A 57,671-nucleotide genomic window follows, 5' to 3' on the forward strand; every position below is an offset into this window, starting at 1 on the left:
GACGCTGTTACCAAATCCAAAAATGACAACAAATACGGCTGCCGCCACTCGCTCAATGACGCCATCAAGCGTGGCACAGATATGCTGCTGTCAGGTCGCCGTGCCTTGGTGATCGGCTATGGCGATGTCGGCAAAGGCTCTGCCCAGTCGCTACGCCAAGAAGGTATGATTGTGCGTATTTCAGAGATTGACCCTATCTGTGCTATGCAGGCGTGCATGGACGGCTATGAAGTCGTTTCACCGTTTAACGAAGGCGATCCTGCCCTTGGTGTCAATACCGCCCTACTACAAGATACCGATTTGATCGTTACCACCACAGGCAACTATCATGTGTGTAATGCCGAGATGCTAAAAGCACTCAAGGCCACCGCTGTGGTTTGTAACATTGGGCATTTTGACACCGAGATTGACACCCAGTTTATGCGTGATAACTGGCAATGGGTGGAAGTCAAGCCACAAGTTCACCAAGTGTATCGCTCCAATGACGAGTCGGATTATCTGATTATCCTATCCGAAGGCCGCTTGGTCAATCTGGGCAACGCCACAGGCCACCCATCACGCATTATGGACGGCTCATTTGCCAACCAAGTGCTGGCTCAGATTCACCTGTATCAAGCCAAATTTGCCGATTTGCCAAGCGAGCAAAAAGCGGACAATCTGTATGTCAAAGTCCTGCCCAAAAAACTGGACGAAGAAGTGGCAGCGGCGATGGTGGCAGGCTTTAATGGCGTGATTACCAAGCTGACCCAAGCCCAAGCGGACTACATCGGCGTGCCTGTTGATGGCCCGTTCAAAAATGACGAATACAAATACTGATTGACATCAAACCTATGATAAATAAAAATGGCAATCAGACAGGGTTGTCATTTTTATCAATGGTATTTTATGAGCATTTTCATTGATACTGTTTTTGCTATTTTTAGTAATACCATCTTATTAATATCATCAAGCAGTTATGTATTGACAAATGGTGTGGCAGTTGTCGTTGAATTGTGCATTGCACATTGCCATCTACCAAGCCATTTCACTGACAAAAGAGTTGATCATGAATCCTTTATTCAATCATATCAGCGATATTGAAAATTTGTTAGATAAATTAAAAACAAATTTACAAAAAATCGAAGAAAACAAAGCAGCCAAGCAGAGTGAAACTTGCCCAAAAATTCCTTTTTCTTTTGAGTTTTTCCCTGTGAAGACAGACGAAGGACAAGCCAAGCTCATGCATACTTTTGATGAGCTAAATGCCCTAAATCCCAAATATTTTTCGGTAACTTATGGGGCGGGCGGCTCAACACGAGAGCGGACACTGGGCATTGTCGAAGCCTTGACCCAAAAATCCAACACACCGATTGCACCACATATGTCTTGCATTGGTGATACCAAGGCGGAGATTGGCGAGCTTTTGGAGTTTTATAAGTCGCTGGGCGTCAATCGTGTGGTGGCTTTGCGTGGTGATTTACCATCAGGTCAAGTTGGCTATGGCGAGCTGCCTTATGCCTTGGATTTGGTCAAATATATCCGTGAGCATAGCGGCGAGCATTTTTCGATCAAAGTTGCCGCCTATCCAGAGATGCACCCACAGGCACGCAATTTTGACTCCGACATTGACAATCTGGTAGCAAAATATCACGCTGGAGCGAACGAAGCCATTACCCAGTTTTTTTATAATGCTGACAGCTATTTATACCTGCGTGATCGCCTTGCCAAAAAAGGCGTGCATCAGGACGATTTCCCAATCATCGCTGGCATCATGCCCATCACCAATGCGTCAAATATCATTCGCTTTGCCGATGGCTGCGGTGCCGATGTGCCACGCTATATCCGCAAGCAGTTGGCGGATTTTGGTGATGATCGCAAGGCCATTCGCCAGTTTGGTTTTGAAGTTGTCCATGATTTATGCCAGCGTCTGATCAAAGAAGGCGTGCCTGCCCTGCATTTTTATAGCATGAACAACACCGAGCCAAACAAAAAACTGGTTGAAAGTCTTGGGCTGATTTAACAAGCCAAAAGACTCAATGGCTAAATGATGGGTGTGAAGTGGCAATTTATCAACTTTATAAAGTTTATCAGCCCAAACTGTCGCACCCATCATTTCATGAGTTAAATTTAGCCAATTGGCTTAACTTAAACACAATCGCACAAAATCATTACAGCCATTAAATTATCAAAATCATCGAACAAATCCAACCATAAGCCAAAACCATGCCACGCTTTTTTATTGACACGCCACTTAGCACCGAGCAAGTCGGACAAACCCTAGCTTTGCCTGATGGCATTTATCATCATTGGTGCAAGGTTTTGCGTGCCAGCGTCGGCGATACGGCGGTGCTGTTTGATGGGCGTGGCGGTGAATATGGCGTAACGCTTGACGACATCAACAAAAAATCCGCCAGCGTGCGAATTGATCACTTTAACGACATTAATCGCACGCCGCCTTTTTTGGCGAGCATTGGGCTGGTGATGAGTCGTGGCGATCGCATGGATTATGCAATCCAAAAAGCCACCGAAATGGGTGTGCATCGCATTCAGCTATTGACCAGTGAACGCTGTCAAGCCCATCTCAAATACGAGCGAGATTTCAAAAAAATCCAGCACTGGCAAGGCGTGGCAGTGGCTGCCTGCGAGCAATGCGGATTAAACATCGTGCCACAAATCACCGCCCCCATACCGCTTGAGCAGTGGGTTGGTCTGTGCGATGATACACTAAAACTGGTACTGGCATTAAGCGATGGCAAGCCTGATTTTACCAAGCCACTGCCAGAGCGGATTGCTTTATTAATCGGTGCTGAAGGTGGTCTTAGCCCTGATGAGATTGCTTTAGCGATGCAGCACGGCTTTGAGCCTTGGACAATTGGCGAGCGAGTGCTGCGTACCGAGACTGCCCCTGTGGTGGCTTTGACGGCTTTGCAAGTGTTGGCAGGCAGTTAAATTTATCTTGCCTTTAATCACCCAAAACAAAGCAGCTTTTAAAATCAAAAATAGCGATTAAAAGCAGTCATTTTAAATGACCACTCAAAACAACCATTAAAACAATCATTAAAAAAAACGACCGTTAAAAACAATTATTAAAGACAGCCATCAAGACAAGTTTCCCAAAATAAATTTGTCATGCAAGTAAATTTTAACAATTTCAACTAGCTATCCAAATCATTATCCAGATAAATCTGTCGCCACATGGACAGCATTTCGGCAGTTTTTGCCACATCATGCACACGGATAATGGACGCTCCCATTTGTGCTGCCAAAAGCGACATGCCTGCACCAATCACATCACGATCCGCCGCTTGGTGGTTTTGTCGCCCTTGGATACCGCTATTGACCAGCAATTTGCCCAAAAACCGCTTGCGTGATACTCCAAACAGCATCGGCAAACCAAAATGCTCGATGAATTTATCCAAATTTCTCATGATGATTTGATGATGAGTGAAATTTTTGGCAAACCCCATGCCAATATCCATGATAATCTTATCACGCTCTACGCCTGCTTGTATGGCTTGGTCAATATCACGCTCAAGCTCACCGATAATCTGCCCCAGTACATCGGTATAATCCGCCAAATCGTTCATGGTGTCAGGTTCACCACGGCTGTGCATCAGCACCACAGGGCAGCCAAGTTCCGCCACTGCTTGGGCTGTCCCTGCTCGCCGTAATGCTCGCACATCATTAATAATATCCGCCCCTGCTGCGATGGCTTGGGTCATGACGGTAGGATTACTGGTGTCAATGGACAGCCACAGCTCATCACCAAAATGCTGGCGGATTGCCGTTACCACAGGAATCACACGCTCAAGCTCGGTGTCGGTATCCACGGCAGGTGCGTTTGGACGAGTGGACTCACCACCAATATCAATAATATCCACACCATCAGCAATCATCTGCTGAACATGGCTTAGAGCAGCATTGACGCTGTTAAATCGCCCACCATCAGAAAATGAATCTGGCGTAACATTCAAAATCCCCATCACTTTTGGCGTGGACAAATCCAATTGCTTATCACGCCACTGGATTTTGGTATTGATGGTTTTATTTGTGTTTGCGTTGGCTGTCATCGCTTCGATTGTGGACATAAAATTTCACCAGTCATTCAAAAATGCTTTATAATACCACAATTGCCGCCATGATTGACCAATAAAATCAAACCACACGGTAGGCAACCACAAACGATTCAAGGAAAAATTTTGCAATATTTTGACAGACACGACGGCGGCGAAAATGCCATTTTGGTGCATTTGGACATTCATCAGATTACCGATCCTGACGATTTGGAAGAATTTCGCCTGCTGGTGCATTCGGCAGGTGCTAATGAGATTGAGATTATCACAGGCAGCCGAAATAAGCCGCACGCCAAATATTTTGTCGGTACAGGTAAAGCCGAAGAAATCGCCGATGCCGTTCGCCGTTTTCGTGATACGCACGCAGACAATCCAGACGATGTGATTGTGATTTTTAATCACACGCTCACACCCAGCCAAGAGCGAAATTTGGAAGCCTTATTAAAATGCCGTGTCCTTGACCGTACAGGGCTGATTTTGGATATTTTTGCCCAACGAGCACGCACTTATGAAGGCAAATTGCAAGTAGAATTGGCACAGCTAAACCATTTGGCAACTCGCTTGGTGCGTGGCTGGACGCATCTTGAGCGACAAAAAGGCGGTATCGGTCTGCGTGGCCCGGGTGAAACCCAGCTAGAAACCGACCGCCGTTTGTTGCAGATTCGTGTTACTCAGCTAAAAGCCAAACTTGACAAAGTCAAACAAACTCGAGCCCAAGGGCGTGCCAAACGCCAAAAGTCGGCTACACCCACCGTGTCGCTGGTCGGCTACACCAACGCTGGCAAATCCACCCTATTTAACCGTCTGGCAGACGATCACATCTACGCCGCTGATCAGTTGTTTGCCACCCTAGATCCGACATTACGCCGTGTCAAATGGGCAGGCGTGGGCAATGTGGTGCTGGCCGATACGGTCGGTTTTGTGCGTCATTTGCCGCATGAGCTGGTTGAAAGTTTTCATGCCACCTTAGAAGAGACGCTCGAAGCCGATTTGCTGCTGCATGTCATCGATGCTGCCAGCGAAGATATGCACGCCCAAATCGATGCGGTCAATGATGTACTTAGCCAAATCAAAGCCGATGCACCGATTTTATTGGTGTTTAATAAGATTGACAAAAGCGGTGAGCCGCCAAGCATTCATCATCAATCGCATGGTGTGCCGCATCGTGTCTATGTGTCCGCTCGTGATAATCTGGGCATGGACAAGCTGATGACCGCCGTCCAAGAGCTGCTGTCTGGGCATCTCAAATCCTACACGCTCACCCTACCATACCACGCTGGCGGACTACAAAATACCCTGCACGAGCTGGGCGTTATTGAGCAAAGCGACTTTGACGATCAAGGTCGGCAAGTGCTGCACATTCGCTTAGCACCTACCAAACTCATGCAGCTGCTTGGACAATACGCCCTAAATGCTGATGATGTCTTGCCTACCGATGAAGCGGTAAGTTTACGCCCTGTGCTTGAGCCGTTTGAAACCGTCAATTAAAACCGACTGGCAGGTTTGTTTTGGATAATTAAAACAACAACCAAGAGCAATGACACCGCCAAAAAACAGACCGCCAAACGACGGTCTGTTTTTGCTGGATAATCTGTCAATCAGATCAGCTTTGATATTTTTGTAATGCCGAAATGCGATCGTCCAAAGTTGGGTGCGAGCGGAACAAATTGGCAATGCTAAAGCCTTGAGATTGACCTGATGCGATGGCAAATGCTTTCATCGCTTCTGGCATCTGGCTGGGTGCAGCTTCAGCAGGACGCAAGGCGTTTAAGGCACTGATCATTTTCTCACGGCCAGCCAATTTTGCCCCCATCTCATCAGCACGATATTCACGCAGGCGTGAAAACCACATCACAATCGCCGACGCCAAAATGCCAAGCAAAATATCCATCACAATGCTGGTGATAAAATAAGCAATGCCGGGAGAGTCGCTTTCGTTTTTAAAAATCGCACGATCAACAAAATTACCGATGATGCGAGCAAAGAACATCACAAAGGCATTGACCACGCCTTGAATCAGTGCCAGCGTTACCATATCGCCATTAGCGACATGGCCAATCTCATGTGCCAGCACCGCTTCGACTTCATCAGGTGTCATGGTGTGAATTAGGCCAGTCGATACCGCCACCAATGCGTTGTTCTTATTCCAGCCAGTGGCAAAGGCGTTTGGCTCTGGACTGTCAAAAATCCCCACTTCTGGCATACCGATGCCGACCATCTTGGCTTGGCGAGCGACGGTATCTACCAGCCACTGCTCAGTGCCGTTACTTGGTGCAGCGATGACGATTGTGCCTGTGGATTTTTTGGCCAGCCATTTTGACAAAAACAGCGAAATCATCGAGCCAATCATACCGTACAGCAAGCACATCACCGCCAAACTGATGTAATTTAGTCCGCCAGCACTATGCACGCTACCAAGTCCAAATACGCTCGACAGCACACCAAACACGATACTAAAGACAATCAAAACGGCTAAGTTGGTTAATAAAAATAAGCCAATTCGCATCATCTGTGAAGTTTCCTTTTAAAATCAATCAAATTAAAAACAGCAAATCAAATCATAAGCAAATATTTGAACAAATGTTTAAATGCCAAATTCGTATAGATATTATAGGCACAAAATCAATAAATAAAAGGCAAAATCCCAATCATTTCAAGATTTTGCCCCATTTTATACAAAAAGCCAACAAGTTTTTGTGTTTAGGTAAGTTTTGGCAAATTATCACCATCAACCCACCAAAACTTACCCAAGCACGCATGGCGATTTGTTGGTTAAGTTATTTGAGTTGATTAAATTAACCAACCGTTTGTCTGTGATTTACAATCATTGATTATTTAAAAAATAAATCTGACTGGTCGCTTCACGCCCAATCACAGGATTGGCTGGCGTGGCTTGGTTAATCGGCTGTGCGTATGACTTGGTGCTGATGGTCGTACCGCCAGCTGGTGATTGCATTGCATCGTTCATCGCCAGCATGGTGCGGTTGGCATCATAGCCTTGATAAAGGGCAGCGTCCATACGATAAATGTTATTATAGCGGTCATTGACACGCTTGACATAGTTGCGTGTCTCACGAAATGGCGGAATGCCGCCGTGCTTGCGTACATTACCCGGCCCTGCGTTATAAGCAGCAATCACATAATCAGGATTGCTAAATTGTCGCTGCAAAAAGGCGATGTATTTGGTGCCGCCTTCGATATTTTGGGCAGGATCCCAAGCATTATACACGCCCATATCTCTGGCCGTACCGGGCATTAGCTGCATCAGCCCCATCGCACCGACTGGCGATCTGGCGTATGGGTTAAAGGTTGATTCGGTATGAATAATCGCCTTAATCAAGGCAGGATCGACGCCGTGGCGTGCCGCTGCTTCACGAATCAGATGGTCATAAGCACTGCGTTCTGAATAATCATTGGCGTAGCTGTTGGCCGTACTGCTCGTCAAAGTGGCTGAATAATTGGCAGTTGGCTGATTGGTGGTGTATAGGCGGACAACCTGCGGCTGACCACTGCTGATTTGGGTGAATTTTTGTGAGCCTGCGGTGTTGGTCTGCAGGCTGGTCAATAGCGTCTGCTCAGTAGCATTGTTGGCATTTGCCAAGGTGTAATTTGACGATACTGTCGTATTGGCAGATGCTTTTGGCTCGATATAAACCGTAACAGGCGTTGTGGGTGTCTGGGCAAATGCACCTGTGCTGACTGCACTGCCTACCATACCAAAAGCCGCCATCGAAAGGGCTTGTAACTGTGTTTTAAAACTTTTCATCTTGTCATAAGTTGTCAAAAATTTGCCGCATTATACCATAAAAATGATAAATAACACACCAAAGTGCCAATTGCTACAAATTGATACAGTTGAGAAACACCGTAACGCTGATGTTTTTGGCAATTCATCAAAAATTAACTGTCATCAGTGATTTTAATTGACAAGTTTTTATGATAAATCAGCCATGATTATCCGATTGCAAAATGACAAATTGGTAAATTCACCGCTTTATTATATTTACTTTGTATTAAATATTGCTAATAAATTTTATCATGAACTATTGACAGTTCGAACCACCCAAACCGCTCAAGCCATCAGGACAGCCACCACAAAACCGCCACAGGCAACCACATTGCCGTTACCAAGCCATTAATCGCCAAGCCAAACGCTGCATAACGCCCTGCCGTTGGGCTGATTGTCCATGCTTCGACCGTGCCGATGGCGTGTGCCACCAATCCCAATGCCAGACCCTGAGCCCTTTCGTCTTTGACACGGCGAAATAAAATGCGACACATGCCAGCACCCAAAATGCCTGACACGATGATGATAAGATTTGCCATCACCAGCGGTGCGTTGATGATTTGTGCCACAGACAGCCCCACAGGTGTGGTTACTGAACGAGTGGCAAACGCCAAAATCGTTTCCATATTCAAAGCAAACAGATAGCTTAGCGACATCGGCAACACCGCCCCAACGATACTTGCCAACAGCACAATGATGCCAAGTTTTTTGACAGGCAAACCCTTAAAATCCATACCCGCCAGCGGCACTGCCAACAGCACCGTACTGTATCCGAGCAGGCGGTCAAACACTGGCTTGGCGTGGGCATAATACACATGATAATCCAGCTGAATGATGAGCAATAAAATCAAAGTCAAAACAATCGCCACGATAATCATCGGTACGCCTTTGATGTACTTATTTAGGTATCTTAGGACATATTTTGCACCAATGTGTGCCACCAAAGTAACCACAAAGGCAATCGCTATGGTTGTGCCATCAAGCATCATCAGACTTCTCCTTATCCGTGCCTTGTAACCAAGCTGCTGACAATTTGGCAAATGCCCACAGCGGAACCAAAGTACTAATCACAATCACCGCCGACACTGGTAACAAATCCGCTCCCAGTCCAAACAGCAAAATCCCCGCCCCTGCCGACACTGGCAAAAAAGCAAATCCGCTATCCACAAGCAAAGTGCTTGCCGCTCCAGACAGCCACGCAGGCACGCCAACAGTCAGACGCACAGCAACCAGCACCACAAACAAACTCACCAAGCCGACAATGTTCGCCGCCGTTGGCATACCCAGCCAGCTGCACACCACCAACGCCAACTCACGAAAACCCACGACAATGGCGATGGTTGCCATCATTGCCAGCCAAAACCGCTTACTGTACCATGTGCGTTTCATCACATTCCCTTTTGTTTTAAACTTATTGAATTAATCTAAATCAATTTAAGCCCAACCACCCAATCCCAAACCCATCGACAAATCATTTGGGATACTTCAGATATTTTTGAGACGCTTAAGATGCCAGATACTCAAGACGCCCAAGATACTCATAATTTACATTGAACCACCTAGGCTTGGCAAGGTCAAGTGATTGACTGCTATGTTCACTATTTTTATCAATGATAATCGGCAAAATTTCACCTGCTTTTTATCTTTTGCCCTTTTAAACGCCACAACGCAGCCCCATTAATAATAAACAACCGCCGATGTTTGATTAAGCGATTGATTATCAAAGTATTTTCAAGGCATTTTTAAAGATTTTATCACACACTGGCGAAAATCTGCACCAAGCAGATGGGTAAATTGTATCAAATTATTGTATCAAATGATTAATTAATTTTAATAAAAATTGATAAAAACCTGACAAATGATTTGTCTAATCGTGCTGTCGGTTTATTTGACCATAAATTGATTGATAATTAAGCGTGATTTGCCCTGCCTGCAGCATTTGATTGGTTGAAAGATGGCACAAAAGCCAGTATAATGGAATGTTCACATTACGCCCACCAAGAGATAATTTTACATGAGCGAAAATAACCACTTGATTACCGAAGAGCATGATGAATCATCATCACAATTGGCCGCCTTGATTCGTCTGGGCAAGGAACAAGGTTATCTTACCTATGCTGAAGTAAACGATCAACTGCCTGAATCTGTCACCGAAAGCGATCAAATCGAAGACATTATCCAGATGCTGACCGATGTGGGCATTCAAGTGTTTGAAGTCGCCCCTGATGACGATGACATTCTTTTGGCAGACACTGGCAGTGATGACGATGTCGCTGCTGACGAAGCGGCGGCAGTGTTGGCATCGGTTGAGACTGAGCCGGGACGCACCACTGACCCTGTGCGTATGTATATGCGTGAGATGGGTACAGTAGATTTGCTGACTCGTGAAGGCGAAATCGGCATCGCCAAACGCATCGAAGAAGGCACTCGTGAAGTGCAGTACATCATGGCATATTGGCCGGGTACGGTAAAATTTGTCCTAGACGAATACCAGCAAGTGCTAAACGGCGAGAAAAAAATCTCAGACATCGTATCAGGCTTTTTGAGCAATGACGATGGCGAATTTGACCTGCTCGAAGAAACCGAGCTGAACCTAGAATCGCCAACAGTCGTTGATAACGATGATGAGCTGGACGACGACAGCGATGATGGCTCAATCGATGCCGACGCTGACGACTCAAGTCTAGATCCTGAAGAAGTGCGTGTGCGTTTTGAAGAAATGCAAAACTTATACGACAAATCACAAAAAGCACTGGAAAAACACGGTCGTGGCAGCGAGCAAGCCAAAGCCGCTTATGATGAGCTTGCCAATCATTTTATGCTGATTAAACTTAACAATCGCTTGTCCGATCAGGTGATGAATCTGATGCGTGAAGTTTATGAAGATGTGCGTGCCAACGAACGGCGTATTATGAAATTGGTCGTCCGCCGTGGTAAGATGCCGCTTGATGAGTTCAAAAAGACCTTCCCAAGTAACGAAACCAACATCGAATGGCTGATGCATCGCATCGAAGGCAAGCCAGCATTTGCCGAGACGCTTGCCAAGATTGAGCCAGAAGTGGTATCACTGCAACAAAAAATCCTAGCACACGAGCAAGCACTGCAAATTGATATCCGTGATATGAAAGCGGTCGCTCGCCAGATGGCCATCGGTGAAGCCAAAGCACGCCGTGCCAAAAAAGACATGGTCGAAGCCAACTTGCGTTTGGTGATTTCTATTGCCAAAAAATACACCAACCGTGGCTTGCAATTTCTTGACCTAATCCAAGAAGGCAACATTGGATTGATGAAAGCGGTGGATAAATTTGAATATCGCCGTGGTTATAAGTTCTCAACTTATGCCACTTGGTGGATTCGCCAAGCCATCACTCGCTCAATCGCCGACCAAGCTCGCACCATTCGTATCCCTGTGCATATGATTGAGACGATTAATAAAATTAACCGTGTCAGTCGCCAGCTACTCCAAGAAATGGGTCGTGAGCCAACGCCAGAAGAGTTGGGTGAACGCTTGGATATGGACGAAGCCAAAGTCCGCAAAGTGCTAAAAATCGCCAAAGAGCCGATTTCTATGGAAACGCCGATTGGTGATGATGAAGACAGCCACTTGGGTGATTTTATCGAAGATAACACCATCTCAAGTCCGATTGAGAATGCCACCGCCGAAGGCTTGCGTGAAGCGACTCGAGAAGTGCTGGACAATCTGACCGAGCGTGAAGCCAAAGTACTAAAAATGCGTTTTGGTATTGATATGCCAAGCGATCACACGCTTGAAGAAGTCGGCAAGCAGTTTGATGTGACTCGTGAACGCATTCGCCAAATTGAAGCTAAGGCACTGCGTAAACTACGCCACCCATCACGCTCTGAGCATTTGCGGTCATTCTTAGAAAACGACTGATACCACCCACTGCTCATAAGCCTGCCGATTGATGATTGGCAGGTTTATTTTTCCTATGATGTCAGTTTGGTTTTGGCTTTTTGATTTTTTGACTTTTTATAATGATAAAATTTTAAGGATATTTTTATGAGAATTTTACAATCCACCTATTATACCCCACGCCGTATCGTCAGCGAACGAGCGGTCAATGGCACTTATCAGCTGCAAGTGCAAAGCATTGATGAGCGTATCAATACCGAAAATCACCCTTTTGCCGAGCTGATTAACACCAGCATGGCAACGATAAATTTTCGTGGCGACGATGTGGTGATTAAAAAAGAATTTTTGAAGGATTTTGTGCAATGCACCGATTTTAGCACCGCCCACTACAATGGACAAACTGGCGTGTTTTATGCTGGGGAATTGTGCTATTTTCACCCTGAGTATGAATTTTTCTTGGTGCTGAACGAAGATTTGAGCAATGAATACGACAAAACGCTGATTGAATCGGGCTTTTTTGCGGTGTCGCTACTGGGCTATCATAACGGCAACTGGGGCAATCTGGAAAAAATCCGCCAATTTTATGAGCAATATTTGTCAAAATACATCTCACAAGACGCCAAAATCAGCCTGTTGCTCAAAGAAGGTCAGGATTTGATTTTTAAAACGCACACCATCAAGCCGTTGGCGTTGGATATTCACACCATGTATAATGATGATTTTGCCCCTGTGCATCGTAAAATCAAGCACGACCTAACGCACAACAACAAAGGCGTGGTGCTGCTACATGGCGTGGCTGGCTCTGGAAAAACCAACTATATCAAGTGGCTGACCGCTCAAATTCCTGATAAGAATTTCATTTTTGTACCAAATAATTTGATCGGTGCGTTGGCAGAACCACAATTTATGTCCATGCTGATTGATAATAAAAACTCAATTTTGGTATTAGAAGATTGCGAAAATTATATCGCCGAGCGTGTCGGTGGCGGTAACACTTCCGATGTGGTCTCAACCATCTTAAATATCGCCGATGGTATCTTGTCCGATGTGCTAGAATGCCAATTTATCTGCACTTTTAACGCCGATTTGATGGATATTGACCACGCCTTACTACGCCGTGGACGCTTGATTGCCGAGTATCAATTTGCCCCACTGACCGCCGAAAAAGCCAACCGCTACCTACAAAGCCAAGGCAAAACCATCACCGTTGATGTGCCAACAACTTTGGCTCAAATCACCAACATTGACGATGATGAATATAAAGTTGGACCCAAAAAAGGCGGTTTTGGTTTTTTGGCGACGCCTTAAATCGGTTTGATTTGGTTAAATTAATTTAATTATAAATTTATCAAATTTAATCAATTAACCCATGAATAAAAAAATCTCGCCAAACAAGCGAGATTTTTATTTTGCCAATTATTTAGCTATTTGGGCAGTTTGGGCGGATTGGCAGGCTTGGGCAAACCGATGCCGCCATCTTCATCATCTGACGCTTTATCGTCTTTTGCCATGCCATCAAGCGGTGCAGGATTGTTGGTAATTTCCACAATCTCTTGAATGGTTTTTGGTTCGTCTTTGGCTTTTCTGCCCAGACGGCGGACGATTGAATCAGAAAAAAAGCGAGTTTCTTTGGTTTCGCTGGTTTCTTCAAAAATCATCTCGCCCAGACTGTTAATTTTGGCGTATTTGACCGTCTGTTTGCGTGGCCAAAAAAAGTCCAAAGGCCGAGTAAAAAAGTGATTGGACACTAGCTCGTGCAAGCGTCGCCACTCCATAAATTTGACTTCTTTTGAGCGTAATGCCACCATCAACGCCAAAGAAAAGCTCACCAATAAGTTCACCAAGCCAATCAACAACACGCCTGCAAAAGACAGCACAATCACCTGCCAAGTCAAATGCTCAGGCGACAGATAGTACAGCCCATGCACAAAGTTCGCCGAAGCAAAGGCGATATGGCGAATGTCCAAGGGCAAACCCAGCATATAACCCACCGTCGCCGTGCTGCCCAAAAAGCAACCAAAGATAAAATTACCCATGATTGCCCCAAGGTTGGCTTCAATAAAACCGCTCATCTTATCCAGCCAATGCTTTGGCAGTATCGACACCAGCAGCCGATGTCTGCGGATACGCTCGCCGATTTTGTTATACGCTGCCAAATTGTCATAATAGCCAGCAATCAAACCTGAAAAGAACAAAAACACCCCAGCAATGGCAGCGTGCGGCAGTGCCAGCGAGCGAATCGGATCAAGGTCATGCAGCAAATGTGCCGCCTGCATACCGTCAATCATCGGCGTGCCACTCACCAAACCCCAAACATAAGCAATGAGCAACGCCACAGGCATGGCAACCGAAATATTGCCCATAATCGCAATAAACTGCGTGCGTAAAATATCCACAATCAGCTCTGCCAATTTGGTCAGTTGCTGGGTTTTTTTGCCAGAAGCGTCCGAGATGGTCGAAGCAATCGCCGCTGCGGTCATGGCAGGCTGCTTGGTGGCAACCGTACCGCCAGCGATGTGAATAAACACAAAGCCCAAACCATAAATCATGCTATTAACAAACGCTCGCCCCACAGGTGCCAGCACCAGATGATACGACAGCGTTTTTAGGGTTGCCATAAAGCCGATAAACAGACCACCAATGGCGGCTTTTTTGTACATTTGGCGGTAGCCATCTCTGTCAGTACTGATGTAATGCTCACCGACACGACCAGCGTTTTCGGTAACTTTACGAGACAGTAGCCGTGTGTTTGACTCAATCAATGAGCCAAAGCTATAACGAGTTTTGGCAGTTTTTACCACCGCCACGGTCAAATCCACCACCGCTTTATCACGGTTATTGTCGGTATCGCTCACCAGCGTAACCAAAGTTCGCATTCTTTGCAAACTCTGCTCAAGTCGTGCCAGCATATTGGTTAGGCGGATTGAGATGCCTGTTTTATAAACTCGTTTTCGAAGTGTATCAACAATATCTTCACACTGCTCAACCATCACCATCAGCGGTGCTGGGTCAATGTCATGCTCTGGCTTGACATCGGTCATCAAATCCAGCTCATGCACTTGGCGGTATTGATTGACAAATAAAATCGCTTCTTGGTTTTGGGCGACAAACGCCGCCGAATAATTGAGCAATTCTGGATAAAAATTCATCAATTCAGGGTGCAGGCCGATGCCACTGATGCGATATGACAAAATCACGATGGCATTTAGAATGTTATTTTTGGCCTGTGCCACCAAGCCCAAATCTTTCTCATCTGGGTGAATTAAAGCCACCAGCTCGTCCCAGCGATTTTCGCTGATGCTCGCCAACCAGCCAGAATCGCTGGATTTGTCAAACAAATCACTGACCAGCTCGACCACCGAATCTTCTTCGGGTAATAATGGCAAAAACCGATGGCTCACCAATCGTGAAACGCTGCTGGCAAAACTCTGATCCGATGCGATGCCTGTGTCTGTGTATAAGGTAATTTGACGATAATTATTAATTAATCTTAATATAAATGCCGACAAACCTGCACCATATTCAGGGTGATTTTGTAGCAGCTCAATGAGTTCATCAAATCTGGCATTCATCACTTCGCTGTCGCCATCAGGGACTCGCAGAGCATTAATCAGACGCTTGAGCGTCTCAGGCTCGGGCAGCTCTTGCAGCACCACAACCCGCTGCAATATCTGTTCAAGATCCACGGTATCAGCAACCAACACAGGCAAACTCCACAAAGATTTATTTGATAAATGGTCAAAATTTATAAAAAAATTAATGCTAATGTACCACACTTGGCGATAATTGCCAAATGACAGCGAGCAAATTTTGCTCAAAAATTGTATCAAAATCTTGTTGATTTTTAATAATTTTTAAATGTTTGATAATATTTAATAAGCAAAAATACAGACAAAAATGCAAGCAAAAACACAACAAAAACAAGGGCAAATTTCATCATCTGCCCTTGTTGATTTGTTGGCCAATTTGTTAAATGTGATATTGACTTTTTATAAAAATTGAGTTGTGCAAAGCATCAAATTTATGCAAAAAACTCAGCATCAAACGCCATGATGCTGCTTGAGCCTGCTTTTGCCATCTGTGCGTGTGCGTACAAGTCAGGCAAGCTGCGAGCCACGAAATACTCAGCAAGTTTACGGCGTGATTCGTAAAAATCGCCAGTTTTGCCATCGCAGGCTTTGACAATCAACAGATACATATAAGCATAGCACAAATAGCCGACAGCGTGCAGATAATCCACCGCACTGGCATTGATGGCGTTGGCATCGCTTTGGGCGGCGTCTTGCATCGCTGCCGTCAAATCAGCCACAGCGTCAGCAGCATCTAGTACTGCTGCCGTGATGGCATGATTTGGGGCTTGCTCGGCTGCTTGGCGGATTTCTTGCAAAAATGCCGTCATCGCCTTGCCACCATCTTTGATGACTTTGCGACCCAACAAATCCAGCGACTGAATGCCGTTTGTGCCTTCATAAATCTGCGAAATGCGAGTATCTCGCACGATTTGCTCCATGCCCCATTCGCTGATATAGCCATGACCGCCAAACACTTGCTGGCAATCAATCGCCGCATCAAAAGATTTGTCGGTTACAAAAGCCTTGGCAATCGGTGTCAATAATGCCACTTTGCCAGCAGCAGCAGCCTTGGCATCGGCATCGTCTGAGAATTTGGCAATGTCCAGATTTTGGGCGACATACATCGCAAAGGTGCGTGCTGCTACACTGTTCGCCTTGGCATTTAGTAGCATACGGCGGACATCGGCATGATGAATAATGCTGTCGGCAGGCTTGTCGGCATTGACCACGCCTGTATCAGCACGACCTTGCAGGCGATCGCAAGCGTAGCGTGTGGCGTTTTGGTATGCCAAGACGCTCGCCCCCAAGCCTTGCAGTCCCATGGTAACACGCTCATAATTCATCATCACAAACATCGCCGCAAGCCCTGCATTTTCTTGACCGACCAAATAACCAGTCGCCCCATCAAAATTCATTACGCAAGTGGCAGACGCCTTAATACCCATCTTATGCTCAATTGAGCCTGCCTGCACGCCATTACGCTCGCCCAGACTGCCATCAGCATTGACCAAGAATTTTGGTACGATAAACAGCGAAATACCCCGTGAGCCAGCAGGTGCGTTTGGCGTTTTGGCAAGCACCAGATGAATGATATTATCCGCCAAATCATGCTCGCCGCCAGTGATAAAAATCTTAGTGCCAGTGATGGCATAACTGCCGTCATCGTTTGGCACGGCACGAGTTTTGATAATACCCAAATCCGTCCCTGCATGTGGCTCAGTCAGGCACATCGTCCCTGCCCATTGCCCTTCGTACAGCTTTTGTAGGTATTGCTGTTTTTGCTCTTGACTTGCCACCGCCAACAGGCACAGGCTTGCTCCCACTGTCAAATTCGGATACAGAGCAAAAGATTGGTTGGTGGCAAATAGCATCTCTTCGGTCAGCATCGTTACCATTTTTGGCATGCCCTGCCCACCAAACTCAGGGTCGCCGCCCAGCCCAATCCAGCCAGCATCAGCATAAGCACGAAACGCTTCTTTAAAACCTGTCGGCGTCGCCACTTGACCATCGCCCAAGTACTTTGCCCCTTCTTGGTCGCCAGACTGGTTGAGCGGTAGTAGCACTTCGGTGGCAAATTTTGACATTTCTTCCAAAATCATGTCCACCGTGTCTTCGTCCACATGTGCCAACTTTTCGGTATTTGCCCAAAATTGCGGTGCATCAAACACTTCTTTTAGGGTAAAACGCATCTCGTCCAAAGGGGCTGTATATTGTAAAGTCATAAAATTTCCTTATTTTTGCATCAGGTTTGTCGGTTTGATGGTTTTTAAAAGTCATTTTATTGTTAAAATCTGCTTAAATAAAATCATATTTTAAATATATTTTAAATTAAAGCAGTTTTGTTAAATTCAATGGCGTTTTAAATCACTCACCAAACCGATTTTGTGGATAAATATGGATAAATCAGTTAAATCAATTTGAATTAATTAAAAAGCAAACTGCTCAATGTGCATCGCCATCAAGCTATCTTCGCCAGCATTAATGCGAGCAATATGCACAGCGTGGCGTGGCAGCAGCTTGGCAAAATAAAACTCGGCAGTCTTGACCTTGGCATCATAAAATCCATAATCGCCATGCACCGATTTATCACTGTCCAAATCTGCGTCCAGTGTCGCCAGTTTTTGCTTGGCAAGCACTGCCATGCGAGCCCACAGATACGCCAAAGTTACATAGCCGCTAAAGTGCAGATAATCCACCGCCGCCGCACCGATGGCTTCGGGGTTTTGGGTCGATTGCATGGCGATGCGTGCCGTCACATCTGACCATTGTTTGTTTAGCTTAATTAAAGGACGGACAAACGCCCCCACTTCGTCATTTTCGGCGTGTTCTTGGCAGAATTTATGGATAATTTTGGTAAAATTGGCAAGCATTTTGCCCTGTGAACCAAGCACCTTACGACCAAGCAAATCCAGCGACTGAATCTCTGTCGTGCCTTCGTATAGGCAGGCAATGCGAGTATCACGGACATTTTGTTCCATGCCCCATTCGCTGATATAGCCATGGCCGCCATAAACTTGCACGCCGTGGTTGGCCGCTTCGTAGCCTGTTTCGGTCAAAAACGCCTTGGCAATCGGTGTCAATAGCGACAGCATCTCATCGGCAAATTTGACTTCGGCTGGATTTTCACCTTTGGCAACCACATCGGCAAACTGCGACAGATAATAAACCAATGCTCTGCCACCTTCGGCAAATGCCTTTTGGGTCAAAAGCATATTTCGCACGGCAGGGTGATGAATGATGCTATCGGCGGCTTTGTTCGGTTCTTTAATGCCTGACAAAGCACGCATCGCCCCACGATCTTTGGCATAAGCCAGCGACCCCTGAAAGGCAAATTCAGACGCTGCCAGACCTTGAATTGCCGTGCCAATGCGTGCCACATTCATAAAGGTAAACATCGCATTTAGTCCACGATTTTTTGGGCCAATCAGATAGCCGGTCGCCCTATCAAAATTCATCACACAAGTGGCGGACGCCTTGATGCCCATTTTATGCTCAATCGAACCACACACCACACCATTACGCTCACCCACCGAGCCATCGGCATTGACCAAAAATTTTGGTACAATAAATAGCGAAATGCCTTTTGTACCAGCAGGAGCATCTGGTAAGCGAGCCAGCACGATATGAATGATGTTTTCGGTCAAATCATGCTCGCCTGCTGAGATAAAGATTTTTTGTCCAGTGATGGCATAGCTACCGTCATCGTTTGGCACGGCACGAGTTTTGATAATGCCCAAATCCGAACCTGCATGCGACTCGGTCAAGCACATCGTACCAGACCACACGCCTGTGTTGAGCTTTTCTAGATAAATCGCCTTTTGTTCGCCAGTGCCGTGATGCTCAATGGTGGCAATTGCCCCATGCGATAACCCCGGATACATGGCAAACGACCAGTTCGCCGTTCCCATCATTTCGCTCACCGCACTTGATAGCGAAGTTGGCAAGCCCATGCCGCCATATTCAGGCTCGGCGGTCAATGCCGAAAAGCCCAATTCACAATACTGCTCATAAGCCTGCTTAAAGCCTGTTGGTGTAAACACTTGTCCGTTATCAAAGCGGCAGCCTTCGATATCGCCTGTGCGGTTTAGCGGTGAGATGACCGTCTGAGCAAAGTCGGCAGCCGCTTCCAAATAGCTATTGATGGTCTCGGTATCCAAGTCGCCATAGCTTGGCAAATTTTGATAATGTGCTTGGCTGTCTAATAGCTCATGCATAACAAAGCGAATGTCACGAAGTGGTGCGGTGTATTGCATATTTATTCCTTATAAATCAATCAAAATCTACAAATATATACCAATCTTGTGCTAATAAAATAGCCAATCACACCACCAAATGCAAGCACAGCCAGCTGACTGATGGGTCATAAACCCAGCTTGCAAAAGCCCATAGCGATTTGACTGGCGATGATGGATTTAGATTTATCAATTGATTGACCGCTCACAAATCATCAATTAAAAAAAACCGCCCAAAAATTTGGACGGCTTTTGTGCTGGGTATCAAATGGTTTGATTATCCAATGATTCAATCGGATTATTTGATACGCATATCACCAGTTTCAACAAAACGCTGATGCCATGATAGTGCTTCTAGCAACAGGTGTGGCGTGTGTACGCCGCCTGCAGCACGGCTGGCAACTTCTGCACGATCATAATAATCACGCAGCATATCACGATAATCAGGGTGTGAGCAGTTATCAATAATCAGTTTGGCACGCTGGCGTGGAGATTTGCCACGCAGATCCGCCATGCCCTGCTCAGTAACGATAAACATCACATCATGTTCGGTGTGGTCGTGATGGCTGACCATCGGCACGATGGCAGAGATTGCACCGCCTTTGGCAGTCGATGGGCTGACATAGAATGAGAAAAAGCCATTACGAGTAAAGTCGCCAGAACCGCCGATGCCGTTCATCATGCGAGTACCCATCACATGCGTTGAGTTTACATTGCCATAGATATCCGCTTCGATCATCGAGTTCATGCCGATGACACCTAGGCGGCGGATAACTTCTGGGTTATTGCTGATTTCCATTGGGCGTAGGATAATTTTGTCCTTTAAGAACTCAATGTTTTCGTTAAAGCGAGCCAAAGCGTCTGGGCTAAATGACAAGGCGGTGGCTGATGCGGTTTTCATCTTTTTGGCAAGAATCAAATCAAGCATACCATCTTGTAGTACTTCGGTATAGCCTTCTAGGTCGTCAAATGGCGCATCAAGCAATCCTGCCATCACCGCATTGGCGACATTGCCCACACCTGATTGTAGTGGCAATAGGCTCTTTGGTAGGTGGCCTGCTTTGACTTCGTGATCAAGAAAATCAATCACTTGAGCAGCGATACGCTTAGACACATCGTCAGGCTCAGCAAACTTAGAGTTGCGGTCGCCAGCGTTAGTCAGTACGATGGCGATGATTTTATCAGCATCACATTCTAGTGCTGGCACACCGATACGGTCAAACGATCCGATAATCGGAATTGGCTTACGGTGTGGTGGCAGACCCACTTCGGCATAGACATCATGCATGCCTTCTAGGCCGGGGCTTAGTGCTTCATTAATCTCAATGATGACTTTTTTGGCGTTTTTGACCGCTTCAACGCCGTGGCCGATACCCATGGCAAAGATAATTTTACCATCTTCGGTGATGCCAGCAGCTTCGATGATGGCGATATCAAACTCACCATAAAAGCCTTGACGCATCTGCTGCTCAACATGCGATAGGTGCATGTCTTGGTAGGCGATATTACCAGCGTTAATGCCGTTACGCAGCGTTGGGTCAGATTGGAAAGGTGAACGGAAATGCAATGCATTGGCTTCAGCCAGCACACCATCACACTCTGGGGCGGTCGATGCACCTGTTACCATGCCGATGCTGAATTTTTCGCCTTGGGCGTGTAAGGCTTTGGCTTTATTGGCGATGGCGGTTGGTAGGGCTTTTGGGTAGCCTGCACCAGTAAAGCCGGTGATCGCTAGGTTCATGCCATTTTTGACAAACTCGGCTGCTTGCTCGGCACTCATGACTTTGTCACGCAGACCTGCGTGGCGGATACGCTCAATAGACATACTGTCTCCTTATAAATATATACCGTTTGTTAGCTAATGCTCTTGGGATTTTAGCATTATATACAAATAAAATAAATAGCCAAAGCAAATATTTGTGGGGATTTTTAAACCTTATTAAGTATTATCAACGACATCGTTGTTGGTAATAACAAGTTAATGCAATCATTTTTTTCAATTCAATCTGACGCATAAAGGCTTCAATGCTGTCCCAATCGGGCTGGTTGTCGGCATTAACAGGTAACAGGATTTTTTGTTTTTTCAAACGTTCAGTCCCCATTTTATAGCCATAACCATATTTAATCCGTTGCTTTTCAATACACATAGTAATAAATAAAGACGTGTATTTATTTAAATACTTAGGTCTCAGCTTACGAGTATCATTGCCAAATAAAGCCTTATAAGGGTGATAAAATGCATATCCTACCGAACCATTTCGGTTCACGGAAATACAATCTTTTTCTAAAGTTGAATTTTGGTTGGAAACAAAATAACCAATGCCATTATTATTTGCCGTCGCCGTGATATATGGCGTATTTCCAGATATACGCTCACGTTCATAAATATCCTGCCCTGAAATAATCTCGCAAATATCCTGTATCGCAAAGGCGATCCAACGTTGTTCAAATGGTCTCCAAGGATCTACCCCCCCCCCGCAAGTTATTGTTATTTAAGGATTTTTCATAATAACTTAATACCGTGGCGATTTTATCCTGCTCGATCTTTTTGATAAACTCTTCCATAAACTGCCAATCGGGCAAGCCATCGGAATTAATGGGAAGTAGGATTTTTTCACGTTGAATGCGTTTGTCGTTAATCTCACGATTAAATGAATACTTCTCTTCCAGTCTTTTAATTATGCCCGATAAAAATAAATACACATATTTATTCGGTTGTTCCAACATTAATGCGGTAACGTGATCGCTGGCGACAAAGCGGTAATGATGAAAGAACGTTGAACCCACGCTACCGCTGTTTGCCAAGGTTAAACCGTTTTCAAAGGTGCGAACGCCCTTTGAATTACCAATAAAATTATCTACGCCATTATTAGCCGCGGTAGATGAAATATAAGGTGTTTGTCCGTCTTGTTGATTGCTTTTGGTTAGGCGTTTTCCACGTTGAACTTCAACAAAGATCTCGGAAAAAGCAAATTCCCGCCACCACGTATTTTTTAGGCTGCCTGTGGAAATCATCAATTCTACGGCTTTATCGGCATAATACGCTTTTAATTCGGCAATCTGTTTTTGTTCTTTTTGCTTGATAAAATCTTCCATAAACTGCCAATCGGGTAAGCCGTCTGAATTGACTGGTAGCATTATTCTTGTACGATTTAATCTACCCAATGTTGCTCCTGTGCTACCCCAAGAAAATTTTTTCATTTGAATTTTCAAGAGTGGGATAATAAACATAGCAATCCAATGATTTAAATTATCATTGCTTAAGACCTGAATATTCTGCCCAGTCCAAAAACTGTTTTTTTGATAAAAAACGGTTTGCGTATCTAAACCGATGGTGATCACATTTCCTTCATCTTTTTTGTATTTAGGCATTTGTTCATCGGGTACAAATAGATTAATGCCATTATCTATATCACTGCGAGTTACATAAGGTGTTTTTCCATTTTCATCTGTATTCAGTTTATTTTTATCAATGCCACTTTTAGTTGCCCGAATACTAAAAATACCTCCCGTCCCACCAATAAAGAAACTAAGCCACTCCTTATCCGTTAATTTCAACTCATTCATTATCGCTCTCCAATCCAAATAAATACCCCCTGCCGTGGGTAATCATATTGACTTCAAAGGTCAGATAATCAGCGATGACTTTTTCAAAATCCGCTTCGCTTGGGATTTCATCGTTAAAGTAATAAAAAGAATGCAACCATTCGTCTTCGGCTTCTATGGTGGTTTCGACGCAGAATTTGCTTTCTGCTTGAATGCGTCCGAACCAAACATCTAGCAGGTGTTGTTTTTTGTCTTTGGCACTGACGGTTTCAACCAAACCGATATGTTTTTGCACTTCAAAGCCGTCATTTTCAAAGTTGATAAATTTGACGAGCTTATCTTTATCGTGGGGAATGCCTGTTGAAAATACGGCAATACAAGGGTTGGTGCCTACGCCGTAGAAGGTGTTTTTGTTCAGCGTAATCACCCCTTCAAGGGTATGTTTTTTCAAGATATTTTCTTTAATCGCCTGCTCTTCTTTGGTTTTGCCCGTCATAGACGATTGCGGCACAATCACAATGGCTTTGCCGTCTGAAGTCAGCGAGTCCAGCAGATGTTCGGTAAAGGAAATTTCGTATAAATTTGGGTTTGCCTTTGAACCTTGCGAATAAGGCGGGTTCATCATACCGATGTTGCACCCTTTAAGCTGTAATTGTGCGGGATTTTGTTTGAGAAAATCTTCTTGCTCTAAGTTGCTTTTGCCGTCGCCACGCAAAATCATATTTGTTGTGGCGATGGTAAACATATAGGGCTGTAACTCTACGCCATGCAGTTGGTTTTTACGGATATTGCGTTTTTCGCTGTCTTTATCGGTTTTTTGCAACATATGGTGCATAGCGGCAATCAGAAAACCAGCCGTGCCGCAACAAGGGTCAAAGACTGAATCGGTCGGTTTGAGATCAATCAGTTCACAAAACAGTTCAACGATATGGCGTGGAGTAAGCACAATGCCTAAGGTTTGCCCGTCGCCCCCTGAATAAGACATAAATTCGCCGTAAAAACGCCCCAAATAATCTTCGGCGGAATGGATGTATTTGATGTTTTTATAAATATGATCGTAGATAAATTGGGTGTAATGTTTGAGCGGGGTTTTACCCAAGGTTGCGTTAATTTCGTTGATGGCTTTGGTATCACGAATCACTAAAAACTGACTGAGCAATTTATCTTTTTTTACTTGTGGTTTAACTTGGGCCCGATCTAAATTTGCCTGTATGGCTTCGTAGATTTTCTGCCCGTCGGTTTTAATATCGTCGCCGTTTAAATTGCCAATATCAAAGTTTTTATGCTCTATTTCACGCAACGCAAGCAAAATGCCTGACACAATCAGAGGTTTATCTTTGTCTTGAATGCTACCGTAGTTGCGTAAATCTTCGTGTAATTCTTTGGCATCTTTTAGAATTTCAGCCGTGGTTTTTTCTTCATCGGTTTGTTCTTTTAAGATATTTTTGGTGTAATACTCACCGATATTCTTTTGATTAAATAAGGTAAAGGTTTCAACGTCTTCCAGCTCTTTATATTCGCCACGTTCATTAATAAAGAGCGGTGAAATTTTGTGGCGTTTTTCATTGCCAGATACGCCGATAGCGATAATTTTTTTGTAGCTTGTGTTTTTCGCTAAATGAATACCGTAATGCAACGCACCATTGACGGCAAAATCTTTTAAACTCGCCGTAGTTTGACAAATTAAGTTATTCGTATCCCGTTTGATATGATCGGCAACATCGGCTTTATCTTCAATCACAATCACAAAATCTTTCACAATACCGCAAAATTCAGGATAACCCGCTTTGCCTGTTTGGGCTTTGGATGCGGTTTTCAACGCCTTATCCAGCTCGCTAATATCGCTGCCCTGTGGGCATAAATCCAATTCTGCTTCTTTCAGTAGCTCGTAAACCCAAAGGTCGGTTTTAATTTCTTTTTTTGCCATATTGAAAACCAATAGTCATATTTTAATTGCAAAAACACCGCCATGGTTGGCGATGTTTTGATGGCTAAAACGGACGATTATTTGGCAAATTTGCCCAGTTATCGCTCAATGATTAGCCAGTTATAACCCAGCCTTAAGGCTTGCCACGATAAATCTGTCCAAATCACCGTCCAGTACCGCTCCAGTGTTTGAGTTCTCAACCCCTGTGCGTAAGTCCTTGATGCGTGAGTCGTCCAGCACATAAGAGCGAATTTGACTGCCCCAGCCGATGTCGGACTTGCTGTCTTCGAGTGCTTGTTGTTTTTCCATGCGTTTTTGCATTTCTAGCTCGTACAGCTTGGCACGCAGCATTTTCATGGCGGTGTCTTTGTTGGCGTGCTGGCTACGCTCATTTTGGCACGCCACGACCACGCCAGTTGGCTGGTGCGTAATACGCACGGCAGAGTCGGTGGTATTGACATGCTGACCGCCTGCACCGCTTGAGCGATAGGTATCAATGCGTAAATCGGCAGGATTGATGTCAATCTCAACATTGTCGTCAATCTCAGGCGAGACAAACACCGCCGCAAATGAAGTATGGCGGCCGTTATTGCTGTCAAATGGTGATTTGCGAACCAAGCGATGCACGCCAATCTCCGTGCGTAGCCAACCAAAGGCATAATCGCCCTTCACTGCAATGGTGGCAGACTTGATGCCAGCCACGCCGCCTTCGGACACTTCCATTACTTCCGCCTTAAAGCCGTGGCTTTCGCACCAACGCAGATACATTCGCAGTAGCATCTGCGACCAGTCTTGGGCTTCGGTGCCGCCTGAGCCTGCTTGGATATCCAAATAGCAGTTATTGGCATCCATCTCACCGCTGAACATTCGCTTAAATTCCAAATCAGCAACCTTATCAGCAGCGGCGTCCAACTCGGCTTGCACATCGGCCAGTAGGCTTTCGTCATCGGCTTCGACCGCCAGCTCCAGCATCGCTATCGCATCTTCTAAGCTGGCGTCCAGCCCTTCGATGACGCCGATGATGCCGTCCAGTACGGATTTTTCTTTGCTGATTCTGGTGGCTTCGTCAGGGTTATTCCAAATTTCTGGATTTTCAAGCTCTAGATTAACTTCTTCTAGACGCTCTTTTTTGGTCTCAAAGTCAAAGATACCCCCGAAGTTCTTGGCCACGGCTGGCTAAGTCTTTGATTTGTTCTTGATATTGTGCAATTTCCATAACGATTCCAACTTACATTTAAAAACAGAATAAAAATAAAAACAATCGGCAAATTATAGCAAATTTATCATCAACTTGCCATTGGTTGCATTTTACTATCAATTGCTTTTTGCCATCAATTCAATTTAGATTAATGATGCCAATTGTGCCACTGACACCACTTATACCACCGATTACATTGACCAATCACGCACCTGCCAGCCTTGAGTTTTGGCGTGTGCCAATAAAATCGCATCTGGCGTGATGCACACCGCTTCATCGGCATAGCTTAAGAGCGGAATATCGTTTTTTGAGTCCGAATAAGCGATGAGCTTGTCAAAATGTATGCCTTTTTGTTGATAGGATTTGATGAGATTTTCTAAATGATAAATCTTGCCATCTTTGAAATTTGGGCGATCTGCCACCTTGCCTGTGTAGGCGTTATCCACCACCTGTAAGCGAGTTGCCAAAGTATGCTCACCGTCCACGCCAAATAATTCCGCAATCGGTACAACCACAAAGTCATTAGTCGCACTAATCACCACCACCGTATCACCTTGCTCTTTGTGGTGTTGGATTTGTTCCATCGCCTTGGGTCGCATATTTGGTCGTATCCAAGTATTTAGATATTCTTCACGATAAGCCAGCAAATCCACCATCGTTTGTGTCTTTAAAAATGCCGCCACAAACTCATTATATTCCACCGCATCGAGCGTGCCTGCAATATAATCTTGATAAAATTTATCATTGGCATCGGCATAAATTTTGGCATCGACCAGTCCTTTATTGACGATAAATTGCCCCCAGCTATGATCGCTATCGACATTAAGCATGGTCATATCTAGGTCAAATAAAGCTAAATTTGGCATGATGTTCTCTTTTGTGCTGTTTGGTTGTTTGTCAGTTTTAATAAACTTTAATAAACTGTTGATATTTGGCTTGGGTAGTATTTATGGCATTTGTGGCATTACTTGCCGTATAATTTTGCCAATGCCAACAGCTGACTTCGTTCGCTTGGCGTGAGCTGATCACCAAAAATCATCAGTGTTTTTGGTGATTTTTTGGGCAAAATCACAAAAAACTGCAGAATAACCGCCTGCGTGATGCCCAAATTCACCGCCGTGATTTTTTGTAGATAGGCTTGATAAACGATGGCTCTTGGTGGCTTTGGTGCGTGGCGTGTCGATGCCGTGCCTGCCAAGAGCCAGACGCCATCAATCTGGCGTGTGCTGAATTTTTGGATATCATTGGCTCGCCCAGTTTGATAATAATGACTAATAAAAATGGTTATTAATAATAAAATCAGCCACTGCCACCACGACAAATCCGCCGCCAAGCAAAGCAGCCACACCAGTGCAATCACGCCCCACCACAGCCACACGCCTGCTTTTGTTGGGCGAAGTGTGATGTCTATGGTTAGGGCATTTTTGGGATTTGATAGCATTCAGATTGTCAATTTATCCACTAATTTAATCAGTCTGTATGGTTATTCGGCATGACGCAATTGTTTCATTTTGGCAATCAACGCCGTCACGCTTGGCTCATCAGGCGTGTCTTGCCCCATAAAAAACAACAGCAAATCTGGATCTTCATATTTTAGCATATCTTCAAAAGCCTGCTGCTCATCGCTACTGGCTGACAAATAATGCGTCTTGACATAAGGATCGATATAAAAATCCAATTCCTTTAGGCCACGGCGTGCTTGATAAATAATGCGTCGCTGTGCGTCGGTCGGCTCGATACTCATAATTTTTCCTTGGTGATAAAATTACAAACTGCGAAATTGCAAAGCTAAAAAAAACTATAAAACTGCGAAATTTTTACCCAATATCAATACCAATATTAATATCAGTAACATTGGCAAAATCTGGCAAACCATGCAAAAAGCATGAATGCTTAAACATTAATACTAGGCATTATCTCACGATTGGGCGATGAATGACAATAAAAAAACGGCCACAATGACCGTTTTTGTGTATCCAAAACTTAGGCTAGTGGGCTATGCTCTTCAATCAAAGGCTTAAGCTCGCCTGCTTGATACATTTGTAGGATAATGTCGCTACCACCGATCAGCTCGCCATTTACCCAAAGTTGTGGGAAGGTTGGCCAGTTGGCAATCAGTGGCAAGGTGCTGCGAATTTCTGGATTTTCCAAGATATTCACAAACGCAAATGGGCGGCCGATTTGGGTCAGCACTTCCACCGCACGCGCCGAAAAGCCGCATTGTGGGAATTGTGGTGTGCCTTTCATATACAGCAGCACAGCATGGTCTTTGATTTGATTTTCGATCAAAGTTTTGATTTCTGGATTGATGTCGGTCATAATGTTCTCCATTTGGGAATTTTTGGTTATTATGGGGCTAAATGGCGATTTTTACAAGGCTTTTTGTGTAAAACTCATCATTTATCAGCACGGTTAAAATCGATTGTGTTAATTCAAACGCTTGCTAAAACGCTCGGCATTTGCCCCATTTTATCAAAAATCGCCATACCGTCCGATACCACAAAAGTGGTAAAATCTAAAGTAAAAATATGATTTAAAAGTATGATTTAAAAATTACTTTTTAAAAAGCAAAACCACCGCACTTGCCCAAATGCCTTCGCCACGCCCTATCCAGCCCATTTTTTCGTTGGTGGTTGCCTTGATACTCACGCAGTCCACACCCACGCCCAGCACGCCTGCGATGGTTTCACGCATGGCGGCATTGTGCGGAGCGATTTTTGGACGCTCACAAATCACCGTGATGTCAGCATTGCCAAGCGTGTAGCCGTGCATTTGCACCAAATCATACACATGTTTTAGTAGCACCCTGCTGTCCGCTCCCTTAAAAGCAGGGTCAGTATCAGGAAAATGCTGCCCAATATCACCCAAAGCCAACGCCCCCAAAAGTGCGTCCGCCAAAGCGTGCAAAATCACATCGCCGTCCGAATGTGCCTTGATGCCGTGCGTGTGGGGAATTTTTACACCACCAAGCGTTACAAAATCACCTTCACAAAACGCATGAACATCTAAGCCTTGACCGATTTTTAGCATAAAATCCCCCAAAATTGCAAATGCCTTGAAATTTTGCGATTATAACACAAAATATTGCTACAAATGCTATAATGCCCTAACAAAGCCAAATTGATGCATTGATGCCCCAACTTGCTGACAGATTTAATATGTGCTTTGATATTTGTTTGATGATTGGCAAATATCGCAGCGGTTTGGCAAATCAATTTACCCAATTAATATTAAGATAACATTATGAATGCTTTTAAATTATCCGATGTCGCCCCCAGTCTAAACAAAGACCCAAAAGACATCAAAGTCATTGTCGGTATGTCTGGCGGTGTGGACAGCTCTGTTGCTGCGGTTTTGCTTAAGCAAGCTGGCTTTTGTGTCGAAGGCCTATTTATGAAAAACTGGGAAGAAGATGACGGCACCGAATACTGCACCGCCATGACCGATTTGGCCGATGCTCAAGCGGTGGCGGATAAAATCGGCATACCGCTACACACCGCCAATTTTTCGATGGAATATTGGGACAGGGTGTTTGAGCATTTTTTGGCAGAATATGGGGCAGGACGCACGCCAAATCCTGATATTTTGTGCAATAAAGAAGTGAAATTTAAGGCATTTTTGGATTATGCGATGACTTTGGGAGCGGATTTTATCGCCACAGGCCACTATGCTCGCCGCAGCCATGCCAAAGATGGCATCGCCCAGCTGTTGCGTGGTCTTGATAATAATAAAGATCAAAGTTACTTTTTGCACGCTGTGGCTGGCGATAAGATTGCCAAAACGCTATTTCCTGTGGGTGAACTTGAAAAACCTGCCGTGCGAGCCATTGCTGAGCAATACGAACTTGCCACCGCCAAGAAAAAAGACTCGACAGGCATTTGCTTTATCGGTGAGCGTAAATTTAAGGATTTTTTGCAAACTTATCTGCCTGCCAAAAAAGGTGAGATTTTTACCGATGACGGTATCAAAATTGGCACGCATGATGGCTTGATGTATTATACCATCGGTCAGCGTGGTGGCATCGGCATTGGCGGCGTCTCTGGCCGTCCAGAAGAGCCATGGTTTGTGCTGCACAAGGATCTGGACAATAACCGCCTAATTGTCGGACAGGGTCATGACCACCCTTGGCTGCAAAGCACCGAACTTGTCGCCTATAAGCTGGACTGGGTCGGTGGCGAGCCATCTGAGATTCGCCAAAATGGGCTGCGATGCACCGCCAAAACTCGCTACCGCCAACCTGACCAAACTTGCACGGTGTTTGCTTGCGATGATGGGCGAGTTAAAGTGGTCTTTGATGAGCCGCAGCGTGCCGTTACCGCAGGTCAATCGTGCGTGTTTTATGTCGGTGAAATCTGCCTTGGTGGGGGCGTGATTGAGCATATGAACGCCGATTTGAACGCTCCCATTCCCCAATATAAGTAAATCATTTATTGATAAAAATTAATAAAAATTCATAAATCTGCCAAACCGCCCATGATTGATGATAGGATTGGGCGGTTTTTTTTGATGATTATTGGTAATTATCGATACTCATTAATGATTATCGGTAAAATATTTGTGATATTTTAAATCATGGCTTAAATTTTATTCAGTGGTATTTATCATAAAAGCCACTATTAATAAAATCAATAAAACAATCTTAAAATAAAATTAAAATCTATCAAAAACCAATCCAAAACAACTAAGAAACAACTCAAAAATAAAACACCAAAGCCAAACCAATTGGGCAAAAATTTAAAAATTGATAGGTTTAAAAAAAAATTCAAATTTGCTATACTTAACTGCTCATTAATCGTTATTTTTCATTCGTGGTTTAAATTCATGGTTTGCCCATCGTTTAACCCATATTTTAGGAAATCTTATGTCATTATCCGCCCTTACCGCCCTATCTCCGCTTGATGGTCGCTATGCGTCAAAATGCGATGCCCTGCGTCCTTTTTTGTCCGAATTTGGTTTGATTCATGCCCGTGTTACCGTTGAAGTGCGTTGGCTGCAAGCCCTTGCCAATCACCCACAAATTGAAGAGTTAGTACCATTTTCAAGCCAAACCAATGCCCATCTAGATGCGATTGTGGCGAATTTTAGCGAAGCTGACGCCCTGCGTATCAAAGAAATCGAACGCACCACCAACCATGATGTCAAGGCGGTTGAATATTTCCTAAAAGAGCAAATCGCCAATATTGACGAGCTGGCGAATGCTGGTGAATTTATCCATTTTGCCTGCACTTCAGAAGATATTAACAACCTATCGCACGCTTTGATGCTCAAGGCTGGCCGTGATGTGCTGGTCGATGCGATGCAAAATATCATTGATGAAATTGCCAAACTGGCACAAACGCACGCCGAGCAGCCGATGCTATCACGCACGCACGGACAGACCGCCAGTCCTACCACACTGGGCAAAGAAATGGCCAATGTCGCCTATCGCCTACACCGCCAAATCCAACAATTTAAAAACACCGAATTGTTAGGCAAAATTAACGGTGCAGTCGGCAACTATAACGCCCATCTGTCCGCCTATCCACAGATTGATTGGGCAAAGCACTCTCAAGGTTTTGTCGAAAGTCTGGGTCTGACCTTTAACCCATACACCACACAGATTGAGCCGCACGATTATATGGCGGAGCTGTTTGATGCTTTACGCCGTTTTAATATCATTTTGATTGATTTTAACCGTGATGTTTGGGGCTATATTTCTTTGGGTTATTTTAAACAAAAACTAAAAGAAGGTGAAGTTGGCTCATCAACCATGCCGCACAAGGTCAATCCGATTGACTTTGAAAACTCTGAAGGCAATTTGGGCATCGCTAATGCCATTTTGGCACATCTAGGCGAAAAATTGCCAATTTCTCGCTGGCAGCGTGATTTGACCGACTCCACAGTGCTACGCAACATGGGCGTTGGTTTTGCCCAAAGTTTAATCGCCTTTGAAGCTTGTCTAAAAGGTATTGGCAAACTTGAGCTAAACGCTGATCGCCTGCTGGAAGATTTGGACAACGCCCAAGAAGTGCTTGCCGAGCCAATCCAAACCGTGATGCGTCGCTACAATGTCGAAAAACCGTACGAAAAACTCAAAGCCTTGACTCGTGGCCAAGCGATGACTCGTGAGATGATGGTGAATTTTGTTGATGGTGATGAGCTAAACGCCGTACCAAGTGCCGACAAAACTCGCTTGCGTGAGCTGACCCCTGCCACTTATATTGGCAATGCCGACGCTCAAGCCAAAGCCCTAAAAGACCATCTGTCTAAATAAGGCTATCTAAAATTAAAATTTAGATAAACAAAGCACCCCAAAGTTATCAAACCTTGGGGTGCTTTGGCATTTTTATTGGCATTTAAAATCAAGCAATCGATTGGATTGTGATTTTTAGGCTTTTTTATTGGGATTGCCGCCAGTTAAGTGGCTGATTCTTTTGGTAACCACCACCGCCACAGGCAAGCTGATCACCGCCCCAACCGCAATTGCACCCAAAATATACATACCTTTATCAAAACCAGTAACAACCGCCACGATAATCAAAATGCCGATAATCACGGTAAAAGCAATCGAAAAAATGGCACTAAACAAAGGAAAATTCATACAAACCCCCATTAACTGTGTGGAATACTGTATTTATACACTTTTTTGATGCAAATGTTAAGTACTTTTTCAAAAAAATCCATAAATTTTTTGTGGTTTAGGCGGCAGCTTAGAAAAATTTGTACAAGCATGCATAAATCGCTTACATTTGCCATCTTTTGTGCTAAAATTAGGCGTTTATGGCAAAGCGTTGGTTATCTTTAGCTGATAACAGCAACTGCGTCCGTGATGAGCGGATATCGCCTACCAGCCAATACCAGCAAACCCATGCAACCAAGCTGCCATCTGCTTGAATTTGACAAAGACAGAACCTGCCGTTTGGCAAAGGATTTTTTATGAAAACCATGCAATTAAACGAAGTGCGTAAAGCGTTTATTGAATTTTTTAAAAGCAAAAACCACACCCATGTGCCATCATCGAGCCTAATTCCGCACAATGACCCCACTTTGCTATTTACCAATGCGGGCATGAACCAATTTAAAGACACTTTTTTAGGTCTTGAAAAGCGAGATTATGTGCGTGCGGTAACTTCCCAAAAATGCGTGCGTGCTGGCGGCAAGCACAACGACCTTGACAATGTCGGCTACACCGCTCGCCATCATACCTTTTTTGAGATGTTGGGTAATTTTAGTTTTGGTGATTATTTTAAGGCCAATGCCATTGCTTTTGCGTGGGAATTTTTGACTTCCGATCAATGGCTTGCCCTACCCAAAGAGCGTCTGTATGTAACCATTTACCATACCGATGACGAAGCGTTTGATATTTGGCATAAAGACATCGGACTTGCCCCTGAGCGGATTATCCGCATTGGCGATAACAAAGGCGGTGCGTATCAATCCGATAACTTTTGGATGATGGGTGATACTGGCCCTTGCGGCCCTTGTACTGAGATTTTTTATGACCACGGCGAGCATATCGCAGGTGGCCTGCCCGGTACGCCTGAAGAAGATGGTGACCGCTATATTGAGATTTGGAACTGCGTCTTTATGCAGTTTAATCGCCAAAAAGACGGTACGCTAGAGCCACTACCAAAGCCATCGGTGGATACTGGCATGGGGCTAGAGCGTATCAGTGCCATCATGCAGGGCGTGCATGGCAACTACGAAGTGGATATTTTTGTCAATTTGATGAATGCTGCCGCCAAAATCCTAGGCATCACCAATAGCGAACAGGCATCACTAAAAGTCATCGCTGACCATATCCGTGCCGTTTCGTTCTTGATTGCTGACGGCGTCCGCCCAAGTAACGAAGGCCGTGGCTATGTGCTACGCCGCATCATTCGCCGTGCCGTGCGTCATGGCAACAAACTGGGTGCTGATGGTGCGTTTTTTTACCAAATGGTTCCTGCTTTGGTTCATGAAATGGGCGAAGCCTATCCGCAACTGATCGAAAAAAGCCAAGAAATCCAAAACGCTATCCAAAAAGAAGAAGAGCAATTTGCCAAAACGCTGGCTCAAGGTCTACGCCTATTGTCTGGCGAGCTTGAAAAACTTAGCGATGGCGACACTTTGGACGGTGAAACGGTGTTTAAGCTGTACGACACTTACGGTTTCCCCGTGGACTTGACCGCCGACATCGCTCGTGAACGCAATATCAGCATTGACGAAGACGGCTTTGAGACGCATATGCAAACCCAACGAGAGCGGGCCCGTGATGCTGGCAAATTTGACATCGATTACACCGCCGCCATCAAAGTTGAAACACCAACCCAATTTTTGGGCTATGATTCACTGGCTGCCGAGTCGCAAATTTTTGGCCTGTATCAAGACGGCAAAGAAGTCCAAGAACTTAACGAAGGCGACCAAGGCGTTATCGTATTGACCGCTACGCCGTTTTATGCCGAAGGTGGTGGTCAAGTTGGCGAAACTGGTGAAATCAGTACCGAAAGTGGCGTATTTGCCGTTGAAGACACCAAAAAATCTGGCCAAGCCATCATTCATCATGGCACGGTCAAGATGGGACAAATTCAAAGCAAACAAGCCGCTGCTGCCCAAGTGATTGACGATGTCCGCCGTGCTTCTGCCAAAAACCACTCAGCCACACACCTGCTGCACGCCGCCCTACGCACCGTACTAGGTACAGGCGTCGCCCAAAAAGGCTCATTGGTATCTAGCGAAGTGCTGCGTTTTGACTTTTCTTATGATGGCTCAATCAGCGCCGATGAGTTGGCTCAAGTTGAACGCTTGGTCAATGAACAAATCCAAAAAAACACCGCCGTCAGCATCGAGCATATGGACATCGATTCGGCGATGAAAAAAGGTGCGATGGCACTGTTTGGCGAAAAATATGGCGAAACCGTCCGAGTACTGACCATGGGCGAAAAACAAGACCAAACGCCATTTTCTATCGAGCTGTGTGGCGGCTTGCATGTGCTACAAACAGGCGACATTGGCATCTTTAAAATCGTCTCTGAAAGCGGTATCGCTGCAGGGATTCGCCGCATCGAAGCCTTGACTGGCATGGGGGCGTTGCGTTATATTCAAGCTGGCGAACGCACACTATCGACTTTGGCAAACAACCTAAAAGCCAAGCGTAATGAAATTTTGCCACGCATCACCAGCCTAAGCGACAAACAGCGTGAATTTGAAAAACAAATCGAGCAGCTAAACCAAAAACTGGCAAGCATGCAAGCAATCAGCCTGCTGGATAACGCCCAAAGCATTGGCGATTATCAACTGCTTGTCGCCAAAGTCGCTGGCATTGACGGCAAGAGCATTCGTGGCTTGGTTGATACGCTAAAATCTCGCTTGGAGAATGCGGTGATTGTACTGATTGGCGAAACCGACGATTTGGCTTTGGCAGCCAGCGTTGCCAAATCCTCCCAAGACAAAGCCAAAGCAGGCGACATCATTCGCCATCTGGCAGGCGAGCTTGGCGGTAAAGGCGGCGGCAAACCTGACTTTGCCCAAGGTGGCGCACCAAAATCAGACAAGCTGGCTGGCGTATTGGCAGCACTACAAACCAAACTGGCTGCTGATTTGGCGTAATCCTTTTATTATTTTTGCAATTTTTATTTTACATACTGCTTTTTATTTTTAATCACATCTGATTTGGATAAAATTAACAAATATCAAGCAGTATCATTTTCCGTAGGGTCAAACAAGGCAAATGTAAATGGCACTAATTGTACAAAAATACGGCGGGACTTCGATGGGTAACATCACCCGCATCAAAAATGTTGCCGAGCGTGTCAAACGCTGGCATGATAACGGTCATCAAGTCGTTGTGGTCGTCTCTGCCATGAGTGGCGAAACAAACCGACTGATCGGATTGGCAAGAGAAATCACCAACGATCCAGACCCCAGAGAATACGATCAAATGGTCTGCACTGGCGAGCAAGTCTCCATTTCGCTGCTGTCGATGGCACTACAATCCATCGGTGTGCAAGCCAAATCCATGACAGGCGGTCAGGTTGCCATTCATACTGATGACACCCACACCAAGGCACGCATTCAAAGCATCGACACCGAAGCGATCAAAAGCGAGCTAGACGCTGGTCGTGTCGTGGTGGTTGCTGGCTTTCAGGGCATCAACGAGTATGGCGATGTAACCACGCTGGGTCGTGGCGGCTCTGACACCACAGGCGTCGCTTTGGCTGCTGCCCTAAAAGCGGACGAATGCCAAATTTATACCGATGTCGATGGCGTCTATACTACCGATCCCCGTGTTACACCAAAAGCCAAAAAACTGTCAAAAATCACTTTTGAAGAAATGATAGAAATGGCAAGTCTGGGCTCAAAAGTGCTACAAATTCGCTCTGTTGAGTTTGCAGGCAAATACCAAGTGCCACTGCGTGTGTTGTCAAGTTTTGATGACAATGCCGATGGCGTTTTTGATGACAACTTTAAACAAAATGTAGGTACACTTATCACGATTGATGAAGGAGATGATATGGAACGCGCGGTAATTTCTGGTATCGCTTTTAACCGAGATGAAGCAAAAATCGTGGTGCGTGGCGTACCCGACCGCCCAGGCATTGCATCAGCAATCCTAAGCCCAGTCAGTGCGGCAAACATCGAAATTGACATGATTATCCAAAACGCTTCGGACGAAGGCTTTACCGATTTTAGCTTTACCGTGCAGCGTGGCGATTACGACAAAACCCTAAAAATCCTGAATGAGCGTGTCAAAGACGACATCGGTGCCAGCGAGATTTTTGGCGATAATAATGTCGTTAAAGTCTCAATCGTTGGCGTGGGCATGCGTTCTCATGCAGGTGTCGCCAGCAAAATGTTTGACACTTTGGCAAGCAGTAACATCAACCTACAAATGATTTCTACCAGTGAAATCAAGGTTTCTGTACTTATCCAAGAACAGCACCTAGAAAAAGCCGTCAAAGAGCTACACACCGCTTTTGGTCTGGATCGTCAAGATGGCGAAAGTAAAGTTGCAGGCCTATAATTGGTATTTTAACCGATCATTGGCACGGTTACTTTGATAACTTTTTGTTTGGTAATTTTTTAAATGCCAAATAAAATACTACAGTTACCAAAAAAGTACTGACAATTTGCTCAATGCAATTTATAATGTTGCGTTGAGCATATTTTTTTAAGAACTCAATTTTCCAAAAATCGCAACAAAACCACGCCAATTTGCCATAAACATGGATTCACTGGACACAATAACTGCATTTTGGCGTCGCATAAGGAGTATATTATGCTAATTCTCACTCGCCGTGTTGGCGAAACCCTAATGATTGGCGATGAAGTCAGCGTTACTGTTTTGGGCGTTAAAGGCAATCAAGTTCGCCTAGGCGTCAATGCCCCAAAGGACATCGCCGTCCATCGTGAAGAAATCTATCAGCGTATCCAGCACGAACGCTCCATGCAAATGCACATGGGCCATCTTGAGCAGCCTGGCAGCTTTGCTCCGCCGTCATTTGATGATGATGACTATTTCAACCGCTAATCAACGCTGGATAGCTTTGGATAATTTTGAATAACTTTGGATAAATTATGTCAAATACACAAATTTCAAAAATTTTGGCTGGTGTGGCCGATCAGACACTGTCATTTACTGATGTGATTGCTTTTATCGAGTCCAATTACCATTATCAGCCTGTTGATTTTGCCAATGGCGAAGTAAACAACCCTGCTGGCACTAACGAAGGCAGTGCCAAAGTGTTTGGTCTTGCTAAGCTGCACGGACTGAACCAATTGGACACTTTGTCGCTATTTGCCGAGCATTATCGTGCAGTTTTGGCAAATCCTGATGGCGATGACCACGCCAATATCCGCAATTTTATGCACTACGGCTGGCAAGGCATCGGCATGCCGACCAATGCTTTGACACCAAAAGCATAATTTTGACAAAATTACCCCGTCTGGCTTGAAAATCACTTGTCAAGCCAGATAATTTTATGTATAATTTAGGTTTTAATTTTTCTGCTACTTCTTGATTGTCGTCGCCTTTAACGGTAAGAAATAAGTGGCCTAACCATGAAAAAGTTCTGCTTTATTCGTGCCGTGTCCATACCACAATTAACTGGCACCAAAGCATGACTGGCACACCTGATACCGCTCAATATCCGTGCCAACAAGATTAGGAGTTCACCATGTCTCGAGTATGTCAAGTGACTGGAAAACGCCCACAAGTGGGCAACAATGTATCACACGCAAACAACAAAACCCGTCGTCGTTTTTTGCCAAACCTACACAACCATCGTTTTTGGGTAGAGTCTGAAAACCGTTTCGTGCGTCTGCGTGTTTCATCTAAAGGTATGCGTATCATTGATAAGCATGGTATCGACAAAGTACTTGCCGACCTGCGTGCACAAGGTCAAAAAATCTAATTGATTTTTGCCCATCATATCAAATAGCTAAAGGATACGATCATGAGAGATAAAATTAAACTAGTTTCTACTGCTGGTACTGGTTATTTCTACACCACTACCAAAAACAAACGCACCATGCCAGGCAAAATGGAAATCAAAAAATTTGATCCAAAAGTTCGCCAACATGTTTTGTTCAAAGAAGCAAAAATCAAATAATTTGCTTGTTTGATTATAAAAATTATAAAATGCTCATTGTTCATTCAATGGGCATTTTTTATTACCCTTTATTTGTTATTGCCTTTGGTGTTTTTAGCATGGGCTGTTTTATTGCCAAATTGACAATTTTCACTTTAGCCCATTTTATTTGTTAAATCAAAGCACTATACCAAAACACTACATCAACGCATTGTATTGACGCATGGTGGTGATTTTTTCATAATTTTTATCACGATAACGAATCGTTTGGCGTTTTTGCTTGAAAATTGCTTGAAAAATCCAAGAAATTTGCTATACTAACCGCCACTAGAGTACTCGCCAGTGAAGCGTATTCCTGAGCCGATAATCTTATTTTAGGATTTGGGTTCCATTGCTTTGTTGAGCATGCCTGCATCTTTTGATGTATCAGGAAGCCGTAATAAGCATGACTCTTATCCGCCTTGAACTTCACGGTTCATGGTCACCCCTTTGCAGCGGTACTTTGGTATTTATTTGATAAATTTTTTTTGATTTTTTTTGCAAAAAATTTGTTGACAAATAAAAAACTTCTGCTATAATAGCACACATCTTAAGCACAGAGCATAAGATAACCGACATTCCCCAATAGCTCAGTCGGTAGAGCATCGGACTGTTAATCCGTGTGTCCCTGGTTCGAGCCCAGGTTGGGGAGCCAAATTCGAAACGCCCTTGGTAATTTACTAAGGGCGTTTTTTATTACCCATCTTAATAGCAAATAATCAGATCCGATTTGACATCACACCCCAACATGCTATAATCAAAGCCATTATAACCATTCTAGGGATAAAATTATGCTACCACCGCATATTAAAAACCGCTATTCCGATTGTCCGCAAACCATCATGCGCCCTGTGCATTTGCGTCTGTCCGAAGAGATCATTCAGTATCTGGAAGAGACCGCAAAAGTACATGGCTTTGGTCGCATTCAGGGGCTGATTCGCCTGTATATCCGCCAAGGTCTAGACCGTGATCATGGCGATTACACCTTGGCAAATGACATGCTATTTATCGAAAAACTGCGTAAAAAAGGCGTCAGCCAAAAAATCATCGATGAAGCCTTGGCAGATGTCAATGAAAAATGCGATTTGGGATAAGACCATCAACCCATCAATTATAACAGTTGATAATTTGCCATGCCTGCGATTGCGATTAAACAATTTGGACGGCATGGCGTTAAATTTTTATCAAAAAAAACAATCCATGCTAATAATGGATTGTTTTTTAGTGTGTCGCTTGATGGGCTTATTGGAGTTCGCCTTGCTGCTTGGTTAGGCTAAATTTCAGCCCTTCGCCCAAGCCTTTGCCGACTTGCACGCCAAAGCGATCAAAAATCTTATTCATCGGATTGACATAGCTATAATCCACCGTGTCCAAATCCAGTGATTTTTTAAGCTGATTGATGCCGCCAGTTTTATCGGCAAGCCCCAATGCCACAGCATCTTTACCTGTCCAAAATAAACCGCTAAATAACTGATTTTGTTCAGGATTTTTTAGTTTATTGCCACGGCCTTTTTTGACAGCATTGATGAAATTTTGGTGTGTGGTGTCCAGCAGCTTTTGCACATGCAATCGTTCATCGGCGGTCATCTCACGGCTGATGCTCAAAATGTCCTTGTACTCACCTGCGGTCATGGTGCGGTCTTTAACGCCCGCTTTTTGCATCAGCTCTTCGATGTTATAACCTGACATAATCACGCCAATTGAGCCGACCAAACTGGACGGATTGACCCAAATCTCATCGGCAGCCGAAGCGATATAATACGCCCCTGAAGCCCCCATGTCGCCAATGACGGCGTACAGTTTTTTGTCTGGGTATTCGCTGCGTAAATCCATCGCCGTTTGCCAAATTTCATCAGACTGCACTGGTGAACCACCTGGTGAATTGATATTTAGCACCACGGCTTTGGCTTGCTCATTTTCAAAGGCCTGCGTCAAAGAATCGCCGATGTTTTTGGCATTGGCATCGCTGCTGTCGGCAATCACGCCAGTAACATCAACCACGGCAATGTGTGGCTCGTGCATGCCGACGCTTTCAAATGATGAGCTGCCACTGCAACCAAAACCCATGGCCACAACAATAAAAAGCAAATACACAAAGGTCAGCAATTTAAAGAAAATCGACCAGCGGCGGCTGGATTTTTGTTCTTCAATGCTGGCTAATAAAGTTTTTTCGAGCAATCGCCATTCTTCGCCCTGTCTGGGTGCGGACATTGGCGTGTCAGGATTTGGGAGCTGCTCGGGGGATTTGTTCGGATTGGGTGGCCATGCCATATTGTTCACCTTATTTTAATGAATATTTTAAATTAATTACTATGATTGGTAGCTAAAACTCTTAAAACTATCACCACAATAACACACCGCTTTTGACAAATCAATCACCAATGTTTGACCATCGATATTTGCTCATTGATATTTGACCATCGTTGTTTAATCACTGTTTAATCGCTGTTTAATTGTTGATGCTTAGCCATCATTGTCTAATCATCAATATAGTGCTTTTGTGTGGCGTGCAGTTTTGCCGCTATTGATTCATCATCAATATCAGCCGACTGCGTCGTCCCCAACCAAATCGTCTGGGCAAAATGATTGGGCAAATCAATGGACAAATCTTCTTGGCACAGCATCGCCCACAATTGCCACAGCTTGGGCTGCCTGCTGCTACTGATAATCAGCTGTGTGCCTGATTTGTCGCTTTTATCTGAAATCTTAGTCAAATCATCATTTGGATTGTCAGTGCCATCGTCGGTTTGCCATGAAAATTTTGGCAAATGATCGCTGACAATTTCAAGCTCGCAATGCTGCATTTCTCCATCATCAATTTGCCGCCAGCCTGTCAAAGCACGAATCTGCAAGCCTTCCGCCTGCCAACTTTTGCCAGCATCGCACGGCTCATGGCGAATATTTGCCAAAGACTCGTGTCGCCCTGCCTGCCAATAACGATGCACCGACAGCTCATTTGCCAGTTGCCCCACCAGTGGCATAAAGATCGGACTGGGGCTTTGGACAATAATGCCATCTAGCCCTTGACGCCCAACACCTTGGCGGTGTAGCTGGTCAATCAGCACATCGGCATGATTGGCTCGAAGCCGCTTAACGCCCATATCGCTCAATATCAGCCATTGATGCACGCCCTGCTGACCGTGCTGACGAATCAGCAGCTGCATCACATTGGGCGTGTCGCTTTTTAGGGCAATTAATTGTAGCCCATCATCACTGGGGCGAAAAGCCACCAGCAGCAATGCTGTCATCGGTAACGCAAGCAGCCAGCGAGAAAATAACTTGGGCAACAATAAAATCATCAGCACAATAAAGCATAGCATAAACCCCACCATGCCAAACGGTGCATACAACCATGCACTGATAACGCCCAAATGCGTACCCAGCCCCACTGCCAAAGTTTCGTGCAAAAAGTGCAATATGCTCGTTGAAATCGACCACAATGCATCTGATAAACTTGGGGAAAACGCAAACAGCACCCCTGCCAAGAGATTTATCGGCACAACGACCAAACCAAACAATTCAATGGCAAATAAATTGACCAACAAACCCCACAGCGGCACCTTGCCAAATAACAACACCGTCAAAGGCAGCATCGCAAAAAACAGCCAAAATTGCAGCTTGGTCGCCTGACAAAATCGCCGCCAAATCACCAACCATCGCCCTTGTGCAATGGCATTTGCTTGGCTCATGGGCAAATCCAGCTCGGATAATGCATACCGCACCAGTAGCAGCACCGCAATGAACGACAGCCAAAAACCTGCCTGCCAAAGCACATACGGATCTTGCCATGTCATCAACAAAGCGACCGCTGCCAGCGTTGTTATCGTGCCGACTGGCAAAGCAAAATACCGCACCACCCACACTGCCATCAGCATATACACCGTACGCACCGCTGGCACATCAAAGCCAGTAAATAACGCATAAATCACGCTGGCAGCCACCATAATCATCATACGCAGCTGCCACTTTGGGACACGCTGGTATGCTGCCAAAGCAAAGCGATCAAAAATCCGTGTCGCCAATCCTGCCAAAATCATCGCCAAAAACAGCACATGCGTACCAGAAATAGCAAGCAAATGCGAAATGCCTGCCAGCTGATACAAGTCCTTGGTTGGTTTGTCAATCAAGGCACGATCGCCAGTCAATAAACTGAGCGTTACCGCCTTGGCTTGTGCTTGCGATAAGTCCAGTTGTAGCCAGTCTTGATAAAAATGCGTCCGCAGCTTTTGGCGAAAACTCTCAAGCGACAGCAAAAATCGCTGTGATATACCATTGCCATCTAAAGGCTCTACTTCACCCATCGCCAAAATCTGGGCATTGGCATGAATGTGGCGTGTTCGTAGCCATTGATTGCTATCAAAGCCACTGGCGGATTTGTCTTGAGTAGCTGGCGTAATCAGCAGCTTAACCGCCACTTGGCTGGCAGGCGTTATTTGTTTAAGATTGCTTAAGTCTGTTTTGGTAAAATTTGGATTGGCTGACATCAGTACGGTGATGCCTTCTAGTGCATGCTGCTGCGGTGGATTATGATGATTTGAGCCATCGTTGGCAGTCGTCTCTTTGTTGCTTGCATTGTCTTGGCTTGGCTTATCGGTATCATTGATAGACAGCGACTGGTTGTCCAAAAAAGGATTAATCACCGCCAAGGCATTGGCTGGCAAATCGGACAATTCGGCAGGTTTGACATCGCTAATCACCGCCATTTGCCGATAGCTACTGCCCAATGCTGGCTCATAAACGCCATCGCTGATGGCGGTGATTAAAGCGGTGGCACTGACAATATAGCGAGATTTGACGGCATGCTGCTCATAATCAAAATGTGCCGACATCGCCCGTAGCACAAACAACAGCACAATCGCAAGCAAACACAAAGCACGCAGCCAAACCACGGGACGAAACAAAGACGGTAGGCAACTTAAAACCTTGCTTATCCAGCCAAGCTTGGTCGGTTTTATCCGATTGATTTTTGGTAAATTGGCTTTTGCTAAAATCGCTTTTGTCAAATCAGCTTTTGTTGTCAAACTCTGGCAAATGCTGCAATAAGCCAAACAGCGTGGCAAAAGCCAAAATCCAGCAAACAGCATCACCACCGCAAGCAGCGTTATGCCATCAAACCAAGCACTGGTAAATAACGCCATCAGCGTGTCATCTAAAGCAAACTGCCCTAGAACGCCCAGTGTCGCCAGTACAACGATGGCAACGATAACAAACAACCAAACCAGCACGCCGTTACCCTGATGGTGTCATGCCGCTAAGAATATTTTGAATCAATGGCAAATCATCGGCATAGGTCAGCTTGATATTCATGCGAGATGCTGGCACGATATGCACTGGCACGCCCATCATCTCACACGCCGACGCTTCATCTGTGATGGGGTTTTTGGTATCAAGCACATGGCGAAAAGCCGCTTTTAGCGTGCCGATTTTAAAGGCTTGCGGCGTCAGTGCTTGCCACAGATGCTCACGATTTACCGTATGTTCAATGCGATGATTTTTGGCGTATTTTAGCGTATCAACCACTGCCGTCGCCAAAATCACCGCCTGCATATCATCGCCAGTCTCAATTTTAGCAATCAAATTATCCAAATCCGCACTGGGTAAACAAGGGCGAGCGGCATCATGAATCAGCACCCAATCATCATCACCGCCACCCAGCTCACATATCATCGCCAAGCCATTCATCACCGATTGCCAACGCTCCGCCCCACCGATGGCATGATGAATCTGCCCAGTAAATGATGCCCTAAATTTGGGCATCAAAGCATCGGCATAAGCATCATCGGCAGACAGCACCAAAGTCAGCGAGTCAAATTTGCGATGATTTAACCGTGCAATGCTATGCTCAAGCACTGTCTTACCGCAGATGCTCAGATATTGCTTGGGTTTGTCAGCACCAAAGCGTGAGCCAGTGCCTGCTGCCACAATCAGTGGGTAAATGATGGGTTGTTTCATAAGTTGTCAGATGATGTTTTTGGCAATGTGTCGGATAAACCGTTTGGCTAAATTTTTTAAAACTTGTGGGCAAAAGTTGTCGGCAACACTTTTGATGGCGCCTTTAGTAGAGTCTTTGGGTAAATTGCCAGATAATAAAAATCGCCAAAATATTTTGGCGAAATGTCTGAATTATCGCAGTTTGAATATCAAAACCGATGCTAAATTTGTGGCAAAATGCCCATCAATCAACCGTAACTGGCTCTGGCAGCATATCCACCGACTCAATCTCTTCTTCGACCTTAGGCATTGGTTGGTGTGAGTACACAATCGGAGCATTGGACAGCTGGATAAAAGTTTCGCCACGCTTAATCAACCCCAAATCCAACCGTGCATGCTCTTCGATAGCAGACAGGCCAGATTTAAGATCCTTGACATCGGCCAATAAAATGCTGTTTTTATAGGCCTGCTCTTCATTCAGCTTAATCTGTTCTTGTAGTTTGTCTTTAATACTGAGCAAATTATTATGGCCATATTCGCCATACCAATATTGATAAGACAGCAATAGCAGCATCATTGTGGCAAGCACAATGGCAAGCGCATAGCCAAATTTGCCTGCCGTCATGCGTACCAACGATTTGGTGATATTTGCCACAATGATTTTCCTAACAAATTAGTGAATGTTTGGCACAGCATCAGCCACGCAAACCGATAAACTCTTCACGGCCACGGTAAGCGGCACGCACTTGCTGCTCGATGCGTAGCAACTGGTTGTATTTTGCCACACGGTCAGAGCGGCACAGTGAGCCAGTTTTGATTTGACCTGCAGCAGTACCGACCGCCAAGTCAGCAATGGTGCTGTCTTCGGTTTCGCCAGAGCGATGGCTGATGATGGTTGCATAGCCGTTTTGTTTTGCCAAATAGATGGCGTCCAAAGTTTCGCTCAAAGTACCGATTTGGTTAAATTTAATCAAAATGGCGTTGGCAATGTGTTTATCAATGCCTTCTTGTAGGATTTTTGGATTGGTAACAAACAAATCATCGCCCACCAACTGAACTTTATTGCCCAGTTGTTTGGTGAGATAAGCCCAACCGTCCCAATCGCTCTCGTCCAAGCCGTCTTCGATAGAGATGATTGGATATTGATTGCAAAGGTGTGTTAAATAATCGCTAAAACCTTGGCTGTCAAAGGCTTTGTTGCCTTCGCCTGCCAAAATATACTGGCCATCTTTATAAAACTCAGACGATGCACAGTCTAGTGCTAAGAAAATGTCTTGACCTGCTTTGTAGCCTGCCTTATCAATCGCCTGCATGATGACCGTGATGGCTTCTTCGTTAGAGCGTAAATTTGGAGCAAAGCCGCCTTCATCGCCCACCGCCGTATTTAGCCCTTGAGCTTTTAGTACCGATTTTAGGGCATGAAAAATCTCTGTACCTGCACGCAATGCTTCAGAAAACGAAGTAAAGCCCACTGGCTCAATCATAAATTCTTGGATATCCACGGTGTTATCGGCATGCGCACCGCCATTTAGGATATTCATCATCGGCACAGGCATGGTTAGTGAAGTTTGACCACGCAAATTTGCGATATATTGGTGCAGTGGCAAAGACTGCGACAATGCTGCCGCTTTTGCTGCTGCCAAAGACACTGCCAACATCGCATTCGCACCCATATTGCCTTTATTTTCTGTGCCGTCAAGCTCAATCAAAATGTTGTCAATTTCGGTTTGTTTGGTAACATCTTTATCCAGCAATGCCGTGCGAATTTGGCTATTGGCATTTGCCACGGCTTTTTTGACGCCCTTGCCCAAATAACGAGCCGCATCGCCATCTCTAAGCTCCAATGCTTCACGAGAGCCAGTTGATGCACCGCTTGGGGCTGCTGCACGGCCGCAGATGCCATTGGCAAGAATCACATCAGCTTCGATGGTTGGATTGCCACGAGAATCCAAAATTTCACGAGCAATAATATCTTTGATTTCTACAACATTTTTGGTATCTTCAGCGTACATAACAACTCCCATTTGATTAATGATTATTGATAAATAATTTGGCGTATTTAAACCAAATTATTTATGAGCTAATTACTTGGTGCTTGATGGTTAAAGCGATTTGGGTTATTTTGGATTATTTGGTATCCAACGATTCAAAGCCTTTGACCAAGTCATCAAGCTGCTTAAGTTGGGTTAAAAATGGCTCAAGCTGATCCAATCTCAATGCACTTGGGCCATCACATTTTGCCTTGTCTGGATCTGGGTGTGCTTCAAGGAATAAACCTGCCAAGCCTGTCGCCATGCCAGCTCTTGCCAAAGTAGTGATTTGATGTCGGCGACCGCCTGCACTGTCGGCACGAGCCCCCGGTTCTTGTAGGGCATGGGTAACATCAAAAAACACTGGCACATTCATCGCCTTCATCGTCTCAAAGCCCAGCATATCAACAACCAGATTGTTATAACCAAATGCCGAACCGCGCTCACAAAGAATGATTTGATCATTGCCAGCTTCTAGGCATTTGTTGATGATATGACGCATCTCGTGCGGTGCCAAAAACTGTGCTTTTTTGACATTAATCACCTTGCCTGTGCGAGCGATAGCACTCACCAAATCGGTTTGGCGTGATAAAAATGCTGGCAGTTGTAGCACATCGGCCACTTTTGCCACAGGGGCAGCTTGGTATGGCTCATGCACATCGGTGATGATGGGGACTTGATAAGTTTCTTTGATGTCATTTAGCCATGTCAAACCTGTCTCAAGGCTAGGGCCACGAAATGAATGCAGACTTGAGCGGTTGGCCTTATCAAAACTTGCCTTAAACACATAGCCAATGTTCAGCCGTTGGCAAATTTCAATGTATTGCTCGGCAATTTCAAACGCCAATTCACGACTTTCAAGCACATTCATGCCACCAAACAACACAAATGGCTTGTCGTTGGCAATTTCAATGCCTGATACAGAAACTGTCGATTGAGCAGCGGTCATTGACTGTGTCATGTCAAAATCCTTAAAAATTATCATCATTGGCACAAAATCGGCAATGCCGAGCTTGTATTATACTACCAACTGCGACTAAAAACACCCAAAATAACAAAAAAGCACATCAAGAACTGGCTTGATGTGCTTTTGATTTAACGATTTTTCACATCGATTGCCGCTTTGATAAAGCTGTTAAACAACGGATGTCCGCCCCGTGGCGAGCTGGTAAATTCTGGGTGATACTGCACCGCAACAAACCAAGGGTGGTCATTAATTTCAATCGACTCAACCAAATGCTGCTTGGCAGAATAGCCAGAAATTGTCATGCCTGCTGTCTCTAGCGGCTCAATGTAACGGTTATTCATCTCATAGCGGTGGCGATGACGCTCGGTGATGTTTTTAGCACCATAGATTTTTGCCAATTTTGAACCACTGACCAATTCCGCTTCTTGAGCACCCAGACGCATCGTACCGCCCAAATCGCTGTCGTCTGAGCGGATTTGCAATTCGCCCTTTTCGTCGAACCATTCGGTAATCAGACCAATGATTGGATTGGCGGTTTTACGATCAAATTCAGTGGAATTTGCTTCCAAGCCCAGAACATTGCGAGCAAATTCAATCACTGCCAACTGCATACCTAGGCAAATGCCCAAAAATGGCTTGTTATTTTCACGGGCATATTGAATGGCTTTCATTTTACCAAGTGTGCCACGCTCACCAAAACCACCCGGTACCAAAATCGCATCGACATCGTCCAAGGCTTTAACCGCTTGATCATCTATCTCTAGACTTTCGGCACTGATGTACTGGATACGCACTTTGGTTTTGTTATAAATGCCAGCGTGCAACAACGCTTCATTGACCGATTTATACGCATCAGGCAACTCAACATATTTGCCAACCATCGCCACCACGATTTCGCCTTGTGAGTTAAACAAGTCATCAACCACCTGATCCCAATCGGATAGATCCGCTTCAGGTGCTTGAATGCCAAAGCGTTCACAAATCAAATCGTCCAAATTCTGCTCATAAAAACGGCGTGGAATCTGATAAATCGACTTGGCATCTTCGCACAAAATCACGCCACGAGTTTCGACATTGGTAAACAAAGCGATTTTTTGGCGATTGTCTTCTGAAATGCTATGCTCCGAGCGACAAATCAACACATCGGGCTGCAAGCCAATCGAACGCAGCTCTTTGACCGAGTGTTGGGTTGGCTTGGTTTTTGACTCGCCTGCTGATGTAATGTACGGTACAAGCGTCAAATGCATCAATAGTGAATTGGCACTGCCCAGCTCCACTTGCATTTGGCGAACCGCTTCCATAAATGGCAAACTTTCAATATCACCCACCGTACCGCCAATTTCGATGATGGCAATGTCATAGCCTTCGCCACTGGCACGGATTTTGTGCTTAATCTCATCGGTGATGTGCGGAATAACCTGCACCGTGCCGCCTAAATAATCGCCACGACGCTCTTTGGCAAGTACAGTTTGGTAAATGCGACCGCTGGTAAAGTTGTTGGCTTTGCTCATTTTTGAGCGACGCAAAAACCGCTCATAATAGCCCAAGTCCAAATCGGTCTCTGCACCATCTTCGGTAACAAAGACTTCGCCATGCTGGAATGGACTCATCGTACCCGGATCGACATTAATATAAGGATCCATTTTGGTCATGGTAACTTTTAGGCCACGAGCTTCCAAAACGGCGGCAATTGATGCGGCGGCGATACCCTTGCCAAGAGATGAAACAACGCCGCCAGTTACAAAGATAAATTTAGTAGTCATAATCATGCATCGGTTGCTGGTAAAGTAGAATTTTACTAAAAATCACCAAAAAAATATAGGGGTTTTGGGGAAATTTTTTGTATTTTGGCAGTTTTAAGTCCGCAAAATTTAGCCATGACACAAGCAAGCAATGCGACAACTTATTCCTATGCTTGCTCTTATTAATCTGCCATAAAAAAGAGCCGCAAGCTGCGACCCTTTTTTTTTGCTTTTGGCAATATCAGCAATTATTGCTCTTCAACTTGAGATAAAGAACGGACATAGGCTGCCAGCAGCATGATACGCTCATTACCCAGTTTGGATTGCCATGCAGGCATGATACCAGTACGACCATGGCGAATGGTGGTTTGGATAGTTTCTTTATCGCCGCCAAATAGCCAAATATCATCGGTCAAGTTCGGCGCACCCACAGCGATTTGGCCTTTGCCATCAGCACCGTGACATGCAGCACATTTGCTATCAAAGATTGCTTTACCTTGAGCAACTTTTGCCTGATCTAGGGTGTAGTCATTTTGGTTGCCAGAAATGTTTAGGACATATTCGGCAGCGGCTTTAACGCCTGCTTCACCCAAATCTTTTTGCCATGCTGGCATTGACATTGCATCTGCATGACCACGACCATTATGAATGGTTAGCAAGATTTGATCTGCATTGCCACCATACAACCAATCATCATCGGTCAAGTTCGGATAACCTGTTGCACCTTTGGCGTTCGAGCCATGGCACAAAGCACAGTTTTGTAGAAACAGACGACCACCGATTTTTTGGGCTTGTGGATCTGCGGCCAACTTATCTACATAAGGTGCCAACAGTTTGATTTGCTCATCAATTTGAGATTGCAAATCAGAGTTGTCTTCGCCAACTTTACGCTGTGATTGCAGTTCGTTTAGTTTTGCCAATACGACTGTTGCTTCACTTGCACCTGCATTTGCTAGGATATTTTGCTCAAAGTTTTCAGTAAATACACGGTTGTTGGCTTGTAGCTGACTATTTAATTCGTTGGCAGATGTCCAAGATACTTGCTGGCCGTCCACTTCAACGGTGGTTACACCTTTCCATGATGCTGGCTGGATTGATGGGAATAGCACAAAATAGCCCAAACCCCAAATCAAAGTACCAAAGAAAATCACCAACCACCACTTTGGTAGTGGTTTATCATACTCTTGAATACCATCATAAACATGGCCTGTCGTGCCGTCATCTTCTAGCGTAGGCTTGGATTTTAGCGTCCATACCAACACGCCAAAGATAGCCAACCAACAGCCTAACGATAAGACAGTGATCCAAGAACTCCAAAAAAAGCTCATTGTATATCCTTAGTGCGCTGATCTGATGACAGAGTTTGAGTATCTCTGTCATCTAGCGCAAGTTGTGCGTCTTCTTCAAAGCGTTTTTTATTTTTTGGTGAATATGCCCACCACGCAACTCCAATAAAGGCGACAAATGCCGATACGGTTGCGATACTATGCAAAACGCCCCAATTCATTAGCGTTGACCTTGCATTGCAATACCCAACTGCTGCAAGTAAGCAACAACGGCATCAAGCTCGGTTGCACCCTGAACTTGGTCAGGTGCTTTCTCGATGTCTTCATCTGTATATGGCAAGCCAAAACGCTCTTTAAATAGACGCATTTTTTCTTGCACCTTGGTGCCATTAACTTCGTTTTTGGCAAGCCAAGGATAAGAAGGCATGACAGATTCTGGCACAACAGATCGTGGGTTGGTCAAGTGGTCAATATGCCACTGGTCTGAGTAGCGACCGCCGACTCGTGCCAAATCAGGACCTGTACGCTTAGAACCCCACAAGAATGGGTGGTCCCAAGAAGATTCTGCAGCACGGCTGTATGGTCCATAACGCTCAACTTCGGCACGCAATGGGCGAATCATCTGCGTATGGCACACATGGCAACCTTCTCTGATGTAGATGTCTCGACCTTCGATCTCCAATGCCGTCCAAGGACGCATATTTGGCAAAGGTTTATTCACACCACCTTCTTCGGCGACTGTCTCATCATAAATCAGTGGGACAATTTCAACCAGTGTCGCAAAACTGACGGCGATAACGATAAAGATGACGAGTAAACCTGTGTTTTTCTCTACCAATTCGTGAGTGATTTTTGACATTGTTTACCCCTTATGCTTGTGCAGTTGCTTGTTCGCTGTCAGTGGCTTGCTCTGGCTTAGCAGCTGGCTCAACAACGCCCGGCATCTTGATGGTACGATAGCAGTTATAAGCCATCACAAACATACCTGCCACATACAATGCACCACCCAACGCACGCACCACATACGGCCAGTGTGATACCACAACCGTTTGGATAAAGTCATACGCCAAAGTACCGTCTGGGTTGGTTGCACGCCACATCATACCTTGGGTAATACCCGAGATCCACAAGGCAACAATGTACAATACCGTACCTGTGGTTGCCAGCCAAAAGTGCAAAGTAATCAAGCTGGTTGAATACATTTTTGCTTTGCTAAAGATGCGTGGCAACAGTACATAGATAGAGCCGATGGTAATCATACCAACCCAGCCCAATGCACCTGAATGCACATGGCCAACTGTCCAGTCAGTGTTATGGCTGATGGCGTTCACCGCTTTGATTGACAGCATTGGACCTTCAAAGGTACTCATCGCATAGAATGACAATGCCACAATCAAGAAACGAATGATAGGGTCTGTGCGTAGTTTATCCCAGCTGCCAGACAGTGTTAGTACACCGTTAATCATACCGCCCCAAGAAGGTGCAAATAGGATTAGCGAGAACACCATACCCAAAGACTGAGTCCAGTCAGGCAGTGCTGAATAATGTAGATGGTGACCACCTGCCCACATATAAGACGCAATCAACGCCCAGAAGTGAACGATTGACAAGCGATATGAATAAACAGGGCGACCCACTTGCACAGGAATGAAGTAATACATCATACCAAGGAATGCAGCGGTCAAGTAGAAACCTACGGCGTTATGACCATACCACCATTGAACCATAGCGTCTGTTGCACCGCCAAACAGCGAGTAAGACTTGAACAATCCGACTGGAATGGCAAAGCTATTGACAATGTGTAGCAATGCAATGGTGATGATGAACGCAGCAAAGAACCAGTTCGCTACATAAATGTGCGAAGTTTGGCGTTTGATGATTGTACCAAAAAATACAACCGCATAAGCCACCCAAACAATCGCCAAGAAAATGTCAATTGGCCATTCCAATTCGGCATATTCTTTGGCTGATGTGATACCCAGTGGCAATGTAATCACCGCCGCAACAATAATGGCTTGCCAACCCCAAAAGGTAAACCATGCCAAATATGGTGCAAACAATCTGGTTTTACAGGTACGCTGAACAATATAGTAAGATGTTGCAAAAAGAGCCGATCCCCCAAACGCAAAAATCACCGCATTGGTGTGTAACGGTCTTAAGCGTCCAAAAGATAGCCATGAAGTGTCAAAATTTAATACTGGCCATGCCAACTGTGATGCAATAAATACACCCACAGCCATGCCAACGATACCCCAAAACACCGCCATGATCGTAAAAAATCGCACAATGGTGATTTCATATTCATGATCAACGGATAATGGGGCTACTGCTGATTTGTATAGACTCATTGGATATTTTCCTGTGCAGCCCGATTTATTTAGCTTGGCAATTTACCAAATTGAATGTCCAAAATAAGTAAAAATCGCCCTTGCTTTGATCTTGTGTGTCTATTGTAACGCAAAGTCAAGCAAATATCATCAATTCAGACCAGCAAAAATGAAAAAATCCTTATTTTTTCTATGGAATAATAGCAAATTTTTGAAATTTTCCAAAAACGCCTGATTCCGTGCTTGCTTGGCTTGCTCATTGCTTGGCTTGCGTCAGGCGGCATGGCAATAACGCCACCACCAAATATATCCATACTGACAATATGGTATTGTCAGAAGTTTTTCACGCCTTATTATACAACACAAATGTAATTTTTGGGTATATTTTGTAAAAATATTGAAATTTTTTGGCAATATTATCTGATTTTTTATCAAAAAACGCCGATGATTTGGACAATTTATCTGCTTATTACCTACTTTTGTCGCTTGATTTTGATACCTGATTTTGATAAAAGTTGGTCAAATTGGCTCAATTCGCTGTTTTTTGTAAAAATTTGTAAAGATTTGCCCCACCAAATCAAATTTATCATAAAACATCATAAAAATTGTTTTCATTAAAATAACTTTTGGTAAATTCAGCAACAATCACTGGGATTTTTGTTTTATAATATGCCAATTTGGGTGATGTTTGATTTGGTGATATTTTGCCACAATTACCAAAAATACTCAAAAATTAGACACGCAATTTATTTTATTCTTAATAAATAATAGTAAAAGGAAAAATTTATGGCAAAGTTTCTAAGTCAAGATTGGTTTGATAAAGTCAGCGAGCTAAACGCTGCCACCGATGCCCTTAATCTGCCGCCCAATCTTGCCGCCATTTTATTAAACCTAAAAGTGACTGGCGACACCAATGCCGAGCTACACCTAAAAGACGGTAAAATCGCTCAAGGTGCGATTGATGACGCCATCAGCACCATCACGATTGATGGCGATACTTTGTTACAAATTATCAAAACAGGCGACATCAACCAAGCCATTGAAGCCTTTATGGTCGGCAAAATTCGCATCGATGGCGACATGACGCAAGTGATGGCACTACAATCCGCCAAACCAAGCCAAGAACAAAAGGCTTTATTTAAGCAGATTTTGGCAATGACTGAATTTTAAGCTTTGCCTAATTTTAGATTGATACCACCCTATCGTGCTTAGTTTTATTTGAATAAATATTTATCATCAAATAAGTTATCACAGCTTGGTAGAGTGGCTTTTTGGGGTTTTATGGTAAGCCAAGATAATTGTTAAGATTTTTTTTATAAATTTAAATCAATAAATATCATCATGACTGGCAAAAGCACAAAATAAATACCAAAACCCTACAAAAAGTGATAATATATCCAAACGACAATTCTAAACGACGATGCCAATAGCATTCGCCAGTCGTCATATTGTTATCATGCCGCTATCCTGCCTTTGTGGGCGGATATGCCATTACCGAGCCATGCCTTAAGATTTTATTTAACACAATCTTATCATAGGCGATAAGCCAAGGTATCCCTTATGTCAGAAGAACAAAAACCCAAGAAAAAGCCCCGTCCTGCTCCCGAAAAAATCATTCCGCATTCTAAAGATATGGACGCAACCAAGCATCGTGTACACCCACGCTTTGTGAAGGGCAAATATCAAAACATTCGCCTAATTAGCATGTATGCAATCTTAGCAGGATTTTTGATTGCACCGTGGATTCGCTGGAATGGGCGACAGGCGTTGCTTTTTGATGTGGTGCAGCCAAGGTTTTATATCTTTGGGGCGACTTTTATGCCTCAAGATTTTTATTTCTTTGCCTTTGTGTTTATCATCGCCGCTTTGATGCTGTTTATGGTGACGGTGTATGCTGGGCGTGTGTGGTGCGGTTATGCTTGTCCGCAGACCATCTATGTGCATCTGTATCAGCATGTCGAAAAGTGGATTATCGGCGACCGCAACAAACGCATTAAGTTTGACAAAGCCCCTTGGAATGCCGAAAAAATCCTAAAAACATTCATTGTGCACTGCATTTGGGGCGTGTTTTCGTCCGTGACGGCCTTGACTTTTATTGCCTTTATTGTCGGTACTGATTATCTGTTTTTTAATGGACACCCTTTGTTCTTTATGGGCTGGGGTAAGATGACATGGATTTTCTTTTTGCTCATCACCTTTGTTACTCAGACCAACGGTGGCTATATGCGAGAGCATATGTGCGTGTATATTTGCCCTTATGGTCGATTCCAGTCGGTGATGTTTGATAAAGATACGCTGATTGTCTCTTATGATTATGAGCGTGGCGAACCTCGTGGTGCTCGCAAAAAAGACACTGCCGCTGGCGAATACGGCGACTGCGTCAATTGTGCGATGTGCGTGCAAGTTTGCCCAACAGGTATCGACATTCGTGATGGTCTGCAAGTAGAATGTATCCAATGTGCCGCCTGTATCGATGCTTGTAACGAAATCATGGACAAAGTCGGCTATCCCCGTGGCTTGATTCGCTACACCACCGAGCGGCAATTGGTCGAAAAACAAAAAACCAAAATCATCGGCTGGCGTATCTTTGCTTATATCGGCGTGCTGGGTGCGTGTATCGTGGCAGCAACCCTAATCGCTGTCGGACGCTCACCTTTGGAGATGGAAATTCGCCACGACCGCAAACAAATCTCCACTATCGGCCGTGATGGTATGGTCGAAAACAGCTATGTGCTAAAAATCGTCAATAAGACCGATGAGCAGCAAGTTTATCAAGTTCGCCTAGAAGCCGAAGGCAGTGATGGTATGAAACTGCGTTCACGCTTCAAGCAGCTGCCGCTACAAGCCAATGAGCCATACGACTTGCCAGTGAGCATTGTCGGCGATCCAAGCATCGTCAAGGTAGGCAGTACACCAATTACCATCACCGTGTACAGTAAAGACGGTCAATACAGTGCTTCAGCTCAAGATGTCTTTAACTACGAACCGAAAAGTGAAAAATAACCGACGCTTTGGCATTCTTATCATTATGATTATTATTGATATTAAAGCCAATCAAAAGTGTCTTAAAATCCAAGCCCTGTTGTGATACAATGGGGCTTGGATTTTTTAGGATTACGCCCATGAACACCACATCAAGCACCAACAAACAAGCCAACCTTTGGTATAAAAATTACATGGTTTTGATTTTTGTGATTGGCTTGCCAGTGTTTGTGGTGCTGATTTGTCTGTTTTTTATTTTTTATTCAATAAAAATCCAAGATTCCACTGTGCGTGATGATTGGTACATGGACGGCAAAACTTTATACCAAGATGCTTCACGAGACAAACTCAGCCACGATTTGGGCATTTGGGGCATCATGCGTTTTGACGGTTTGGATAATGGCGACAGCAAAGTAAGTTTTGAGCTAAATTACCCCAAAGATAGTCTAAACAGTGGTCAATTGAGCGATGGTACGGCACTTGACTACCCCAAAACATTGGCAGTGCATATCTCACACGCCACCGATGATAACAAAGACCGTGATTTTGTCATCACATATCAGCAAGGCAATCAATACACTGGCACAGTTGCTCTCGATGCCACGCCTGCCAAGTATTACCTACAAATCAGCAACAGCGGTACGCACAACTGGCGACTTATCCAAAAAGAAAACCTGCCCATTCATAATATCGTCTTTACACCACTGACCAGCTTTGATGACGAACAAAGCCAATTGCCCAACCAAAAAGACAAGCGACTGTCATCGCACCCATCATCACCATCAGACAAATGATTTAAAATATTAATTAATAACTTTAATCAATAATCTTAAGCAATAAAAAAAACTGGCTCATCACCAGTTTTTTTTATTTTTGTTTGTTAGCAATATTTCAGCAAATATATTCTGAACCAAATATTTACTCTGATTTGAGTGCTTGCTCTTCTTCGGCAATTACTTGGCGAGCCACATGCAAAATCAGCTGTCTGAGCCAACGATGGGCTGGGTGATGTTGCAATAAAGGCGACCACGCCATGGTTAATTCAAATTCAGGAATAAAAAACGGCGGCTCTTTGACGATGATTTGTGAATTATTATCCGCCTGCAATCGTGCCACACGAGTCGGCAAAGTCGCAATCAAATCCTTATTTGCCGCCAGCATCGCAGGCATCTGATAATGGCGAGTAAAAACGCTGATTTGCCGCTTTTGTCCCAGTCGCTGCAAGGCTTGGTCAATTGAGCCAAGACCGCCAGATTTCTCAGGATTGACCCCAAAACCCACACCCATGCCAGTTTTTGAGACCCACACATGCTGGGCTTTTAGGTAGTTTTTGAGATTAAAGCGGTTGGCATACGGACTGTCCGCCGACAACAGACAGCTAAAAGTATCTCGCCAAACCAGCACTTGGTGAAAACTTTGGGGAATCTCATTAAAGCGGTTAATCGCCAAATCAACACGCCCCTGCTCCATATCACGATACGACACATCTGATGGCGTCAAAAAGTCCAAAATCACATTCGGTGCTTCGCTTCTAAGTGCCTTGACCAAGCGGGGAACCAAAGTCGCTTCGGCATAATCGCTGGTCATAATGCGAAACACTCGTGAAGTGCTATAAGGGCGAAACTCGGTGC

Annotated in this window: 48 protein-coding genes, 1 tRNA gene, 1 other RNA gene and 1 pseudogene (2 of these 51 cut by a window edge); 20 read left to right on the top strand and 31 right to left on the bottom strand. The window is 44.7% G+C overall.

Annotated elements, in window-relative coordinates:
* From ahcY to ACFBZI_RS00535, 3 genes are all read left to right on the top strand, one after another.
* Nucleotides 1–816, top strand: the 3' portion of a protein-coding gene (gene ahcY, locus ACFBZI_RS00525; RefSeq protein WP_375714531.1) for an adenosylhomocysteinase. Its footprint begins 558 nt before the window's first position; only the last 816 of its 1,374 coding nucleotides appear in the window; the start codon falls outside the window, past its left edge; its stop codon occupies nucleotides 814–816.
* Nucleotides 817–1,045: 229 nt separating this feature from the next.
* Nucleotides 1,046–1,999 (top strand): methylenetetrahydrofolate reductase [NAD(P)H], encoded by a 954-nt coding sequence (gene metF / locus ACFBZI_RS00530; protein WP_375714532.1) that lies wholly within the window; start codon nucleotides 1,046–1,048, stop codon nucleotides 1,997–1,999.
* 203 nt (nucleotides 2,000–2,202) lie between these two features.
* The gene (locus ACFBZI_RS00535) at nucleotides 2,203–2,928 is read left to right on the top strand and encodes a 16S rRNA (uracil(1498)-N(3))-methyltransferase (protein WP_375714533.1); all 726 of its coding nucleotides are present in this window, start codon (nucleotides 2,203–2,205) and stop codon (nucleotides 2,926–2,928) included.
* A gap of 206 nt (nucleotides 2,929–3,134) precedes the next feature.
* Here ACFBZI_RS00535 and folP read toward each other — a convergent pair whose 3' ends face one another.
* Complete coding sequence (gene folP, locus ACFBZI_RS00540) at nucleotides 3,135–4,067, bottom strand: dihydropteroate synthase (protein ID WP_375714534.1); 933 nt, start codon at nucleotides 4,065–4,067, stop codon at nucleotides 3,135–3,137.
* Between the two features lie 111 nt (nucleotides 4,068–4,178).
* Between folP and hflX the strand changes: the two genes are divergently transcribed.
* The gene (hflX, locus tag ACFBZI_RS00545) at nucleotides 4,179–5,540 is read left to right on the top strand and encodes a ribosome rescue GTPase HflX (RefSeq protein ID WP_375714535.1); all 1,362 of its coding nucleotides are present in this window, start codon (nucleotides 4,179–4,181) and stop codon (nucleotides 5,538–5,540) included.
* 115 nt (nucleotides 5,541–5,655) lie between these two features.
* Here hflX and htpX read toward each other — a convergent pair whose 3' ends face one another.
* The 4 genes from htpX to ACFBZI_RS00565 form a co-directional block, all read right to left on the bottom strand.
* A complete protein-coding gene (htpX, locus tag ACFBZI_RS00550) occupies nucleotides 5,656–6,561 on the bottom strand; it encodes a protease HtpX (RefSeq protein ID WP_375714536.1) in 906 nt (301 codons plus the stop codon).
* Between the two features lie 315 nt (nucleotides 6,562–6,876).
* Nucleotides 6,877–7,818, bottom strand: coding sequence for a lytic transglycosylase domain-containing protein (locus tag ACFBZI_RS00555; protein WP_375714537.1), 942 nt, complete (start codon nucleotides 7,816–7,818; stop codon nucleotides 6,877–6,879).
* Nucleotides 7,819–8,132: 314 nt separating this feature from the next.
* Nucleotides 8,133–8,825, bottom strand: a complete 693-nt coding sequence (locus ACFBZI_RS00560; protein WP_375716272.1) for an LrgB family protein — start codon at nucleotides 8,823–8,825, stop codon at nucleotides 8,133–8,135.
* Nucleotides 8,818–9,228: a CidA/LrgA family protein gene (locus ACFBZI_RS00565; protein ID WP_375714538.1), complete on the bottom strand. Its 411-nt coding sequence runs from the start codon at nucleotides 9,226–9,228 to the stop codon at nucleotides 8,818–8,820. Before ACFBZI_RS00565 ends, ACFBZI_RS00560 begins: the two co-directional genes overlap by 8 nt.
* Nucleotides 9,229–9,853: 625 nt before the next feature.
* On the opposite strand from ACFBZI_RS00565, the gene rpoD reads away from it, so the two are divergent.
* On the top strand, nucleotides 9,854–11,734 hold the full coding sequence (gene rpoD, locus ACFBZI_RS00570) for an RNA polymerase sigma factor RpoD (RefSeq protein WP_375714539.1): 1,881 nt from the start codon (nucleotides 9,854–9,856) through the stop codon (nucleotides 11,732–11,734).
* 126 nt (nucleotides 11,735–11,860) lie between these two features.
* Entirely contained in the window at nucleotides 11,861–13,021 is a 1,161-nt protein-coding gene (locus tag ACFBZI_RS00575; protein WP_375714540.1) for an AAA family ATPase, read from the top strand.
* Between the two features lie 116 nt (nucleotides 13,022–13,137).
* On the opposite strand, the gene ACFBZI_RS00580 is transcribed toward ACFBZI_RS00575, so the two are convergent.
* From ACFBZI_RS00580 to ispF, 13 genes are all read right to left on the bottom strand, one after another.
* Nucleotides 13,138–15,417 (bottom strand): site-specific recombinase, encoded by a 2,280-nt coding sequence (locus tag ACFBZI_RS00580; protein WP_375714541.1) that lies wholly within the window; start codon nucleotides 15,415–15,417, stop codon nucleotides 13,138–13,140.
* Between the two features lie 317 nt (nucleotides 15,418–15,734).
* On the bottom strand, nucleotides 15,735–17,507 hold the full coding sequence (locus ACFBZI_RS00585) for an acyl-CoA dehydrogenase C-terminal domain-containing protein (RefSeq protein WP_375714542.1): 1,773 nt from the start codon (nucleotides 17,505–17,507) through the stop codon (nucleotides 15,735–15,737).
* A 204-nt stretch (nucleotides 17,508–17,711) separates the two neighbouring features.
* A complete protein-coding gene (locus ACFBZI_RS00590; RefSeq protein WP_375714543.1) occupies nucleotides 17,712–19,538 on the bottom strand; it encodes an acyl-CoA dehydrogenase C-terminal domain-containing protein in 1,827 nt (608 codons plus the stop codon).
* 277 nt (nucleotides 19,539–19,815) lie between these two features.
* The gene (scpC, locus tag ACFBZI_RS00595; RefSeq protein ID WP_375714544.1) at nucleotides 19,816–21,342 is read right to left on the bottom strand and encodes a succinyl-CoA:acetate CoA-transferase ScpC; all 1,527 of its coding nucleotides are present in this window, start codon (nucleotides 21,340–21,342) and stop codon (nucleotides 19,816–19,818) included.
* 124 nt (nucleotides 21,343–21,466) lie between these two features.
* A complete protein-coding gene (locus ACFBZI_RS00600) occupies nucleotides 21,467–22,009 on the bottom strand; it encodes a restriction endonuclease subunit S (protein ID WP_375716273.1) in 543 nt (180 codons plus the stop codon).
* Entirely contained in the window at nucleotides 21,963–23,084 is a 1,122-nt protein-coding gene (locus tag ACFBZI_RS00605; RefSeq protein WP_375714545.1) for a restriction endonuclease subunit S, read from the bottom strand. The genes ACFBZI_RS00600 and ACFBZI_RS00605 overlap by 47 nt, the downstream gene beginning before the upstream one ends.
* Nucleotides 23,077–24,990 (bottom strand): HsdM family class I SAM-dependent methyltransferase, encoded by a 1,914-nt coding sequence (locus tag ACFBZI_RS00610; protein ID WP_375714546.1) that lies wholly within the window; start codon nucleotides 24,988–24,990, stop codon nucleotides 23,077–23,079. Before ACFBZI_RS00610 ends, ACFBZI_RS00605 begins: the two co-directional genes overlap by 8 nt.
* A 120-nt stretch (nucleotides 24,991–25,110) precedes the next feature.
* Nucleotides 25,111–26,206 (bottom strand): peptide chain release factor 2 gene (prfB, locus tag ACFBZI_RS00615; RefSeq protein ID WP_375714547.1). Its coding sequence is split into 2 segments (ribosomal slippage): nucleotides 25,111–26,133 and nucleotides 26,135–26,206, totalling 1,095 coding nucleotides; the frame shifts between segments, so codons are not numbered across the junction.
* Nucleotides 26,207–26,379: 173 nt separating this feature from the next.
* Nucleotides 26,380–27,054 (bottom strand): HAD family hydrolase, encoded by a 675-nt coding sequence (locus tag ACFBZI_RS00620; protein ID WP_375714548.1) that lies wholly within the window; start codon nucleotides 27,052–27,054, stop codon nucleotides 26,380–26,382.
* Nucleotides 27,055–27,152: 98 nt separating this feature from the next.
* Entirely contained in the window at nucleotides 27,153–27,629 is a 477-nt protein-coding gene (locus ACFBZI_RS00625) for a hypothetical protein (protein WP_375714549.1), read from the bottom strand.
* Between the two features lie 42 nt (nucleotides 27,630–27,671).
* Nucleotides 27,672–27,932 carry an FAD assembly factor SdhE gene (locus ACFBZI_RS00630; RefSeq protein ID WP_375714550.1) on the bottom strand — a complete coding sequence of 87 codons (261 nt, stop codon included), beginning with the start codon at nucleotides 27,930–27,932 and terminating at the stop codon, nucleotides 27,672–27,674.
* Nucleotides 27,933–28,171: 239 nt separating this feature from the next.
* The gene (gene grxD / locus ACFBZI_RS00635; protein ID WP_375714551.1) at nucleotides 28,172–28,507 is read right to left on the bottom strand and encodes a Grx4 family monothiol glutaredoxin; all 336 of its coding nucleotides are present in this window, start codon (nucleotides 28,505–28,507) and stop codon (nucleotides 28,172–28,174) included.
* Between the two features lie 234 nt (nucleotides 28,508–28,741).
* On the bottom strand, nucleotides 28,742–29,218 hold the full coding sequence (gene ispF / locus ACFBZI_RS00640; protein WP_375714552.1) for a 2-C-methyl-D-erythritol 2,4-cyclodiphosphate synthase: 477 nt from the start codon (nucleotides 29,216–29,218) through the stop codon (nucleotides 28,742–28,744).
* A 213-nt stretch (nucleotides 29,219–29,431) separates the two neighbouring features.
* Between ispF and mnmA the strand changes: the two genes are divergently transcribed.
* Together mnmA and purB are read left to right on the top strand one after the other, a co-directional pair.
* The gene (gene mnmA, locus ACFBZI_RS00645) at nucleotides 29,432–30,610 is read left to right on the top strand and encodes a tRNA 2-thiouridine(34) synthase MnmA (protein ID WP_375714553.1); all 1,179 of its coding nucleotides are present in this window, start codon (nucleotides 29,432–29,434) and stop codon (nucleotides 30,608–30,610) included.
* A gap of 439 nt (nucleotides 30,611–31,049) precedes the next feature.
* A complete protein-coding gene (purB, locus tag ACFBZI_RS00650; protein ID WP_375714554.1) occupies nucleotides 31,050–32,441 on the top strand; it encodes an adenylosuccinate lyase in 1,392 nt (463 codons plus the stop codon).
* A gap of 114 nt (nucleotides 32,442–32,555) precedes the next feature.
* Here the strand turns inward: purB and ACFBZI_RS00655 are convergent, their stop codons facing one another.
* Nucleotides 32,556–32,768 carry a hypothetical protein gene (locus ACFBZI_RS00655; RefSeq protein ID WP_375714555.1) on the bottom strand — a complete coding sequence of 71 codons (213 nt, stop codon included), beginning with the start codon at nucleotides 32,766–32,768 and terminating at the stop codon, nucleotides 32,556–32,558.
* Nucleotides 32,769–33,103: 335 nt separating this feature from the next.
* On the opposite strand from ACFBZI_RS00655, the gene alaS reads away from it, so the two are divergent.
* From alaS to ACFBZI_RS00700, 9 genes and pseudogenes are all read left to right on the top strand, one after another.
* Nucleotides 33,104–35,755 carry an alanine--tRNA ligase gene (gene alaS, locus ACFBZI_RS00660; protein ID WP_375714556.1) on the top strand — a complete coding sequence of 884 codons (2,652 nt, stop codon included), beginning with the start codon at nucleotides 33,104–33,106 and terminating at the stop codon, nucleotides 35,753–35,755.
* 127 nt (nucleotides 35,756–35,882) lie between these two features.
* Nucleotides 35,883–37,169, top strand: a complete 1,287-nt coding sequence (locus tag ACFBZI_RS00665; protein WP_375714557.1) for an aspartate kinase — start codon at nucleotides 35,883–35,885, stop codon at nucleotides 37,167–37,169.
* A 255-nt stretch (nucleotides 37,170–37,424) separates the two neighbouring features.
* Nucleotides 37,425–37,592, top strand: a pseudogene (csrA, locus tag ACFBZI_RS00670) (carbon storage regulator CsrA); the annotation flags it as partial.
* A 131-nt stretch (nucleotides 37,593–37,723) separates the two neighbouring features.
* Nucleotides 37,724–38,071: a HopJ type III effector protein gene (locus ACFBZI_RS00675; RefSeq protein WP_375714558.1), complete on the top strand. Its 348-nt coding sequence runs from the start codon at nucleotides 37,724–37,726 to the stop codon at nucleotides 38,069–38,071.
* Between the two features lie 251 nt (nucleotides 38,072–38,322).
* Nucleotides 38,323–38,559, top strand: coding sequence for a 50S ribosomal protein L28 (rpmB, locus tag ACFBZI_RS00680; protein ID WP_076554403.1), 237 nt, complete (start codon nucleotides 38,323–38,325; stop codon nucleotides 38,557–38,559).
* Nucleotides 38,560–38,601: 42 nt separating this feature from the next.
* Nucleotides 38,602–38,757 (top strand): 50S ribosomal protein L33, encoded by a 156-nt coding sequence (gene rpmG, locus ACFBZI_RS00685; protein WP_078253122.1) that lies wholly within the window; start codon nucleotides 38,602–38,604, stop codon nucleotides 38,755–38,757.
* 300 nt (nucleotides 38,758–39,057) lie between these two features.
* A non-coding RNA gene (ssrS, locus tag ACFBZI_RS00690) (6S RNA) lies at nucleotides 39,058–39,249 on the top strand.
* 105 nt (nucleotides 39,250–39,354) lie between these two features.
* Nucleotides 39,355–39,430: transfer RNA gene (locus tag ACFBZI_RS00695), tRNA-Asn, on the top strand.
* A gap of 136 nt (nucleotides 39,431–39,566) precedes the next feature.
* Nucleotides 39,567–39,869, top strand: coding sequence for a CopG family transcriptional regulator (locus ACFBZI_RS00700; RefSeq protein ID WP_375714559.1), 303 nt, complete (start codon nucleotides 39,567–39,569; stop codon nucleotides 39,867–39,869).
* Between the two features lie 148 nt (nucleotides 39,870–40,017).
* On the opposite strand, the gene sppA is transcribed toward ACFBZI_RS00700, so the two are convergent.
* The 11 genes from sppA to ccoN form a co-directional block, all read right to left on the bottom strand.
* Nucleotides 40,018–41,046, bottom strand: coding sequence for a signal peptide peptidase SppA (gene sppA, locus ACFBZI_RS00705; RefSeq protein WP_375714560.1), 1,029 nt, complete (start codon nucleotides 41,044–41,046; stop codon nucleotides 40,018–40,020).
* 206 nt (nucleotides 41,047–41,252) lie between these two features.
* Nucleotides 41,253–44,000 (bottom strand): ComEC/Rec2 family competence protein, encoded by a 2,748-nt coding sequence (locus ACFBZI_RS00710; protein WP_375714561.1) that lies wholly within the window; start codon nucleotides 43,998–44,000, stop codon nucleotides 41,253–41,255.
* A gap of 4 nt (nucleotides 44,001–44,004) precedes the next feature.
* Nucleotides 44,005–44,727, bottom strand: a complete 723-nt coding sequence (gene ispD, locus ACFBZI_RS00715) for a 2-C-methyl-D-erythritol 4-phosphate cytidylyltransferase (RefSeq protein ID WP_375714562.1) — start codon at nucleotides 44,725–44,727, stop codon at nucleotides 44,005–44,007.
* 223 nt (nucleotides 44,728–44,950) lie between these two features.
* Entirely contained in the window at nucleotides 44,951–45,361 is a 411-nt protein-coding gene (locus ACFBZI_RS00720; protein WP_375714563.1) for an FtsB family cell division protein, read from the bottom strand.
* 40 nt (nucleotides 45,362–45,401) lie between these two features.
* Nucleotides 45,402–46,718 (bottom strand): phosphopyruvate hydratase, encoded by a 1,317-nt coding sequence (eno, locus tag ACFBZI_RS00725; protein WP_375714564.1) that lies wholly within the window; start codon nucleotides 46,716–46,718, stop codon nucleotides 45,402–45,404.
* A 115-nt stretch (nucleotides 46,719–46,833) separates the two neighbouring features.
* Nucleotides 46,834–47,685 carry a 3-deoxy-8-phosphooctulonate synthase gene (gene kdsA / locus ACFBZI_RS00730; RefSeq protein ID WP_375716274.1) on the bottom strand — a complete coding sequence of 284 codons (852 nt, stop codon included), beginning with the start codon at nucleotides 47,683–47,685 and terminating at the stop codon, nucleotides 46,834–46,836.
* A gap of 146 nt (nucleotides 47,686–47,831) precedes the next feature.
* The gene (pyrG, locus tag ACFBZI_RS00735; RefSeq protein ID WP_375714565.1) at nucleotides 47,832–49,466 is read right to left on the bottom strand and encodes a CTP synthase; all 1,635 of its coding nucleotides are present in this window, start codon (nucleotides 49,464–49,466) and stop codon (nucleotides 47,832–47,834) included.
* A 227-nt stretch (nucleotides 49,467–49,693) separates the two neighbouring features.
* Nucleotides 49,694–50,773, bottom strand: a complete 1,080-nt coding sequence (ccoP, locus tag ACFBZI_RS00740) for a cytochrome-c oxidase, cbb3-type subunit III (RefSeq protein WP_375714566.1) — start codon at nucleotides 50,771–50,773, stop codon at nucleotides 49,694–49,696.
* Nucleotides 50,770–50,952 (bottom strand): cbb3-type cytochrome oxidase subunit 3, encoded by a 183-nt coding sequence (locus ACFBZI_RS00745; RefSeq protein WP_375714567.1) that lies wholly within the window; start codon nucleotides 50,950–50,952, stop codon nucleotides 50,770–50,772. The genes ccoP and ACFBZI_RS00745 overlap by 4 nt, the downstream gene beginning before the upstream one ends.
* Complete coding sequence (gene ccoO, locus ACFBZI_RS00750; protein ID WP_446221231.1) at nucleotides 50,952–51,590, bottom strand: cytochrome-c oxidase, cbb3-type subunit II; 639 nt, start codon at nucleotides 51,588–51,590, stop codon at nucleotides 50,952–50,954. The genes ACFBZI_RS00745 and ccoO overlap by 1 nt, the downstream gene beginning before the upstream one ends.
* A gap of 10 nt (nucleotides 51,591–51,600) precedes the next feature.
* Nucleotides 51,601–53,079 (bottom strand): cytochrome-c oxidase, cbb3-type subunit I, encoded by a 1,479-nt coding sequence (gene ccoN, locus ACFBZI_RS00755; RefSeq protein ID WP_375714568.1) that lies wholly within the window; start codon nucleotides 53,077–53,079, stop codon nucleotides 51,601–51,603.
* Nucleotides 53,080–53,844: 765 nt separating this feature from the next.
* Between ccoN and ACFBZI_RS00760 the strand changes: the two genes are divergently transcribed.
* The 3 genes from ACFBZI_RS00760 (at nucleotide 53,845) to ACFBZI_RS00770 (ending at nucleotide 56,834) form a co-directional block, all read left to right on the top strand.
* Entirely contained in the window at nucleotides 53,845–54,228 is a 384-nt protein-coding gene (locus ACFBZI_RS00760; RefSeq protein WP_375714569.1) for an SCP2 sterol-binding domain-containing protein, read from the top strand.
* A gap of 390 nt (nucleotides 54,229–54,618) precedes the next feature.
* Nucleotides 54,619–56,061, top strand: coding sequence for a cytochrome c oxidase accessory protein CcoG (ccoG, locus tag ACFBZI_RS00765; protein WP_375714570.1), 1,443 nt, complete (start codon nucleotides 54,619–54,621; stop codon nucleotides 56,059–56,061).
* A gap of 119 nt (nucleotides 56,062–56,180) precedes the next feature.
* Complete coding sequence (locus tag ACFBZI_RS00770) at nucleotides 56,181–56,834, top strand: FixH family protein (RefSeq protein WP_375714571.1); 654 nt, start codon at nucleotides 56,181–56,183, stop codon at nucleotides 56,832–56,834.
* A 124-nt stretch (nucleotides 56,835–56,958) separates the two neighbouring features.
* Here ACFBZI_RS00770 and ACFBZI_RS00775 read toward each other — a convergent pair whose 3' ends face one another.
* A protein-coding gene (locus tag ACFBZI_RS00775) for a LysR family transcriptional regulator (protein ID WP_375714572.1) crosses the window boundary here: on the bottom strand, nucleotides 56,959–57,671 show its 3' portion. The gene runs 259 nt beyond the window's last position; the window shows 713 of its 972 coding nt (coding positions 260–972); the start codon falls outside the window, past its right edge; the stop codon is at nucleotides 56,959–56,961.

This window comes from Moraxella marmotae (assembly GCF_042219885.1).
GTDB lineage: Bacteria > Pseudomonadota > Gammaproteobacteria > Pseudomonadales > Moraxellaceae > Moraxella > Moraxella marmotae.

Bases quoted from the DNA above. Each gene is read 5' to 3' on its own strand.
- metF (WP_375714532.1), top strand. From the start codon at position 1,046: ATGAATCCTTTATTCAATCATATCAGCGATATTGAAAATTTGTTAGAT.
- ACFBZI_RS00535 (WP_375714533.1), top strand. From the start codon at position 2,203: ATGCCACGCTTTTTTATTGACACGCCACTTAGCACCGAGCAAGTCGGA.
- folP (WP_375714534.1), bottom strand. From the start codon at position 4,067: ATGTCCACAATCGAAGCGATGACAGCCAACGCAAACACAAATAAAACC.
- htpX (WP_375714536.1), bottom strand. From the start codon at position 6,561: ATGATGCGAATTGGCTTATTTTTATTAACCAACTTAGCCGTTTTGATT.
- ACFBZI_RS00555 (WP_375714537.1), bottom strand. From the start codon at position 7,818: ATGAAAAGTTTTAAAACACAGTTACAAGCCCTTTCGATGGCGGCTTTT.
- ACFBZI_RS00560 (WP_375716272.1), bottom strand. From the start codon at position 8,825: ATGCTTGATGGCACAACCATAGCGATTGCCTTTGTGGTTACTTTGGTG.
- ACFBZI_RS00565 (WP_375714538.1), bottom strand. From the start codon at position 9,228: ATGAAACGCACATGGTACAGTAAGCGGTTTTGGCTGGCAATGATGGCA.
- rpoD (WP_375714539.1), top strand. From the start codon at position 9,854: ATGAGCGAAAATAACCACTTGATTACCGAAGAGCATGATGAATCATCA.
- ACFBZI_RS00575 (WP_375714540.1), top strand. From the start codon at position 11,861: ATGAGAATTTTACAATCCACCTATTATACCCCACGCCGTATCGTCAGC.
- ACFBZI_RS00585 (WP_375714542.1), bottom strand. From the start codon at position 17,507: ATGACTTTACAATATACAGCCCCTTTGGACGAGATGCGTTTTACCCTA.
- ACFBZI_RS00590 (WP_375714543.1), bottom strand. From the start codon at position 19,538: ATGCAATACACCGCACCACTTCGTGACATTCGCTTTGTTATGCATGAG.
- scpC (WP_375714544.1), bottom strand. From the start codon at position 21,342: ATGTCTATTGAGCGTATCCGCCACGCAGGTCTGCGTGACAAAGTCATG.
- ACFBZI_RS00605 (WP_375714545.1), bottom strand. From the start codon at position 23,084: ATGAATGAGTTGAAATTAACGGATAAGGAGTGGCTTAGTTTCTTTATT.
- ACFBZI_RS00610 (WP_375714546.1), bottom strand. From the start codon at position 24,990: ATGGCAAAAAAAGAAATTAAAACCGACCTTTGGGTTTACGAGCTACTG.
- ACFBZI_RS00620 (WP_375714548.1), bottom strand. From the start codon at position 27,054: ATGCCAAATTTAGCTTTATTTGACCTAGATATGACCATGCTTAATGTC.
- ACFBZI_RS00625 (WP_375714549.1), bottom strand. From the start codon at position 27,629: ATGCTATCAAATCCCAAAAATGCCCTAACCATAGACATCACACTTCGC.
- ACFBZI_RS00630 (WP_375714550.1), bottom strand. From the start codon at position 27,932: ATGAGTATCGAGCCGACCGACGCACAGCGACGCATTATTTATCAAGCA.
- grxD (WP_375714551.1), bottom strand. From the start codon at position 28,507: ATGACCGACATCAATCCAGAAATCAAAACTTTGATCGAAAATCAAATC.
- ispF (WP_375714552.1), bottom strand. From the start codon at position 29,218: ATGCTAAAAATCGGTCAAGGCTTAGATGTTCATGCGTTTTGTGAAGGT.
- mnmA (WP_375714553.1), top strand. From the start codon at position 29,432: ATGAATGCTTTTAAATTATCCGATGTCGCCCCCAGTCTAAACAAAGAC.
- purB (WP_375714554.1), top strand. From the start codon at position 31,050: ATGTCATTATCCGCCCTTACCGCCCTATCTCCGCTTGATGGTCGCTAT.
- ACFBZI_RS00655 (WP_375714555.1), bottom strand. From the start codon at position 32,768: ATGAATTTTCCTTTGTTTAGTGCCATTTTTTCGATTGCTTTTACCGTG.
- alaS (WP_375714556.1), top strand. From the start codon at position 33,104: ATGAAAACCATGCAATTAAACGAAGTGCGTAAAGCGTTTATTGAATTT.
- ACFBZI_RS00665 (WP_375714557.1), top strand. From the start codon at position 35,883: ATGGCACTAATTGTACAAAAATACGGCGGGACTTCGATGGGTAACATC.
- ACFBZI_RS00675 (WP_375714558.1), top strand. From the start codon at position 37,724: ATGTCAAATACACAAATTTCAAAAATTTTGGCTGGTGTGGCCGATCAG.
- rpmB (WP_076554403.1), top strand. From the start codon at position 38,323: ATGTCTCGAGTATGTCAAGTGACTGGAAAACGCCCACAAGTGGGCAAC.
- rpmG (WP_078253122.1), top strand. From the start codon at position 38,602: ATGAGAGATAAAATTAAACTAGTTTCTACTGCTGGTACTGGTTATTTC.
- ACFBZI_RS00700 (WP_375714559.1), top strand. From the start codon at position 39,567: ATGCTACCACCGCATATTAAAAACCGCTATTCCGATTGTCCGCAAACC.
- sppA (WP_375714560.1), bottom strand. From the start codon at position 41,046: ATGGCATGGCCACCCAATCCGAACAAATCCCCCGAGCAGCTCCCAAAT.
- ispD (WP_375714562.1), bottom strand. From the start codon at position 44,727: ATGAAACAACCCATCATTTACCCACTGATTGTGGCAGCAGGCACTGGC.
- eno (WP_375714564.1), bottom strand. From the start codon at position 46,718: ATGTACGCTGAAGATACCAAAAATGTTGTAGAAATCAAAGATATTATT.
- kdsA (WP_375716274.1), bottom strand. From the start codon at position 47,685: ATGACCGCTGCTCAATCGACAGTTTCTGTATCAGGCATTGAAATTGCC.
- pyrG (WP_375714565.1), bottom strand. From the start codon at position 49,466: ATGACTACTAAATTTATCTTTGTAACTGGCGGCGTTGTTTCATCTCTT.
- ccoP (WP_375714566.1), bottom strand. From the start codon at position 50,773: ATGAGCTTTTTTTGGAGTTCTTGGATCACTGTCTTATCGTTAGGCTGT.
- ACFBZI_RS00745 (WP_375714567.1), bottom strand. From the start codon at position 50,952: ATGAATTGGGGCGTTTTGCATAGTATCGCAACCGTATCGGCATTTGTC.
- ccoO (WP_446221231.1), bottom strand. From the start codon at position 51,590: ATGTCAAAAATCACTCACGAATTGGTAGAGAAAAACACAGGTTTACTC.
- ccoN (WP_375714568.1), bottom strand. From the start codon at position 53,079: ATGAGTCTATACAAATCAGCAGTAGCCCCATTATCCGTTGATCATGAA.
- ACFBZI_RS00760 (WP_375714569.1), top strand. From the start codon at position 53,845: ATGGCAAAGTTTCTAAGTCAAGATTGGTTTGATAAAGTCAGCGAGCTA.
- ccoG (WP_375714570.1), top strand. From the start codon at position 54,619: ATGTCAGAAGAACAAAAACCCAAGAAAAAGCCCCGTCCTGCTCCCGAA.
- ACFBZI_RS00770 (WP_375714571.1), top strand. From the start codon at position 56,181: ATGAACACCACATCAAGCACCAACAAACAAGCCAACCTTTGGTATAAA.